65 protein-coding genes (2 of these 65 running past the window's edge) are annotated in these 54,876 nt (G+C 58.5%); 14 read left to right on the top strand and 51 right to left on the bottom strand.

Annotation, left to right across the window (positions count from 1 at the left end; genetic code table 11):
• The 3 genes in view from argB to H9Q16_RS19005 are tightly spaced (each overlapping or abutting the next) and all read left to right on the top strand, a layout consistent with a single transcriptional unit that may run on beyond the window.
• Positions 1–289: the 3' portion of an acetylglutamate kinase gene (argB, locus tag H9Q16_RS19015; protein ID WP_191077051.1), read on the top strand. It extends 575 nt beyond the left edge of the window; 289 of the gene's 864 nt are visible here — the last part of the coding sequence; its start codon lies off the left edge, out of view; the stop codon is at positions 287–289.
• Positions 286–945: a ferredoxin gene (locus H9Q16_RS19010; RefSeq protein WP_191077050.1), complete on the top strand. Its 660-nt coding sequence runs from the start codon at positions 286–288 to the stop codon at positions 943–945. The genes argB and H9Q16_RS19010 overlap by 4 nt, the downstream gene beginning before the upstream one ends.
• On the top strand, positions 942–1,433 hold the full coding sequence (locus H9Q16_RS19005; RefSeq protein ID WP_191077049.1) for a SixA phosphatase family protein: 492 nt from the start codon (positions 942–944) through the stop codon (positions 1,431–1,433). The genes H9Q16_RS19010 and H9Q16_RS19005 overlap by 4 nt, the downstream gene beginning before the upstream one ends.
• 15 nt (positions 1,434–1,448) lie before the next feature.
• Here H9Q16_RS19005 and H9Q16_RS19000 read toward each other — a convergent pair whose 3' ends face one another.
• The 9 genes from H9Q16_RS19000 to crcB all read right to left on the bottom strand — a co-directional run bounded on the left by H9Q16_RS19000 (position 1,449) and on the right by crcB (position 9,369).
• Positions 1,449–1,736: a DUF1330 domain-containing protein gene (locus tag H9Q16_RS19000; RefSeq protein WP_191077048.1), complete on the bottom strand. Its 288-nt coding sequence runs from the start codon at positions 1,734–1,736 to the stop codon at positions 1,449–1,451.
• Between the two features lie 75 nt (positions 1,737–1,811).
• Positions 1,812–2,579 carry an amino acid ABC transporter ATP-binding protein gene (locus H9Q16_RS18995; RefSeq protein WP_191077047.1) on the bottom strand — a complete coding sequence of 256 codons (768 nt, stop codon included), beginning with the start codon at positions 2,577–2,579 and terminating at the stop codon, positions 1,812–1,814.
• A gap of 15 nt (positions 2,580–2,594) precedes the next feature.
• Entirely contained in the window at positions 2,595–3,893 is a 1,299-nt protein-coding gene (locus H9Q16_RS18990) for an amino acid ABC transporter permease (RefSeq protein ID WP_191077046.1), read from the bottom strand.
• A gap of 1 nt (position 3,894) precedes the next feature.
• Complete coding sequence (locus H9Q16_RS18985; RefSeq protein WP_191077045.1) at positions 3,895–5,133, bottom strand: amino acid ABC transporter permease; 1,239 nt, start codon at positions 5,131–5,133, stop codon at positions 3,895–3,897.
• A gap of 128 nt (positions 5,134–5,261) precedes the next feature.
• On the bottom strand, positions 5,262–6,278 hold the full coding sequence (locus tag H9Q16_RS18980; protein ID WP_191077044.1) for an amino acid ABC transporter substrate-binding protein: 1,017 nt from the start codon (positions 6,276–6,278) through the stop codon (positions 5,262–5,264).
• A gap of 262 nt (positions 6,279–6,540) precedes the next feature.
• Entirely contained in the window at positions 6,541–7,266 is a 726-nt protein-coding gene (locus H9Q16_RS18975; protein WP_191077043.1) for an ATP12 family chaperone protein, read from the bottom strand.
• The gene (locus tag H9Q16_RS18970) at positions 7,263–7,946 is read right to left on the bottom strand and encodes an HAD-IA family hydrolase (protein ID WP_191077042.1); all 684 of its coding nucleotides are present in this window, start codon (positions 7,944–7,946) and stop codon (positions 7,263–7,265) included. Before H9Q16_RS18970 ends, H9Q16_RS18975 begins: the two co-directional genes overlap by 4 nt.
• Entirely contained in the window at positions 7,943–8,992 is a 1,050-nt protein-coding gene (locus H9Q16_RS18965; RefSeq protein ID WP_191077041.1) for an RluA family pseudouridine synthase, read from the bottom strand. The genes H9Q16_RS18970 and H9Q16_RS18965 overlap by 4 nt, the downstream gene beginning before the upstream one ends.
• Positions 8,989–9,369 carry a fluoride efflux transporter CrcB gene (crcB, locus tag H9Q16_RS18960; protein WP_191077040.1) on the bottom strand — a complete coding sequence of 127 codons (381 nt, stop codon included), beginning with the start codon at positions 9,367–9,369 and terminating at the stop codon, positions 8,989–8,991. Before crcB ends, H9Q16_RS18965 begins: the two co-directional genes overlap by 4 nt.
• Before the next feature lie 126 nt (positions 9,370–9,495).
• On the opposite strand from crcB, the gene H9Q16_RS18955 reads away from it, so the two are divergent.
• Entirely contained in the window at positions 9,496–10,548 is a 1,053-nt protein-coding gene (locus H9Q16_RS18955) for a serine hydrolase domain-containing protein (protein ID WP_216859505.1), read from the top strand.
• A gap of 12 nt (positions 10,549–10,560) precedes the next feature.
• Here the strand turns inward: H9Q16_RS18955 and H9Q16_RS18950 are convergent, their stop codons facing one another.
• From H9Q16_RS18950 to rpsM, 6 genes are all read right to left on the bottom strand, one after another.
• The gene (locus H9Q16_RS18950) at positions 10,561–11,880 is read right to left on the bottom strand and encodes an AAA family ATPase (RefSeq protein WP_191077039.1); all 1,320 of its coding nucleotides are present in this window, start codon (positions 11,878–11,880) and stop codon (positions 10,561–10,563) included.
• A 3-nt stretch (positions 11,881–11,883) separates the two neighbouring features.
• Positions 11,884–13,260, bottom strand: coding sequence for a trypsin-like peptidase domain-containing protein (locus H9Q16_RS18945; protein ID WP_191077038.1), 1,377 nt, complete (start codon positions 13,258–13,260; stop codon positions 11,884–11,886).
• Positions 13,261–13,390: 130 nt separating this feature from the next.
• Positions 13,391–13,807, bottom strand: a complete 417-nt coding sequence (gene rplQ / locus H9Q16_RS18940; protein WP_191077037.1) for a 50S ribosomal protein L17 — start codon at positions 13,805–13,807, stop codon at positions 13,391–13,393.
• Positions 13,808–13,964: 157 nt separating this feature from the next.
• Entirely contained in the window at positions 13,965–14,981 is a 1,017-nt protein-coding gene (locus tag H9Q16_RS18935) for a DNA-directed RNA polymerase subunit alpha (protein ID WP_191077036.1), read from the bottom strand.
• A 116-nt stretch (positions 14,982–15,097) separates the two neighbouring features.
• Positions 15,098–15,487: a 30S ribosomal protein S11 gene (gene rpsK / locus H9Q16_RS18930; RefSeq protein WP_191077035.1), complete on the bottom strand. Its 390-nt coding sequence runs from the start codon at positions 15,485–15,487 to the stop codon at positions 15,098–15,100.
• Positions 15,488–15,502: 15 nt separating this feature from the next.
• The gene (gene rpsM, locus H9Q16_RS18925; protein WP_191077153.1) at positions 15,503–15,871 is read right to left on the bottom strand and encodes a 30S ribosomal protein S13; all 369 of its coding nucleotides are present in this window, start codon (positions 15,869–15,871) and stop codon (positions 15,503–15,505) included.
• A gap of 243 nt (positions 15,872–16,114) precedes the next feature.
• Here rpsM and H9Q16_RS18920 point away from each other — a divergent pair, with 243 nt between their 5' ends.
• A complete protein-coding gene (locus H9Q16_RS18920; RefSeq protein ID WP_191077034.1) occupies positions 16,115–16,270 on the top strand; it encodes a hypothetical protein in 156 nt (51 codons plus the stop codon).
• A 43-nt stretch (positions 16,271–16,313) separates the two neighbouring features.
• On the opposite strand, the gene H9Q16_RS18915 is transcribed toward H9Q16_RS18920, so the two are convergent.
• The 3 genes from H9Q16_RS18915 to rplO all read right to left on the bottom strand — a co-directional run bounded on the left by H9Q16_RS18915 (position 16,314) and on the right by rplO (position 18,932).
• Positions 16,314–16,961 (bottom strand): adenylate kinase, encoded by a 648-nt coding sequence (locus H9Q16_RS18915; protein ID WP_191077033.1) that lies wholly within the window; start codon positions 16,959–16,961, stop codon positions 16,314–16,316.
• Entirely contained in the window at positions 16,958–18,334 is a 1,377-nt protein-coding gene (gene secY / locus H9Q16_RS18910; RefSeq protein WP_191077032.1) for a preprotein translocase subunit SecY, read from the bottom strand. The genes H9Q16_RS18915 and secY overlap by 4 nt, the downstream gene beginning before the upstream one ends.
• 115 nt (positions 18,335–18,449) lie before the next feature.
• On the bottom strand, positions 18,450–18,932 hold the full coding sequence (gene rplO / locus H9Q16_RS18905) for a 50S ribosomal protein L15 (protein ID WP_191077031.1): 483 nt from the start codon (positions 18,930–18,932) through the stop codon (positions 18,450–18,452).
• Positions 18,933–19,097: 165 nt separating this feature from the next.
• On the opposite strand from rplO, the gene H9Q16_RS18900 reads away from it, so the two are divergent.
• Entirely contained in the window at positions 19,098–19,808 is a 711-nt protein-coding gene (locus H9Q16_RS18900) for a vWA domain-containing protein (RefSeq protein ID WP_246455870.1), read from the top strand.
• A gap of 106 nt (positions 19,809–19,914) precedes the next feature.
• Here H9Q16_RS18900 and H9Q16_RS18895 read toward each other — a convergent pair whose 3' ends face one another.
• From H9Q16_RS18895 to rpmC, 13 genes are all read right to left on the bottom strand, one after another.
• Positions 19,915–21,159 (bottom strand): cytochrome P450, encoded by a 1,245-nt coding sequence (locus tag H9Q16_RS18895; RefSeq protein WP_246455868.1) that lies wholly within the window; start codon positions 21,157–21,159, stop codon positions 19,915–19,917.
• A 117-nt stretch (positions 21,160–21,276) separates the two neighbouring features.
• Positions 21,277–22,152 (bottom strand): alpha/beta hydrolase family protein, encoded by an 876-nt coding sequence (locus H9Q16_RS18890; RefSeq protein WP_191077030.1) that lies wholly within the window; start codon positions 22,150–22,152, stop codon positions 21,277–21,279.
• A 640-nt stretch (positions 22,153–22,792) separates the two neighbouring features.
• Positions 22,793–22,981 (bottom strand): 50S ribosomal protein L30, encoded by a 189-nt coding sequence (gene rpmD / locus H9Q16_RS18885; RefSeq protein WP_191077029.1) that lies wholly within the window; start codon positions 22,979–22,981, stop codon positions 22,793–22,795.
• 12 nt (positions 22,982–22,993) lie between these two features.
• Positions 22,994–23,596, bottom strand: a complete 603-nt coding sequence (gene rpsE, locus H9Q16_RS18880; RefSeq protein ID WP_191077028.1) for a 30S ribosomal protein S5 — start codon at positions 23,594–23,596, stop codon at positions 22,994–22,996.
• 140 nt (positions 23,597–23,736) lie between these two features.
• Positions 23,737–24,096, bottom strand: coding sequence for a 50S ribosomal protein L18 (gene rplR, locus H9Q16_RS18875; RefSeq protein ID WP_191077027.1), 360 nt, complete (start codon positions 24,094–24,096; stop codon positions 23,737–23,739).
• 12 nt (positions 24,097–24,108) lie between these two features.
• The gene (rplF, locus tag H9Q16_RS18870; protein ID WP_191077026.1) at positions 24,109–24,642 is read right to left on the bottom strand and encodes a 50S ribosomal protein L6; all 534 of its coding nucleotides are present in this window, start codon (positions 24,640–24,642) and stop codon (positions 24,109–24,111) included.
• Positions 24,643–24,652: 10 nt separating this feature from the next.
• The gene (gene rpsH, locus H9Q16_RS18865) at positions 24,653–25,045 is read right to left on the bottom strand and encodes a 30S ribosomal protein S8 (RefSeq protein WP_191077025.1); all 393 of its coding nucleotides are present in this window, start codon (positions 25,043–25,045) and stop codon (positions 24,653–24,655) included.
• Between the two features lie 13 nt (positions 25,046–25,058).
• Complete coding sequence (rpsN, locus tag H9Q16_RS18860; RefSeq protein WP_191077024.1) at positions 25,059–25,364, bottom strand: 30S ribosomal protein S14; 306 nt, start codon at positions 25,362–25,364, stop codon at positions 25,059–25,061.
• A gap of 17 nt (positions 25,365–25,381) precedes the next feature.
• Entirely contained in the window at positions 25,382–25,936 is a 555-nt protein-coding gene (rplE, locus tag H9Q16_RS18855; protein ID WP_191077023.1) for a 50S ribosomal protein L5, read from the bottom strand.
• Positions 25,936–26,241, bottom strand: a complete 306-nt coding sequence (gene rplX / locus H9Q16_RS18850; RefSeq protein WP_191077022.1) for a 50S ribosomal protein L24 — start codon at positions 26,239–26,241, stop codon at positions 25,936–25,938. Before rplX ends, rplE begins: the two co-directional genes overlap by 1 nt.
• 2 nt (positions 26,242–26,243) lie before the next feature.
• Positions 26,244–26,612, bottom strand: a complete 369-nt coding sequence (gene rplN, locus H9Q16_RS18845; RefSeq protein ID WP_039523372.1) for a 50S ribosomal protein L14 — start codon at positions 26,610–26,612, stop codon at positions 26,244–26,246.
• Positions 26,613–26,684: 72 nt separating this feature from the next.
• Entirely contained in the window at positions 26,685–26,924 is a 240-nt protein-coding gene (rpsQ, locus tag H9Q16_RS18840) for a 30S ribosomal protein S17 (RefSeq protein ID WP_191077021.1), read from the bottom strand.
• 12 nt (positions 26,925–26,936) lie between these two features.
• Positions 26,937–27,143, bottom strand: a complete 207-nt coding sequence (gene rpmC, locus H9Q16_RS18835) for a 50S ribosomal protein L29 (protein ID WP_191077020.1) — start codon at positions 27,141–27,143, stop codon at positions 26,937–26,939.
• Between the two features lie 226 nt (positions 27,144–27,369).
• Between rpmC and H9Q16_RS18830 the strand changes: the two genes are divergently transcribed.
• The 5 genes from H9Q16_RS18830 (at position 27,370) to H9Q16_RS18810 (ending at position 31,204) form a co-directional block, all read left to right on the top strand.
• Positions 27,370–27,801 (top strand): hypothetical protein, encoded by a 432-nt coding sequence (locus tag H9Q16_RS18830; protein WP_191077019.1) that lies wholly within the window; start codon positions 27,370–27,372, stop codon positions 27,799–27,801.
• An 89-nt stretch (positions 27,802–27,890) separates the two neighbouring features.
• Positions 27,891–29,231 (top strand): calcium-binding protein, encoded by a 1,341-nt coding sequence (locus H9Q16_RS18825; RefSeq protein WP_191077018.1) that lies wholly within the window; start codon positions 27,891–27,893, stop codon positions 29,229–29,231.
• Positions 29,232–29,379: 148 nt separating this feature from the next.
• Positions 29,380–30,000: a TIGR02466 family protein gene (locus H9Q16_RS18820; protein ID WP_191077017.1), complete on the top strand. Its 621-nt coding sequence runs from the start codon at positions 29,380–29,382 to the stop codon at positions 29,998–30,000.
• A 35-nt stretch (positions 30,001–30,035) separates the two neighbouring features.
• Entirely contained in the window at positions 30,036–30,623 is a 588-nt protein-coding gene (locus H9Q16_RS18815) for an NYN domain-containing protein (protein ID WP_246455867.1), read from the top strand.
• Positions 30,620–31,204: a hemerythrin domain-containing protein gene (locus H9Q16_RS18810; RefSeq protein WP_191077016.1), complete on the top strand. Its 585-nt coding sequence runs from the start codon at positions 30,620–30,622 to the stop codon at positions 31,202–31,204. The genes H9Q16_RS18815 and H9Q16_RS18810 overlap by 4 nt, the downstream gene beginning before the upstream one ends.
• A 13-nt stretch (positions 31,205–31,217) precedes the next feature.
• Here H9Q16_RS18810 and H9Q16_RS18805 read toward each other — a convergent pair whose 3' ends face one another.
• From H9Q16_RS18805 to rplB, 6 genes are all read right to left on the bottom strand, one after another.
• Positions 31,218–31,415, bottom strand: coding sequence for a hypothetical protein (locus H9Q16_RS18805; RefSeq protein ID WP_191077015.1), 198 nt, complete (start codon positions 31,413–31,415; stop codon positions 31,218–31,220).
• 360 nt (positions 31,416–31,775) lie between these two features.
• Positions 31,776–32,189 (bottom strand): 50S ribosomal protein L16, encoded by a 414-nt coding sequence (rplP, locus tag H9Q16_RS18800; protein WP_025048094.1) that lies wholly within the window; start codon positions 32,187–32,189, stop codon positions 31,776–31,778.
• Positions 32,190–32,199: 10 nt separating this feature from the next.
• On the bottom strand, positions 32,200–32,907 hold the full coding sequence (rpsC, locus tag H9Q16_RS18795; RefSeq protein WP_191077014.1) for a 30S ribosomal protein S3: 708 nt from the start codon (positions 32,905–32,907) through the stop codon (positions 32,200–32,202).
• Positions 32,907–33,287, bottom strand: coding sequence for a 50S ribosomal protein L22 (rplV, locus tag H9Q16_RS18790; RefSeq protein ID WP_191077013.1), 381 nt, complete (start codon positions 33,285–33,287; stop codon positions 32,907–32,909). The genes rpsC and rplV overlap by 1 nt, the downstream gene beginning before the upstream one ends.
• Positions 33,284–33,562 carry a 30S ribosomal protein S19 gene (gene rpsS / locus H9Q16_RS18785; protein ID WP_025059469.1) on the bottom strand — a complete coding sequence of 93 codons (279 nt, stop codon included), beginning with the start codon at positions 33,560–33,562 and terminating at the stop codon, positions 33,284–33,286. Before rpsS ends, rplV begins: the two co-directional genes overlap by 4 nt.
• Before the next feature lie 2 nt (positions 33,563–33,564).
• Positions 33,565–34,407 (bottom strand): 50S ribosomal protein L2, encoded by an 843-nt coding sequence (gene rplB / locus H9Q16_RS18780; protein ID WP_191077012.1) that lies wholly within the window; start codon positions 34,405–34,407, stop codon positions 33,565–33,567.
• A gap of 302 nt (positions 34,408–34,709) precedes the next feature.
• Here rplB and H9Q16_RS18775 point away from each other — a divergent pair, with 302 nt between their 5' ends.
• A complete protein-coding gene (locus H9Q16_RS18775; RefSeq protein WP_216859503.1) occupies positions 34,710–36,200 on the top strand; it encodes an adenylate/guanylate cyclase domain-containing protein in 1,491 nt (496 codons plus the stop codon).
• A gap of 271 nt (positions 36,201–36,471) precedes the next feature.
• Positions 36,472–37,631 (top strand): IS3 family transposase gene (locus tag H9Q16_RS18770; RefSeq protein WP_191077011.1). Its coding sequence is split into 2 segments (ribosomal slippage): positions 36,472–36,721 and positions 36,721–37,631, totalling 1,161 coding nucleotides; the frame shifts between segments, so codons are not numbered across the junction.
• Between the two features lie 404 nt (positions 37,632–38,035).
• Here the strand turns inward: H9Q16_RS18770 and H9Q16_RS18765 are convergent.
• The 11 genes from H9Q16_RS18765 to rpsL all read right to left on the bottom strand — a co-directional run bounded on the left by H9Q16_RS18765 (position 38,036) and on the right by rpsL (position 46,897).
• Positions 38,036–38,242, bottom strand: a complete 207-nt coding sequence (locus H9Q16_RS18765) for a cold-shock protein (RefSeq protein WP_191077010.1) — start codon at positions 38,240–38,242, stop codon at positions 38,036–38,038.
• 265 nt (positions 38,243–38,507) lie between these two features.
• Positions 38,508–38,804 carry a 50S ribosomal protein L23 gene (locus tag H9Q16_RS18760; protein ID WP_191077009.1) on the bottom strand — a complete coding sequence of 99 codons (297 nt, stop codon included), beginning with the start codon at positions 38,802–38,804 and terminating at the stop codon, positions 38,508–38,510.
• A complete protein-coding gene (rplD, locus tag H9Q16_RS18755; RefSeq protein WP_191077008.1) occupies positions 38,801–39,418 on the bottom strand; it encodes a 50S ribosomal protein L4 in 618 nt (205 codons plus the stop codon). The genes H9Q16_RS18760 and rplD overlap by 4 nt, the downstream gene beginning before the upstream one ends.
• Complete coding sequence (rplC, locus tag H9Q16_RS18750) at positions 39,415–40,287, bottom strand: 50S ribosomal protein L3 (protein ID WP_191077007.1); 873 nt, start codon at positions 40,285–40,287, stop codon at positions 39,415–39,417. The genes rplD and rplC overlap by 4 nt, the downstream gene beginning before the upstream one ends.
• Positions 40,288–40,301: 14 nt before the next feature.
• Positions 40,302–40,622 (bottom strand): 30S ribosomal protein S10, encoded by a 321-nt coding sequence (gene rpsJ / locus H9Q16_RS18745; protein WP_191077006.1) that lies wholly within the window; start codon positions 40,620–40,622, stop codon positions 40,302–40,304.
• Between the two features lie 532 nt (positions 40,623–41,154).
• Positions 41,155–41,778: a hypothetical protein gene (locus H9Q16_RS18740; RefSeq protein ID WP_191077005.1), complete on the bottom strand. Its 624-nt coding sequence runs from the start codon at positions 41,776–41,778 to the stop codon at positions 41,155–41,157.
• 35 nt (positions 41,779–41,813) lie between these two features.
• Positions 41,814–42,281, bottom strand: coding sequence for a hypothetical protein (locus H9Q16_RS18735; protein WP_191077004.1), 468 nt, complete (start codon positions 42,279–42,281; stop codon positions 41,814–41,816).
• 225 nt (positions 42,282–42,506) lie between these two features.
• Entirely contained in the window at positions 42,507–43,682 is a 1,176-nt protein-coding gene (gene tuf / locus H9Q16_RS18730; protein ID WP_191076987.1) for an elongation factor Tu, read from the bottom strand.
• Between the two features lie 87 nt (positions 43,683–43,769).
• Positions 43,770–45,887, bottom strand: coding sequence for an elongation factor G (gene fusA, locus H9Q16_RS18725; RefSeq protein WP_191077003.1), 2,118 nt, complete (start codon positions 45,885–45,887; stop codon positions 43,770–43,772).
• A 75-nt stretch (positions 45,888–45,962) separates the two neighbouring features.
• Entirely contained in the window at positions 45,963–46,433 is a 471-nt protein-coding gene (gene rpsG / locus H9Q16_RS18720) for a 30S ribosomal protein S7 (protein ID WP_093917767.1), read from the bottom strand.
• Positions 46,434–46,525: 92 nt separating this feature from the next.
• Positions 46,526–46,897 carry a 30S ribosomal protein S12 gene (rpsL, locus tag H9Q16_RS18715; RefSeq protein WP_191077002.1) on the bottom strand — a complete coding sequence of 124 codons (372 nt, stop codon included), beginning with the start codon at positions 46,895–46,897 and terminating at the stop codon, positions 46,526–46,528.
• Positions 46,898–47,279: 382 nt separating this feature from the next.
• On the opposite strand from rpsL, the gene H9Q16_RS18710 reads away from it, so the two are divergent.
• On the top strand, positions 47,280–48,086 hold the full coding sequence (locus tag H9Q16_RS18710; RefSeq protein WP_191077001.1) for a putative rhamnosyl transferase: 807 nt from the start codon (positions 47,280–47,282) through the stop codon (positions 48,084–48,086).
• On the opposite strand, the gene H9Q16_RS18705 is transcribed toward H9Q16_RS18710, so the two are convergent.
• From H9Q16_RS18705 to rpoB, 3 genes are all read right to left on the bottom strand, one after another.
• On the bottom strand, positions 48,075–48,938 hold the full coding sequence (locus tag H9Q16_RS18705; protein ID WP_191077000.1) for a DMT family transporter: 864 nt from the start codon (positions 48,936–48,938) through the stop codon (positions 48,075–48,077). The genes H9Q16_RS18710 and H9Q16_RS18705 overlap by 12 nt on opposite strands.
• A 440-nt stretch (positions 48,939–49,378) precedes the next feature.
• On the bottom strand, positions 49,379–53,623 hold the full coding sequence (gene rpoC, locus H9Q16_RS18700; RefSeq protein WP_191076999.1) for a DNA-directed RNA polymerase subunit beta': 4,245 nt from the start codon (positions 53,621–53,623) through the stop codon (positions 49,379–49,381).
• An 84-nt stretch (positions 53,624–53,707) separates the two neighbouring features.
• A protein-coding gene (gene rpoB / locus H9Q16_RS18695; protein ID WP_191076998.1) for a DNA-directed RNA polymerase subunit beta crosses the window boundary here: on the bottom strand, positions 53,708–54,876 show its final stretch. 2,971 nt of this gene lie beyond the right edge of the window; 1,169 of the gene's 4,140 nt are visible here — the last part of the coding sequence; its start codon lies beyond the right edge, outside the window; the stop codon is at positions 53,708–53,710.

Genomic DNA, 54,876 nt, shown 5'->3' with positions numbered 1-54,876 from the left:
GGCAATTGCTTCTGCTCTCAAGGCGGATCGTTTGCTGCTGCTTACAGATGTGGCTGGCGTCAAGAACGCCGAAGGCGAGGTGCTGACCGAACTGACCTCGCGCCAGATCGCCGACATGATCGCCGATGGCTCCATTGCGGGCGGAATGATCCCCAAAACCCAGACCGCGCTGGCGGCGCTGAACGGCGGTGTGCGCGCTGCGGTCATCCTTGATGGCCGCGCCCCCAACGCCTGCCTGCTCGAGCTTTTCACAGAGCACGGCGCCGGCAGCATCATTCGCACCGGATGACCTACGCCGCCCTAGAGGACGCCGCCCGCACGCGTCATCTCAGCGTACTCGGCGCATTTCACCCAAACGAAAAAGACACGGCTCCCGAAGGCTGCAAGACGCTTGTGATGCTTGGCCCGGATGAACCGCGTTTTTGGCCCGCCTTCACCCAAAGCCCGGAATGTGCGGATGGCAAACCTGATCCGATAGACCGCTGGTCTACACGTGTCATCAGCGCCCTCGCGGCAGAAATCGGTGCAAAACCCGTCTTTCCTTTCGGTGGCCCGCCCTTCCTGCCCTTCTTCACATGGGCCACACGAACGGGCCGCATCCATGCCTCGCCAATCAATTTTCTGGTCCACGATACCGCAGGTCTTTTTGTGTCTTTCCGCGGTGCGCTCGCCCTGCCCGAACGCCTCGCCCTTCCACCCTTTCCGGACAGCCCGTGCGAGACGTGCCCCGACCAGCCCTGCCGCGCCGCCTGCCCCGTCAGCGCCCTGACGCCGGAAGGTTACGACGTGGCCGGCTGCAAGGCATACCTCGACACGCCCCCCGGCGCCGACTGCATGGATCATGGCTGCGCTGCACGCCGCGCTTGCCCGGTGTCACAAAGCTTTGGCAGACTGCCCGTACAATCAGCCTACCACATGGCCCATTTCCACAGGAGCGCGCGATGAAAACCCTGATCCTGATGCGACACGCAAAATCGGACTGGTCCAGCGGTGCTGCGTCAGATCATGACCGGCCTTTGAACGCACGCGGGCAGCAGGCCTCGGCCGCACTGGGGGACTGGTTGCGGCGCGAAAAGATCCTGCCGGATCAGGTGCTCTGTTCCTCGGCCAAGCGGACCGGTGAAACCCTGCTGGGTCTCGATCTTCCCGATGGCATCGACACCCGGTTCACACGCGATCTTTACCTCGCCACCCACAATGACATCCTGCACGTGATGCGGCAGGCAACAGGACAGGTCGTGCTGATGCTGGGTCACAATCCCGGCATTTCAATCACCGCGTCCGAGGTGCTTGCCCAACGCCCCGATCATCCCAAATTCGATCAGTATCCCACCGGGGCCACCCTTGTCGCGGATTTCGAGATCGACGACTGGCGGGATGCCGACTGGGGTCAGGCGACTGCGCGGCGGTTTGTCGTGCCGCGCGACCTGTGACGCCGCCAACGCGACCTAGACCTCTTCGTGCACCACAAAGGTGACGTCTGCCGCCTCGTTTCTCAGCGCGTGCAGGGCCTCATATTCGGGACTGTTGAACCAGCCTTTCACCGCCGCAACATCCGGAAAACGGAACGCGGTAGAAAACGTGTGATCCGCCGCCCCCCGCAATACGTCCACAGTCTGCGCGCGGTACAGCATCTCTCCCTCATGCGCCAGGATCGTCGGCATCGCCTTCTCGCCATAGGCCATCATCTTTTCCATATCCTTGATGGAAATCGTTGCAGTCAAAATCGCTGGCATCAAATGCTCCCTAAAAATGAAAAACGCACTGCCCCTAAGGGCAATGCGTCTGGAATAGTACAGCCAGCGAGGGTGCTAGTGACCCAGGATCTGGCTGAGAAACAGCTGCGTCCGGGGCGACTGCGGGTTGTTAAAGAACTCTTCGGGTTCGTTCTGTTCCACGATCTGACCTTCATCCATAAAGATCACGCGGTTCGCCACCTGACGGGCAAAGCCCATCTCGTGCGTCACGCAAAGCATGGTCATGCCCTCTTCGGCAAGCTCGATCATGGTATCGAGCACTTCCTTGATCATCTCTGGGTCCAGCGCCGATGTCGGTTCATCAAACAGCATGATCCGCGGACGCATGCACAGACTGCGGGCAATCGCCACACGCTGCTGCTGCCCGCCCGACAGTTGACCGGGATACTTGTTCGCCTGATCGGGGATCTTCACCTTCTCAAGGAAATGCATCGCCGTTTCCTCGGCTTCCTTCTTGGGCGTTTTGCGCACCCAGATCGGGGCCAGCGTACAGTTCTCAAGGATCGTCAGATGCGGGAACAGGTTGAAGTGCTGAAAGCACATGCCAACCTCCGATCGGATCTTGTCGATGTTCTTGAGGTCCGAGGACAACAGCGTGCCATCCACCTCTATCGACCCCTTCTGATGCTCTTCCAGCGCGTTGATGCACCGGATCAGCGTGGATTTGCCCGAGCCTGAAGGCCCGCAGATCACGATCCGCTCGCCCTGGTAGACGGTCAGATCAATGTCGCGCAGCACGTGGAACGTGCCGTACCACTTGTTCATCTGCTGGATCGAGATCGCGACTTCATCGGATACTTTCAATTGTGCAGCTTTAGCCATGCCAACTGCCCTCCCTTATCTGTGGTCTGTCGCAAGACGGCGTTCCAGCCACTGCGAATATTGTGAAATGCCGTAGCAGACGACAAAGAACAGCGCGGCCGCAAAGCCGAAGAGTTCCCAGTAGACGCCGTTCCATTCGGTCGAGGCCAGGATCGGCCCCCGGATCATGCCAATCAGATCGAACATAGAAATGACCGACACCAGCGTGGTGTCCTTGAACAGTCCCACCGCGATGTTCACGATGCCCGGGATCGAGATCTTCAGCGCCTGCGGCAGAATGATCAGGCGCATCGCCTGCGCATAATCCAGCCCCAGACTGTCCGCCGCCTCGTACTGCCCTTTGGGAAGGGCGGCCAGACCGCCCCGGATTACCTCGGCAATATAGGCCGCCGAAAACATGGTGATCATGATCACCACCCGCAGGAACAGATCCACGCCAGAGCCCGGCGGGAAGAAATACGCCAGCATCACGTTCGCCACGAACAGCAAAGTGATCAGTGGCACGCCTCGAATGAATTCGATGAAAATCACCGACATCCACTTGATCAGCGGCATCGAAGACTGACGCCCCAGTGCCAGCGCGATCCCAATCGGCAGTGACAGCGACACACAGGTTACGCCCAGCATCATGTTGAGCATGAAGCCCCCCATGTCACGCGACGGCACAGCCTCCAGCATCGGGTTCGCAACGCCGATGGAGTCGACGATCCAACCCCCGAAAACCCAGAAAACAATGGCCGCCGCCACGCCGCCGAAAAAGCCCAGCGCAAAGTTCTGCGTCACCAGACGGCTATAGACGATATAGCCCACAACCACACCAAGTAGCGCCACCAGCGGCACCAGGATCGTGCCCCCCCAGATCAGCCAGTAAGCGGTGAACGGAAACAGTGCCGTGATGATCAGCATCTTGCGGGGCAGATCAAAGAACAGCACCGGTGCCACCGCCAGCAACATCATCACGAAGGCCAGCATCGGACGCCAGTATTGATCCGGCGGGTATTTGAACCCAAAGATCAGCTGGTTCCAGCGCTCTGTCAGGACTGAAAAACAGCCCCCCGTGCGCCCATCAAGGACTTCGCGGCATTCGCTCAGCGAATTGGTGGTCCAAAGCCCGTTAAAGAGCCAGGGCAGCGTGCCCGACAGCACAAGATAGATGACATAAAGCGCGACAATGGTCAGCGCGCCGTTTGCAGGTGTCGCAAAAAGGTTCTCGCGGCCCCACTTGTAAATGCCCCGCTCTGCCACCGGCGGTTCGGCAGGCGGCAGCGAGGTTTCGCGAACGAATCTGACGGATTCTGAATGAGTATCGGACATATCAGCGCTCCTTCAGCTTCATTGAGTTATTGTAGACGTTCATCACCGCTGAAATGATCAGCGACGCCGCAAGGTAAAACGCCATCAGCAGCAGCACGCATTCAATCGCGCGACCCGTCTGGTTCAGGGTGATCCCCCCCAGTGTCGCCGTGATATCGGCATAGCCCACCAGAATTGCTAGCGACGAATTCTTGGTAATGTTGAGGTACTGCGAAATCAGCGGCGGCACGATCACGCGCAACGCCTGCGGCAGTACCACCAGGCTCATCACGCGACCCGGGCGCAGGCCAAGGGCCGCAGCCGCTTCGGTCTGGCCTTTCGATACCGCCTGAATGCCCGCGCGCACGTTCTCCGCGATGAAGGCACCGGTATAGATCGACAAGGCGAACCACAGCGCAATCAGCGGTGCCCCTACCTTGAGCCCGCCACTGAAGTTAAAGCCTTTGAGCTCTGGAATGTCCCAGGCCAAACCTAGGATGAAAAGCAACACGATGATCGGCACGAACCAGATCGCAAGGTTCGTCCACAGTGTGTTCGGGCGCACACCGGTTGCTTCCTGCGTCGCATTTGCGCGCGCAGTCACCATCCGGGTGACGACAAAGGAACCGATCAGAACCGCGATCACCAGCAACCAATTGATCACCGAACCGTCTTCTCCGCCGATGCCTCGGGTGAAGAAGGGTCCGGGAACGTACACACCACGGTTCGTAATCGCCGCGCCATCCAGGATCATCGACGCGGTGGCGTCGTCGCCTCTGAAGGCCCGGGGTGATGGGGACGCAATTGTCATCAACGCATAGATGATCAGGATCCAGATCAGCACCGGAATGTTGCGGAAAATTTCGACGTAGACAGCCATCAACTTGCGCACGAGCCAGTTTTTGCTTAACCGCAGAACCCCGGCGATCACGCCAAAGATCGTCGCCATGATACAGGCAAGAAACGCGACCAGCAGCGTATTCAGAATACCCACAAAGGCGGCGCGCAGGTTGCTTGACTGGCTGGTGTATTCGATCAGCGTCTGGTTGATGTCATAGCCCGCGGGCGTGCCCAGAAATGCGAACGAGATGTTCAATCCAGCTTCGCGCAGGTTGGTCGCGAGATTGGAATAAAGATAAAAGATCGCGGACATCAGCAGGATGAACGCGATGACCTGCAGCGTAGTGGAGCGATACCTGGTATCGTTCAACAGCATAGAAAGCCGGAACGTGCTCCCCGGTGGATCGGTGAGTGTTGTCATGGTTTTTTCCCTGTGTCCCTGGCCTTGGTTTTATGATGCATCTTGGTGATGCGGCGGCCTTAGGTCTTGATGAGGTCTTATAAGTGCAAAGGGCGCAGGGTTTCCCCTGCGCCCTCTGGCATTGGTTCTTAGCGGAACGGTGGGCTGTAAAGCAGGCCGCCGTCTGTCCACTGGGCGTTCAGCCCGCGGGCCAGACCAATGGGTGTCTCTTCGCCGATGTTGGTGGCAAAGATTTCGCTGTAGTTGCCTTGTGTCTCGATTGCGCGCTTGGCCCAATCGGCATCCAGACCCAGCATCGCGCCCAGCTCACCTTCGGTGCCCAGCAGACGGGCCACTTCAGGGTTCTGAGTGCCGCTTGCCATCTCGCCGACGTTGGCCGATGTCACGCCCAGCTCTTCAGCTGTGATCAGCGCGTTCAGTGTCCAGCGAACCACATCGCCCCAGTCGTTGTCGCCATGGCGCACAAGCGGGCCCAGCGGCTCTTTGGAGATGATCTCGGGCAGGATCACGTGATCGCCCGGGTTCTCAAACGCGGCACGTGTGGCCGCAAGACCGGACGCGTCCGTCGTGTAGACGTCACAGGCACCCGCAACATACTGCTGCTGGCCTTCGGCGTTGGTCTCAACGGGGACCGGCTCATAGCTGATGTTGTTGGCACGGAAGAAGTCCGCGAGGTTCAGCTCTGTTGTTGTACCTGTCTGAACGCAGACAGTTGCGCCATCCAGTTCCTTGGCCGAAGAAACGCCAAGATCCTTGGGCACCATAAAGCCCTGACCGTCGTAGTAGGCAACGCCGGCAAAGTCGAACTTGAGGTCGACGTCGCGGCTGAATGTCCACGTGGTCACACGCGACAGCATGTCGATCTCACCGGATGCCAGCGCGGTAAAGCGTGTCTTGCCGGTTGTCGGAACGAATTCTACGGCCGACGCATCGCCCAGAACCGCGGCTGCAACAGCGCGGCATACCGCAACGTCAAAGCCTTTCCATTCGCCGTTTGCGTCCGGAGCCGCAAAGCCAACAAGACCCGTGGTCACACCACAGTTCAGCTTGCCGCGTTCCTTGACATCGTCCAGCGTGCCAGCAGCCGCAGCACCAGCCATTAGGCCGGCGGCGGTCAGCGCGCCAATAAATACAGATTTTTTCATTTTTACCTCTTCCTGAGTTTCCGCCACAGTTTGGGCGGTGGATCCGACACATTGTGTGCCGGAGGTGATACTGAAAGGTCTCCCCAGTTCAGTGGGACGCAGTGTGGTCGGATTCCCGTTTAAAGGTCAAGTGTTCTGGCAGGAAATTCAGCTGTTTGACGGGTAGTAATCCCGACCAATTCGGGCAATCGTCGCAATCCTGCGCAAAACCGCATTCATTCGACCATAAATTGCGCGGAGGATGGCCCTGACGGCACCTCAATCAGCCACGGCCATCGTCCCGACGCGACACATCGAACATCCGTTTTGCGTGCAGGAACTGTTCTTTTTTGAGCGCGGCAAGGGCTTCGGCCTCGTCATCGCTGCCCCATTGCTCTGCCTGCCAGATCTCATCAAGCCGCGAGATATCCCATAACGCATCAACCGGGCGGGCATCATAGGTGGCGGCGAATCCAAGAATCAGCGACCCCGAAAGGCTCACCAGATCATGAAAGGCGGTCAACTCAAAGTCGCTCAGCGCATGGGTGCGCGCCGACAGTTTCGCCAGATCCTCCGCGCTCTGGGGCTTGTGCATCACGCCCACCCGCGGTTCCAGCCGGACATCAAGCGCCTCGGCCCCCCACGCCAGCATCGGATCCCAGACCGCTGCTTGCCGCTCGACCAGCGCGGATGGCCCTTCTGCGCGATAACACAGCAAATCCGCGTCACCATATGCCGACAAAAGCTTTGCCACTTCGGCATGCTGCACGCGCACCTTGTCGATGGCCGAATTCGCCGTCTTGGTCGCAGGCATCGTGTCAGGCTTGATGATCTCTTCCTGCGCCTGCCATTCAGCGGCGATAATCTGCGCCATTTCTTGAGTTGGCACGATCAAAGCCGATTTTGACGGTGTCATGATCGGACGGGCATCCAGATGCACAGTAAAGCCATCCTCTGCCGGAACCACCTGCGATTCCGTCCAGAACCGTTTCGCTTTCCACTCACTCATGCGGGCACACCCCAAATCGCATCCAAGGCGGGTCTCAACTGGCTGAATGCGTCGATAACCTGCGCCGCCCCTGCCAATCGCGCGCGATCGTGATAGCCCCAACTGACCCCGATCCCGCGCACTCCGGCGGCGGCGGCCATCTCCATATCAAAACTGGTGTCACCGACAACCACCGCCTGATGCGGGTCCACGCCGGTATCGCTGAGCGCCTGCAAAATCATCGACGGATGCGGCTTTGACGGGTGATGGTCCGCAACCTGCTGCGTGACAAAAAGCCCGTCCAGCCGGTGCCCCTCAATCAGCTTGTCCAGACCGCGCCGTGACTTGCCAGTGGCTACACCCAGCAAGACCTCAGGCACAGCATTGAGCCCGCGCAAGGCATCCAGTGCACCGGGGTAAAGCGGCGAAGATTGCGCCACGCCTGCACTTGCACGCAAGGTCATATAGGCCGCCTTGTAAGCCTCAACCATCCGTGCGTGCGCCGCATCAGACAAAGCAGGCAGCAAACGGGGCATGATCACATCCAGCGACAGACCAACCACCCCCAGGATCGTCTTGCGGTCCGGTGGAGCCTGATCAACTGACTGGAACGCGGCTGTCATCGCGGCCACGATATCCCCCTGACTGTCGACCAGTGTGCCGTCCACGTCAAAGATCACCAGCCGCAGTGGCGCGCTCATCCCCAATCCTCTTCGAAGGGGTCCGCAGGCACATCCGATGGCTGCCACTGGAAAGTCTCCCAGGTGCGGACCATGTGATCAGGCAAGGGGGCAACCAGATGCAACTGCGCGCGGGTCACCGGATGTTCCAGCGTCAAAGACCGCGCATGCAGGTGCAGTTTCTTGGACAGATCCCCGCCCAGATGCGCGCCCCAGCCATCGCCAAGGTTCTCCTGACCAGAGCCGCCGTATTTCCCATCCCCGATAATCGGATGCCCGATCTCAGCCATGTGCGCCCGCAATTGATGCGTGCGCCCGGTGACCGGGATCAGCGCGGTCCAGCAGGTGCGCCCGCCTGCCTGCGCCAGCACGGCGTAGTCCGTCGTCGCGCGCTTGGCCCCTTCGGTAACATCGACGTCACGCGGATGCACCGCGATCATCTTTTCGCCCTCGCCACGTGCGCCATGTCCCGGCGCCTTGACCAGACCGTACTTGATAGTCCCATGCTTGGGATGCGGCACGCCCGCAACGGCGGCCCAATATATCTTGCGCGTTTCACGGTGCCGAAACGACGCCGTCAACGCCGCAGCGACCGACCGCGTGCGCGCCATCAGCAAAACGCCCGAGGTATCCTTGTCCAGCCGATGCACCAGACGCGGCTTTTCATCCAGATCGAACATCAACGCCTCAGCCAGCGCATCGACATGTCTATCCGACTGCCCCGATCCGCCCTGCACCGGCAGGCCCGGCGGCTTGTTCAACGCAATCACCTGATCATCGCGGTAAATGACACAGGACCGAATGAATTTGGCATCCGCTTCTGTCACCCGCGTGCGCTTGGGCGGCGGGGGCGCCTCACTGTCCGGCAGGGGCGGGATCCGCACCTGCTGTCCGGTTTCAAGCCGCGTGGCAGCCTTGACCCGCCCGCCATCCACGCGGATCTCACCCTTGCGGCACATCTTTTCGATGCGGCCCTGTGATATCTGCGGATACTTGCGCTTGAACCAGCGATCCAGCCGCTGGTCGCCTTCGCCCTCTTCCACCGTGACCATCTGAACCCGGCTCATGCGACCATCCCCCGCGCCAAAAACAATCCCAGCATCAGACCCAAGATGGACAGCACCACAGACACCCCGACATAAAGCCCCGCCGCGCCATAGTCCCCTCGCTCGATCAACGTCACCGTCTCCAGTGAAAAGGCCGAAAAGGTGGTGAACCCGCCCAAAAGCCCGGTCATCACCAACGGGCTGAGATGCGTCAGCCCTTTGTGCGCAGCAACAACCACAAAAACGCCCATCAGAAAGGACCCGACAACATTCACGCTGATGATGGCGATCGGAAAATCTGTCGGCCCCGTCCAGCGGTAAAGCGTCACACCAGCCAGATACCGCAGCGCGGCCCCGCAGGCGCCGCCAAGCGCCACAAGAGAAAGGGTTGAGAACATGCGCGCGGTGTCGCCCCGACACTAGGCCCTTGTCAAGGGACCCCGCAATCGCATTAATCTGTGTCACACTGATTGCCTTAACGATTATTCCCGTTAAAATAGAATTTAACTACCCGAGACATCCTCATGCTGCGCTGTTGCGTCCTTTTCGGCCTTTTGGCCCTGCTGCTGTCCACATTTGGCGCAGCCGCCGATGACATGGAGCTGGAGCAGGCCCTGAAAGACGGGCGTGCCTCGGGCGCCCTGCCCGGTTTGCACTCAGTGCTGGTGCTGCGCAATGGCGAGGTTCTGGCAAACGTGTACTTCGAAGGCGAAGACGAAGTCTGGGGCACGACGATCGGCAACCGGACCCATGGGCCCGCCACTTTGCACGATCTGCGATCCGTCACCAAAAGCGTGGTTGGTCTGCTCTACGGCATTGCCCTGGCAGAGGGGATCGTCCCCCCGCCCGATGCACCGCTGCTGGCCGCATTTCCCGAACATGCCGATCTGTCCACGCCCGAACGCGATGCCATCACCATCGCCGACGCTCTCACCATGCGTATGGGCAGCGCTTGGGACGAAAACCTGCCCTACACCGACCCCGCCAACTCCGAAATCGCCATGGAACGCGCTGCTGACCGCATCCGGTTCATCCTCGAACAGCCAATGGAGAACGCGCCGGGAACAGCTTTCAACTACAGCGGCGGCGCGACAACCCTGCTGGCCGAACTGATCGCGCGCGGCTCCGGACAGCCCATCGACGTCTATGCCCGCGAACGGCTTTTTGATCCGCTTGGGCTCGCGCGCTCCGAATGGGTACGTGGCATTGACGGACGACCCTCGGCTGCCTCCGGATTGCGCCTGACAGCGGCGGGGCTTGCCCGCATCGGACAACTGATCGTGACCAACGGCAGCCACAACGGACAGCAGATCGTTCCCGCCGACTGGATCACGGCCATGCTGACCCCGCACGCCACAACGTCACAACTGCGCTACGGCTATCACTGGTGGCTCTCACCCCAGGACGCGCCCACCTGGGCCGCCGCAATGGGCAACGGCGGACAGCGCATGACGGTCGTGAAACCCCTGGGCGTGGTCGCCGTGATCTTTGCGGGCAACTACAACAACCCTGACGACTGGGAAGTCCCGGTGTCCGTCATCTCTCAATACATCGTGCCCGCATTGGGGTTGGAGTGACGCCAGACTGCCCTAATCCTGATCCCCGCGCTTTTCCCGCAACTTTGCAAAATAATCGAGCCGCTTCTTAAGCTCCCGCTCATAGCCCCGCTCAACCGGCGCGTACAGAACCGGACGCTTCATCCCGTCGGGGAAATAGTTTTGCCCCGAAAATCCGTCTTCGGCATCGTGATCATAGGCATATCCCGCCCCATACCCCTGCTCTTTCATCAAAGCGGTGGGCGCGTTCAGGATGTGCTTGGGCGGCGGCTCTGACCCGGTCTCCTTCGCCGCTCGCCGTGCCCCCTTGTAGGCGACGTAGGCTGCGTTCGACTTGGGCGCAAGGGCCAGATAGGCCAGCGCCTGCGCCAGCGCCAGTTCCCCTTCCGGGCTGCCAAGACGCTCATAGGTTTCCCAGCTTTGCAGACAGATGGCCTGCGCCTGCGGGTCCGCCAAACCGATATCCTCAACCGCCATCCGCGTGATCCGGCGCGCCAGATAGCGCGGGTCCTCGCCCCCCTCAAGCATCCGCGCAAACCAGTAGAGCGCGGCATCCGGGTCTGACCCGCGCACCGACTTGTGCAAGGCAGAGATCATGTTGTAATGCGCATCCCCACCCTTGTCGTATTGTGCCGCCCGCCGCATGAGGCGCGCGCCAAGTGCCGCCTTGCCCAGCTTGCCGTCGACCTTCCAGGCCGCCACCTGTTCGATCAGATTGAACAACGCGCGGCCATCACCATCGGCCATCTCCAAGAGCGCCTCGCGTGCAGGCCCATCCAGTGGCAGGGTGCGGTCCAGTTCCTGCTCGGCCCGCTGCGCTAAAAGCTCCAGTTCAGCCACCGACAGCCGTTCCAGCACCAGCACCTGGGCCCGGCTCAGCACGGCGGCGTTCAGCTCAAAGCTGGGATTTTCGGTTGTGGCCCCCACCAGCAGGATCGTGCCATCTTCCATATGCGGCAAAAACCCATCCTGCTGCGCCTTGTTGAACCGATGGATCTCGTCAACAAACAGCAATGTCCCCTGCCCGTTCTGCCGCCTGATCTTTGCCGCCTCGAACACTTTGCGCAACTCGGGCACACCGGAAAAAATCGCGCTGATCTGCACAAAATGCAGCTCGGTTTCATCCGCCAGCAACCGCGCAATGGTGGTCTTGCCCACACCGGGCGGCCCCCAAAATACCAATGAACTCAGCGCGCCAGAGGCCAACATCATCGTCAGCGGTGCCTCTGGCCCCAACACCTTTTGCTGACCAATGACCTCTGCCAGCGATTTCGGCCGCAACCGATCCGCCAATGGTCTGTGACCACCAGGGGTCACTTGCGTGACCGCACCGGTATCAAAAAGGTCCGCCACCGCTCAGGCCCTGAACCGCAATGAGATACGCCGGTCACCGCGCAGGACAAGCAACTGAAAGCGGCGCACCTGCCCCGCAAAAAGCCCCACAATGTCGTCCGGATGCTGGGGAACAACTCGGTTAACACTCAAGATCACATCCCCCCTGCGCAACCCCACGCGCGGGCCGACGGGCCCGGGGTCCATCACGACGATCCCTTGCGCCTCAAGCGGCAGATTCATCTCTGAAATGACCGCCGGATTGATCCGCGCCACGCGCAGCGCAGGAAACAGGCTGCGGTCGGGCAAGGTGACCAGATCACGCGGCGGCATGTCGGGTGCGGGGATCAACGCAACCTGCACGTCCGTCGCCGCGCCACCACGCACACGGGTCACGGGCACCGACAACCCGGTCCCCGCAACGCTCATACGGTAAACCATTTCGGCGGGCGTATTGACGGGGGCTCCCCCCACGGCGGTGATCACATCCCCGACCTCGAAACCCGCCTCCAGAAAGGGGCTCACGGCATGCAGGCCCGATACGATGATCCCGCCCGCCCGGTCCAGCCCCAGCGTCCCGACCATGTCCGCCTCGACCGGTTGCCCGCTGATACCTGCCCAGGGCTGCACAAATTCGTCCAACCCGTCGCGCGCCTGCTGCATGAAGACCTTGACCAGATCGGCAGGAATCGCAAAGCCGATCCCGTTCGACCCGCCCGACCGCGTCAGAATCGACGTGTTCACCCCAATCAGCGCCCCGCTCATATCCACAAGCGCCCCGCCTGAATTGCCGGGATTGATCGGCGCATCTGTCTGGATGAAATAGCCAAGGCCCGTGTTCCCGCCCCCGGCACCCGACCGCGCAAGGCCTGACACAATGCCACTGCTTACCGTCTGACCCACCCCAAAGGGGTTGCCGATGGCCAGCGCCAATTCGCCGACTTCGACACTCTCACTGTCGCGCAGCGTCAGAAACGGCAAGGCATCCGGCGCATCGATCTTGAGGATCGCCAGATCCGCATCCTTGTCCCCCAACAGCACCCGCGCCGAAAACTCGCGCCGGTCGTTCAGCACAACCGTGATTTCCGTGGCCATGCCAACCACATGATAATTGGACACGACAATTCCGTCTGCCGACAGGATCACACCCGACCCCAATGAATTCTGCACGCGCGGTTTTTCCGCAAAGGGATCGCGAAAGAACCGCTCAAAAAACGGATCGCGCTGCAACGGCGTTCGACGCGGCTGGGCCATGATCTTGGCATAGATGTTGACCACTGCCGGGGCCGCCTCGCGCACCAGCGGCACAAAACTCAGCTGCATCTGCGCCGCAGACTGCGGCACCTGCTGCGCGGCAAGGGGCATGGCGACAAGCCAAAGCAAAACGGCAAGTATTCTCATGATCAAGATATGCGCAGCCGGGGCGCGGGACGCAACTCCCTTCATCTGCAGGCCAAAAATATCCAAATCCGACCACGCAACAAAAAACCCCGCTCGAAAGCGGGGTTTGTCGAACTCTTCTTGCCGCGTCTTATTCTGCGGATTCATCCGCGGCAGCGCGTGCCTTGTCGCCGGCACCTTTGGCATCGCGATCCCGATCAACGAATTCAATGATCGCCATCGGTGCCATGTCGCCATAGCGAAAGCCCGCTTTCAATACGCGCACATACCCGCCCTGACGGTCGGCATAGCGCGGGCCCAGTACGTCAAAAAGTTTCGCGACGTACTGTGCTTCCTTCAGCTTGGAGGCTGCCTGACGGCGCGCGTGATCATCGCCACGCTTGGCCAGCGTGATCATCTTTTCGATGATCGGGCGCAGTTCTTTTGCCTTGGGCAAGGTTGTCTTGATTTGCTCATGTTCAATAAGCGAGCCCGCCATGTTGGCCCACAGCGCCTTGCGGTGCTCATGTGTGCGGTTCAGGCGGCGGTATCCACGTGCGTGACGCATTTTCGTTCTCCTAGGTGTGCCCTCTACGGGCTGTTTTGCTTTGTCTGGTCCGCGATGCGTGTCACGAACTCTCCTTGGGGCCACGTTGACCCGGGGTGCCGGACTAAAGCCCGGCCTATTCGAGGCGGCGTAGGCCGGGCTTCAGCCCGGCACCACCTCAAAAGTTGTCTTCGAACTTCTTGGCCAGATCCTCGATATTGTCCGGCGGCCAGTCTTCGACGTCCATGCCAAGGTGCAGCCCCATCCCCGACAGCACTTCCTTGATCTCGTTCAGGGATTTGCGGCCAAAGTTCGGCGTGCGCAGCATTTCGGCTTCGGTCTTCTGAATGAGATCGCCAATATACACGATATTGTCGTTCTTCAGGCAGTTTGCAGACCGCACGGACAGCTCCAGCTCGTCAACCTTCTTCAGCAGAAGCGGGTTGAACTCCAGACCGTCCTCATCGTCCTGACGCGACGCCGACTCAGGCTCGTCAAAGTTGACGAAGATGCCCAGCTGATCCTGCAGAATACGCGCGGCAAAAGCCACGGCATCGTCGGGGGTGATGGACCCGTCCGTGTCGACCTTCATGGTCAGCTTGTCATAGTCCAGCACCTGGCCTTCACGGGTCGGCTGCACGTCATAGGAAACCCGCTTGACCGGCGAATAGATCGCGTCAATCGGAATAAGGCCAATCGGCGCGTCTTCCGGCTTGTTCTTGTCCGCAGACACATAGCCCTTACCGGTATTGACGGTCAGTTCCATGTAGACATCCGCACCATCGTCCAGGTGACAGATGATGTGATCGCGGTTCAAAATCTCGATGCCCGCAGACTCAGAGATGTCACCCGCCGTCACGACGCCGGGGCCTTTCGCAGAGATCGACAGCCGCTTGGGCCCTTCGACTTCCATGCGGATCGACACGCCCTTGAGGTTCAGAATGATGTCGGTGACGTCTTCACGCACACCGGCAACAGACGAAAACTCGTGCAGAACGTTGTCGATCTGCACGCTTGTGATCGCCGCACCCTGCAGCGAAGACATCAGCACGCGGCGCAGCGCGTTGCCCATGGTCAGACCAAAGCCGCGCTCCAGCGGTTCGGCCATCACAACGGCCTGACGCGCAGGGTCATTGCCCGGCTTGACGTCCAGCTGCTGTGGTTTGATCAGTTCAGCCCAGTTCTTGTGGATCATGTGGTCCCTCCATCCTTGTAACGGCTGCATGTCCGATCAGCTGTTACGCTCGAGGTTTCAAAAAACGGTCTGGGGCCCACGCGAAATCACGCGGCCCCAGTAGAAAATAAGTGCGCTTAGACGCGGCGGCGCTTGGGCGGACGGCAGCCGTTGTGGGCCATCGGTGTCACGTCGCGGATGGACGTGATGTTGAAACCCGCAGCAGCCAGTGCCCGCAGCGCGCTCTCGCGGCCGGAACCGGGGCCCTGCACTTCAACTTCCAACGTCTTCACACCATGTTCCTGCGCCTTGCGGCCCGCATCCTCGGCAGCCATCTGGGCCGCATAAGGCGTGGACTTCCGCGAGCCCTTGAAGCCCATGGTGCCCGCAGACGACCAAGAGATCGCATTGCCCTGCACATCCGAGATCAGGATCTTGGTGTTGTTGAAGCTGGAGTTGACGTGTGCCACCCCTGCCGCGATGTTCTTGGAGACCTTGCGCTTAACGCGCCGTGTATCACGTGCCATTGATGCAGCCCTCCCTTATTTCTTCTTGCCGGCAATGGCCTTTGCGGGGCCTTTGCGGGTGCGTGCGTTGGTATGTGTGCGCTGACCGCGAACGGGCAGGTTACGGCGATGGCGCAGGCCACGGTAGCAACCCAGATCCATCAGGCGCTTGACGTTCATCTGCACGTCGCGGCGCAGATCGCCTTCGACGGTGTAGTTGGCGTCGATGTGCTCGCGCACAGCCAGAACTTCAGCGTCGCTCAGTTCGTTCACACGACGGGAAGCATCGATACCAACTGCTTCGCAGATCGCCTGCGCAGAAGAGTTGCCGATACCAGTGATATAAGTGAGGGCGATGGGAACCCGCTTTGCAGTCGGGATATTTACGCCGGCAATACGTGCCACGTTTGCAATTCCTTTTCGTTGCGGGTCCGTCATTCCAGACCCTTTTTTCACAACGCAAGCCCGCGGCGATACCGACGGGCTCAGGTCATATTGAGGTGATCAGACCGGGGTGCGACCCCGAATGATTCCCTTTCGGGATGGCGGTGTGTAGGCCTCGATTGAATTGGGGTCAACCCCTTCGCGAAACGCTGCTTGCGATGCCCCGTATTGTCCAGAATCGAAATCGCGCCTATGCTCGATAGGATGAGCTCTTTTGAACCAGATATTCCTGCAATCATCCTTGGCCTGTCGGCCATCCTGCTGCTTTTCTGGTCCACCCGCGTCGAGCAAAACAAGAAGATGTTTCTCATTATCGGCATCGCAATGGCGGTGTTTTCGATCGTCAGCTTTATCGCCTGAAGGCAGTCGGCGCATCCCTCGCGAGACAACCAGCTGCCGCGCCTTACCCGTCCAGCGCGCCTGAAATCTCGCCCTGCACGTCGGCAATGTCCCCCAGACCATTCACGGTCCTCAGCATCCCCTTGGCATAATAGTAACCGATCAGCGGCGAGGTCTGCTTGTAATACGCCATCAGGCGCACTTTCAGGCTTTCCTCGTTATCGTCCGCACGGCGGTTGAACTCGTTTTCCTTGCCGCAGTTTGTGCATTTTCCATCCGCCGGGATGGGCTTGGTCAGGTCGTTGTACACCTCACCGCAACCGCCACAGGTCGAACGTGCCGTTATGCGCTGCACCAGCGCCTCGTCATCCACCCGCATCTCGATGACCGCATGCAAAGTCTTGCCCTCGGCGTCCATCAACTGGCCCAGGGCATCCGCCTGCTCCAGCGTGCGCGGGAAGCCGTCAAAGATGAACCCGCCCGCATTCTCGCCCTGCAGCTTTTCCTTGATCAGACCGATGACGATCTCATCCGTGACCAATTCGCCTCGCGCCATGACACCAGCAACCATGTTGCCCATCTCAGTGCCTGACTCCTTGGCCTCGCGCAGCATGTCGCCCGTAGAGAGCTGCACCATGTTACGTTCTTCAACCAGCAGGCGCGCCTGCGTCCCTTTACCAGCGCCCGGGGGGCCAAGCAGAATAATATTCATCGACGTACCGGGCTCCGTTTCTTGCGGGGTTTGCCTTTGCCACCCGCACCTTTGCCGCGCAGCTGTGATTTCTCAAGCAACCCTTCGTACTGATGCGCCAACAAGTGGCTTTGCACCTGCTGGATGGTGTCCATGGTCACAGAGACCACAATCAGCACCGAGGTGCCGCCAAAGTAGAAGGGAATGGCGAACTGACCGCGCAGGATCTCCGGCAACACACAAACCGCCGCCAGATAGGCAGAGCCCAGAACAAGGATGCGGTTGACCACATACTCAAGATACTCCGACGTTTTTTTGCCGGGGCGAATACCGGGGACAAAGCCGTTCTGGTTCTTGAGGTTGTCGGCCACATCGTCCGGCTTGAAGCTGACGTTGAAGGTGTAGAAATATGTGAAGAACACAATCATCGCGACAAAGAACAGCAGATAAAGCGGCTGACCCGGGCCAAAGTTGGCCAGAAGCCACGACATGACTGGCCCCGTGGAATTCGCACCAAACGTGCTGATCGTGACCGGCAACAACAGCAGCGACGAGGCAAAGATCGCCGGGATCACACCGGCCGGGTTCACCTTGACCGGCAGATGGCTTGACCCGCCATCATACATCTTCATCCCCACCTGACGGCGCGGATACTGAATGTGGATCTTGCGCAGGGACCGCTCCATAAAGACCACGAACATGATGGTCGCAACCACCATGATCAGCACCCCGACAATCAGCGCGGGGCTGATGGCACCAGAGCGGCCAGAGGCAAAGAATTGCGCCAAAGCCGCAGGAACTTCGGCAATGATGCCTACAAAGATGATCAGCGAAATACCGTTGCCGATACCGCGTGCGGTGATCTGCTCACCCAGCCACATCAGGAACATCGTACCGCCCACCAGCGTGATCATGCACGATGCGATAAAGAACCCGCCGGGATCAGCGGCGATATCACCCGCCTGCAGGCTGACAGCCAGCCCATAGGACTGCAACGTCGCCAGCGCCACGGTACCATAGCGCGTATACTGATTGATCTTCTTGCGCCCCTGCTCGCCCTCTTTCTTGAGCTGCTCAAGCGCCGGCACCATCGAGGTCATCAGCTGCACGATGATCGAGGCCGAAATATAAGGCATGATACCCAGGGCAAAGATACCCATCCGGCCCAGCGCGCCACCGGTGAACATGGACACCATGCCCCCGATGCCCTGCCCGGCACTGTCCATGAAGTCACGCAGCGCCTGACCGTCGATGCCCGGCACCGGGATGAACGTCCCGATGCGATAAACGATCAGCAAACCAAGGGTAAACAGAATGCGGTTGCGCAAATCCGTGGCCTTGCCCAGCGCGGACCAGCTGGTGTTGGCGGCCATGTTTTCGACGGCAGATACCATTATGGGCTCTTTTCTCTAACGAATACGCCGCCAAACCGGTTTCCGGCAGGCGGCGTTTTGGAAAACCTTGAGTTATGTAAGCGGGTCTTGGCCCGCTCACAACCCTTTAGCGGGGCTACTCGGCGGTTTCAGCCGCTTTTGGTGCCGTGACGGTGACAGATCCGCCAGCCTTTTCCACAGCCTCGATGGCCGATTTGGAAGCGCCGGCTACGGTCAGGTTGACCTTTGCAGTGATGTCACCCTTGGCCAGAACGCGGATACCGTCCAGCTCACGACGCACCAGACCGGATGCGACCAAAGCAGCCCCATCAATGTCTTTATTGGCGTCCAGCTTCTTGGCGTCGATGAATTTCTGGATAAGACCGAGGTTCACAACCGCAAAGGACTTACGGTTCGGCTTGTTAAAGCCGCGCTTGGGCAGGCGCTGGTACAAAGGCATCTGGCCGCCTTCGTAGCCGTTGATGGCCACGCCCGAGCGTGACTTCTGACCCTTGATACCACGGCCACCCATCTTGCCCTTGCCAGAGCCGGGGCCACGGCCCACGCGCATACGTTTTTTGGTTGCGCCTTCGTTGTCGGAAAGTTCGTGCAGTTTCATGTCGCTTCTCCTTTGCCGGAAACACCCCCCAGCGACGGGAGCGGGTGAACGCGGCGTTTCGATTCTCGTGGCCCGCATGGCCACCGGGGGCGTATAGACGGGCCTGCCCCCTGTGACAAGGGGTTCAGGCTTGATCCTGCCAGCTTGTCGCCCCACGGTAGCGACATGAAAACCGCCGCATCCCTTGCCTTGTCCTTGACTATCGCCGCTCAGACCGCACTGGCGGATTGTTCTACCGACGCGATGCTTGTCTTCGACGGCTCGTCCTCCATGTCCGAGGTCGGCTTTGACACCGGCATCAGCACCCGCATCGACGAAGCCCGTCAGGCCGTCGCACGGATCATGCCGCAGGTCGAACATTTCCGACGGATCGGGCTGTTGACCTATGGCCCCGGGGGCGCCACCAGCTGCACCGGTCTCCAACTACACTTTCTGCCTCAACCGCGGGCCGGGGAACGCGTTGCACAGGAAATAGGCGCGCTGGAGCCTTCTGGCCTCACGCCCCTCTCGGCGGCCGTCGAACAGGCCGCCGAGGTGCTGGCCTATCGCAGTCAACCCGCTGTGGTGGTTCTGGTCACCGACGGAAATGAGACCTGCGGCGGTCGCCCCTGCACGCTCGGTCGCGCCCTTGCGGCAGCGGGCCATGACCTGACGGTGCATGTCATCGGGTTCCGCGTCTCGGTGGATTTCTTTACCTGGAACAATCCCGAACAGGACCCGCACAGCGCTGCAACCGTCGCCCGGTGCCTCGCGGATGAAACCGGAGGCACGTTCGTCTCAACCGAAACAGTTGATGAACTGGTCGAGGCCCTGCGCGAAACCGTAGGATGCCCGCTGATCGGGCAGTTCGGCACCGCACCGCGCCAGACCGGGTAGGCGTTTCGGCCAGCAGGCCGCAATCGCCCGCAAGACACCGCTCATCACCCACCACAAGATCAACACGTCGCCCGGACTGCCCGCCCCCTGGGGCTGCGGGCCGCGCCTACCCCACCGCCACCGGCAACCGCGTCAGTCCCCGGAACCGCGCCAATGGCAAGACCTCCCTCTCGCCGTTCTCCCGAAGCTTCGGGAACCGCTGCACCAGCCGCCCGATGGCAATCCGCCCCTCGATCCGCGCCAGCGTGGCGCCAAGGCACACATGAATGCCGGTGATAAAGGCGATCTGACGGTTGGGTTTGCGGGTGATATCCACACGGTCAGGATCCGCGAACACCTCTGGGTCGCGGTTGGCCCCGGCAATCGAGGTATGGATATAGGTCCCTTTGGGCACCGTGCCGGTGCTTAGCGTAATATCTTCGCCAGCCAGTCGATTGCCGATCTGTAGGGGGCTTTGTACGCGCAGGAATTCCTCCATCGCCGTGGTGATGTGCCCCGGCTCTGCCAGCAACAGACGGTGCTGGTCGGGATTGTCGAACAGGGTGCCGACCGCATTGCCCACCATGCTTGTCGTCGTCTCATGACCCGCGTTCAGCAGGAAAATGCAGTTCTGGATCAATTCCTCATCTGTCAGGGTGCGCCCGTCATGTTCGCCAAAGATCAGACTGTCCAGCACCTCGCCCTGGGCCGCCCCGTCGGGATGGGCCCGCCTGTGCGCGATCAACTCGGCCAGAATGGCAGAAAATTCTGTCACTGCGGCATTCCCCGCATCCAACCGTTCCCGCGACACGACCGGATCGAGCGCCCCCAGAATGGCCAGCGAGAACTCCCGCAACCGCGACCGGTAGCTTTCGGGAATGCCCAGCATGAAGGAGATAATCTCGGTCGGCAGGACCTTGGCAAAATCATTCACAAGATCCAACTCTCCCAGATCCTCGACCCGATCCAGCAAACGATCCACGATATCGCTGATCAGCGGCTCGAACTCCGCCAGCTTGCGCGGCGTAAACGCCCCCGCGATCAGCTTGCGCACCACCGTGTGATAGGGCGGATCATTGAAAATGAGCGACGTTGTGTGATGGGTGTGCAGCGGACACTTGCCGAACTTCTTGCCGAACTCCTCCTGCTTGTCTGACAGCATATCGCGGGACTGGTAGACCTTGAGGCAATCATCATGCCGCGTCAGATAAACCGACCCGTCGGGATTGCGATGCACCGGGTCCTCTCGCCGCAGCGCATGCAGCGTCGGATGCGGGTTTTCAATAAACGCGCGGTCGATGGCGTTGAGATCGAAGGTGGTGATGTCTGGCAGGTTTGCTTGCATGCGGCACAGCGTGGCGCGGGATTCCATGACAGGCAAGAGGTTTGATAGAAACGGTGCGCAATATCGCGGCACCCGTGGGCATCAACCACGCGGCACCAACGCCGATGCGGGCGCGGCTTAGCCCGCTTTCAGGTGCATCTGGCCCTAGTCGTCATGCGCTTTGAAAAACGCGATAGTCTCTGCCACCAATTCATCCAGCGTGTCATCGGTCGTGAAGGTATTGAAAACATGATCCATATCCGCCATCCATAACTGCTCGGGCCCGTCATGCGCCGCGATGAGCATATCGGCATTCTCTGGCAGAACGGTGGTATCCAACGACCCCTGCGCGACCAGCAGCGGGCCGGAATAGGCGGCGATCTCAGCGGCGGGGTCAAACGAATAGATCCCCTCGAAAAAACCCTTCTTCAGCTCGATCTCAGTCCAGGGAAGGGTGACCTTGACCTTGTCGTCCGGATCACCGGCAAGTGCCTTTTCCATGGCCGCAGCATCAATAAGCCCGCCAAAGGTGGATACAGGATCGGCGGGCGCTGCCCAAAGGGCAACGGCATCAAGCGCCCCGGATCGACCGGCCACGGCGGTGGAAACCAGCCCCCCCTGGCTCCAGCCGATAAGATAGATGTCATCGCTCTTTACCATGTCAGACACCTTGAGATAGTCCAAAGCGGCCAGTGCATCGGTGACCTGACTCTCGAAAGTGGTATCGGCAAAGCTTAAATCGGCGGTACTCTCGCCCGAGCCGCGGAAATCGATCCTCAGGCTCGCCATCCCAGCCTCGGCCAGCGCCTCAGCAGTTTCGCCAAAAACACCACCCGGAACCGCCTCAGTCGCAAGCTCGTCACGTGAGCCGGTGAACCCGTGCAGCAGGATCACGACCGGGGCCGGATCACCATCTGGCAGGGCCAGCGTGCCGACAACCTCCTGACCATCGGACTGGAAGGTCACAAAGGTCTCGCTCATCGCATGTGCGGTGCTGCTAAGGGAAATCAGGGCAGTGAACATCAAAATATGGCGCATCATCGGTCGGCTCCCGTGGCAGGTTTCGGACGGGAAGAGCGCGAAAACTCTGGTGGCGAAGCGCGCCTTTCCAAGCGTCATGATACGCTGGCACCGCTGGATTGAATAGCCCTTCCGGGCAAAGCACTCCCAAACGAAAAACGCCCCGCAGTTTCCTGCAGGGCGTCTGATGATGGGTGCCCGGAATTTTTGTGAAAACTCCGACCGATTTCTTCTAAAGAAATCGCACGACGTGATACCTCACGACCGAACAATCAAGGGCCGGGTTATTCAGTGGCAGTGCAACGGCTTAGAGCCCGCATGGCAACACTGGCCCTTTGGCGATGATTTTCGACACCCTCCACTGTGCTGAATAACCTCAGCGGGAAAATCTGTCGTGAGGCTTAGCTGCGCTTGCGCCAAAACCGGTGCTGAAATTGAACCGAAAGAGATAAGTGCAGTTGAGATAACAAAACGTTTCATAGCTACTCCTAAAGAAAACGGGAAATGTCCCCGTTAACGAAGGTTAACAGCTCATTAACGATAAGTCGAATTGGCCCATTGCTCCCAAACGAAAAACGCCCCGCAGTTTCCTGCGGGGCGTCTGATGACGGGTGCCCGGAGTTTTTGTGAAAACTCCGACCGATTTCTTCGAAAGAAATCGTTACCCCTTTTCCTCCACAATCTCGACCATATGCGACACCGCATTGATCATCCCGCGCACCGCCGGAGTATCCTCCAGCTCGCGGGTCTTGTGCATCTTGTTCAGACCCAGGCCGATCAGCGTCTGGCGCTGCTTTTCCGGACGGCGGATGGGGGAGCCTGTCTGTTTGATAACGATGGTCTTTGCCATGATGTGCTCTCCTTACGCGTCTGTCGTGGCTTCGGCGGACGGGCTGTTGTGGGCCACATCGCTTTGCTCATCGATCTTGGGCGTGGCCAGAATGTCGGCAACTTTCTTGCCGCGACGCTGGGCCACCGCACGGGGGCTCTGCTCTTTCTTCAGGCCGTCCATGGTGGCGCGGATCATGTTGTAGGGGTTCTGGGAGCCGATGGACTTGGAAACCACGTCCTTCACGCCCAGCATCTCGAACACGGCACGCATCGGACCACCGGCGATGATACCTGTACCTTCAGGTGCGGTACGCATGACAACTTTGCCAGCACCCCAACGCCCGTGCATGTCGTGGTGCAGCGTGCGGCCTTCGCGCAGTTGCACACGGATCATCTGGCGCTTGGCTTGCTCGGTTGCCTTGCGGATGGCCTCGGGGACCTCCTTGGCCTTACCTTTGCCAAAGCCTACACGGCCTTTCTGGTCGCCCACAACCACGAGGGCAGCAAAGCCAAAGCGCTTACCACCTTTTACGGTCTTGGAAACCCGGTTGATGGCAACAAGGCGGTCCGCAAATTCGGGGGCCTCGTCACGATTGTTGCGGCGGTTGCCGCCTCGGTTGTCGTCTCTGGCCATGCGGGCCTCCTAAATCTGCGGGCAAATGCCCTGATGTTGGTTCAATCCAAGTGCCAATTGGCCCGGATCATCGAGGGGGCGAAACCGCCCCCTTCGCTTTTCTGTGTCAGCACATGATGGATGAAATCACCCAGCCGGCCTTAGATTTTCAAGCCACCTTCACGTGCGGCATCAGCCAAGGCCTTGACCTTGCCATGGTAGAGGAACCCACCACGGTCAAAATAGGCTTCTTCGACGCCTGCCTTCTTGGCACGCTTGGCAATCTCAGCGCCTACCTTGGTGGCCGCTTCGATGTTGTTCTTGCCAACCACGCCCAAACCCTTTTCCAGGGTCGACGCAGAAGCCAGTGTCTTGCCATTCACATCATCGATCAGCTGAACAGAGATGTTCTTGGAAGACCGATGCACGCTCAGGCGCATGCGGCCCGCGTTGGTGCGGCGCAGTTTGTTCCGGACGCGCATACGGCGCTTGAGGAACAATTGTCTTTTGGTGTTTGCCATGATCCTCGGTCCTTACTTCTTCTTGCCTTCTTTGCGGAAGATGAACTCGCCCTTGTAGCGGATACCTTTGCCCTTGTAGGGCTCGGGCTTGCGCCACTGGCGGATGTTCGCGGCAACCTGACCAACAAGCTGTTCGTCAATGCCTTCCACAACGATTTCGGTCTGCTTGGGCGCGGTCACGGTCACGCCCTCGGGGGCGGTGTAATCCACGTCGTGGCTCAGCCCGAGGTTCAGCTTCAGCGTGTTGCCCTGCATCTGAGCGCGGTAACCCACACCCTGAATTTCGAGCTCTTTCTTGAAGCCTTCCGTCACGCCGGTCACTAGATTGGCGACCATGGTGCGGGACATGCCCCACTGCTGACGCGCGCGCTTGGACTTGCCGCGCGGTTCGATGTGAACCACGTTGTCCTCGACCTTGATGGTGACGTCATCCGTCGCCTTGAAGCTGCGGGTCCCCTTGGGGCCTTTCACTTCGATGGTCTGGCCGGAAACGCTGGCGGAGACACCGCTGGGCATTTCGACCGGTTTTTTTCCAATACGAGACATCGAATTCTCCTTAGAATACGGTGCAGAGCACTTCGCCGCCAACATTCTGGCTGCGCGCGCTTTGATCCGACATCACACCCTTGGGGGTGGAGACAATCGACACGCCAAGGCCCTGACGGACCACCGGAATGTCATTGACGCCCATGTAGACGCGGCGACCGGGCTTTGACACCCGCTTGAGCTCACGAATAACAGGTTCGCCCTCGTAGTACTTGAGGCTGATCTCGATGGCCGGATGACCGTCGACACCGGTGGTTTTCTCGAACCCCCGGATATAGCCCTCATCAGCCATCACTTCCAAAACGCGCTCGCGCAGTTTGGACGCAGGCGTGATCACGGTGGACTTGCCACGCATCTGGCTGTTGCGAATGCGGGTCAGCATATCTGCGATAGGATCGTTCATCTATGTGCCCTCCTTACCAGCTCGACTTGACCATGCCGGGGATCTGGCCCTGAGAGCCAAGATCCCGCAGCGCGATACGCGAGATTTTCAGTTTACGATAATAAGCATGCGGACGGCCTGTCAGCTGGCAGCGGTTGTGCAGACGCACAGCGCTGGAGTTGCGAGGCAGTTTCGCAAGCGCGAGGGACGCGCGAAAACGCTCTTCCATCGGCTTTTCCTGATCGTTGATGATCGCTTTCAGCGCGGCGCGCTTCTCGGCGTACTTCTTGACCAGGGCTTCACGCTTCTTTTCGCGTGCAATCATGGATTTCTTAGCCATATCTAATATCCTCCCGATCAGCTGTTGAAGGGCATGTTGAAAGCTTTCAACAGGCTCTTTGCTTCAGCGTCGGTTTGCGCCGTTGTGGCGATCACGATGTCCATGCCCCAAGTCTCGTCGACTTTATCAAAGTCGATTTCGGGGAACACGATGTGCTCTTTCATGCCCATGGCATAGTTGCCACGGCCATCGAAAGACTTGCCCGATACGCCGCGGAAGTCGCGGACGCGGGGCATTGCAATCGTAATCAGACGATCCAGAAATTCGTACATGCGGTCACCGCGCAGGGTCACTTTCGCGCCCAGCGGCATGTCCTCACGTACCCGGAAACCCGCGATGGATTTCTTGGCAACCGTGGTCAGCGCCTTCTGGCCGGCAATCGCGGTCAGGTCTTCCTGAGCGGATTTGGCTTTCTTGCTGTCACGCACGGCTTCGGCACCACAGCCAATGTTCAGGACAATTTTGTCCAGACGCGGGATTTGCATGTCGTTCTTGTAACCGAACTCTTCCTTCATCGCAGGACGGATGCTGTCCTTGTAGGAGGCTTTCAGACGGGGTGTATAATCAGCCATCAGATAACGTCTCCCGTTGTCTTGGCAAAACGGACTTTCTTGTCGCCGTCCATTTTGAAACCGACGCGGGTCGGCTTGCCGTTGGCATCTTTCATTGCGAGATTTGACAGATCGATCGGCATCGCCTTGGGGATGCGACCGCCCTGGCTTTCCTGGCTCTGACGGGTGGCGCGGATGGCGATGTTGATGCCGTCCACGATGGCCTTGCCGGATTTCGGGTCAACAGAAGAAATCGTGCCTTCCTTGCCCTTGTCCTTGCCGGCCAGAACGATGACCGTGTCACCTTTTTTCAGTTTGGCAGCCATGATTACAGCACCTCCGGAGCGAGCGAGATGATTTTCATGAAGTTCTTGCCGCGCAACTCGCGCACAACCGGGCCAAAGATACGTGTACCGATGGGCTCATTGTTGTTGTTGAGAATAACCGCAGCGTTGCGGTCAAAGCGGATGGCGGTGCCATCTTCGCGACGTACTTCCTTGGCGGTACGTACAACGACGGCCTTGCGCACGTCGCCTTTTTTCACGCGGCCGCGTGGGATGGCTTCCTTGACCGAGACAACGATGATGTCGCCCACGGATGCGTACTTACGCTTGGAACCCCCCAGGACCTTGATGCACTGAACACGGCGCGCGCCGCTGTTGTCAGCAACATCCAGGTTGGTCTGCATCTGGATCATTTGGTTTCTCCCGACCTTTGGGGGGCCGATGCATGGCCATGTCCCCAGGGTTTCGATTTAGCGGTAGGTGCTTTAGGCCTCAGCGGCTTCCAGCACTTCCCAACGTTTGGTCTTTGATTTTGGTGCACATTCAATGATGCGGACGCTGTCCCCAACCTTGAACGTATTCTTCTCATCGTGGGCCCGGTACTTCTTGGACTTACGGATGGTCTTTTTCAGAACCGGATGCGTGAAACGGCGTTCCACGGAAACGGTGACTGTCTGTTCGTTCGCGTCGGAGGTCACGACGCCGGACAAGATACGCTTGGGCATTTTGTGCTCTCCTTATTCGGTTGCGGCTGCGGCAGCAGCCTTCTGGTTCAACACGGTCTTTACACGGGCCGCGTCGCGCTTGACGCTGCGCAGACGCGCAGGGTTCTCAAGCTGACCGGTGGCCTGCTGAAAACGCAGGTTGAAGGCTTCTTTCTTCAGGGTCACAAGCTCGTCCCGAAGCTGGTCGGGCGTCTTGTCATGCAGTTCGCTGGCTTTCATGGCCATCTTCCTTTCAACATCACCGGCAGGCCGCATACATGCGTGACCCGAATCCCGGTGGAGGGGGTGAAGTGCGCCGTATAGGAGGGTTGACGACATCACGCAACCCCCTTGTGGGGAATTGCAACGGCCAAGGAAACAAAGGCGGAAACCTGCTTTGATTGCACCATACCGACTGGCACCGAACCACCTTGCCCAACCACCACCACAAGTTGCATGATGGGCCATGACCAGCTTGCTCCCTAGATCACCCGCAGCCACGCTGCTCATGATCCTTTTCGCGGCAACACCGCTGCGCGCAGAAAACTGGATCGCAGCCACCACGGCCAACAACATTCATTGCGAAGTGGGCGACAACCCAGCACGCGCCAGTCTGGTCTGTCATATCAAAAGGCGCTCGGGTCCCCTGCCCGCTGCCCGGCCCGCCGACTGCGCATTCACCTGGGGCCATGGCTATTTCATCACAGACACCGGCCCCGTGCGCATGCTCTGCATGGAAAGCTGGACCCACAACTGGCCAGGCAATGGCAAATTCAAACCCGGTACGTCATCAGGGTTCGGCGACATCACCTGTGACGCCACGCGCAACACACTGAAATGCAGCAATGCAGACGGGCATGGATTCTTTTTGTCGCGTCGTTCACAGCAGATTTTCTAGATTTATCTTTAAATCGCCCCGAAATTGACGCTCTTTAGCATCATAGACTAGTGTTGAAGCAAGCAATCCTGTTTTGAAAGGCCAATCTCATGGGCCCATTCGCACTCTTGGCAATCATTGGTTTCGGGGCCCTGGCCTTCGCCATTGGCGGGGACTCTGATGAGCCAGAATTGGACCCTTCGGAAGAGCCTGACGAACCCGCACCCGATCTTTCTGCAGAACCGACACCGCCGGATCCGGAAGGTATGGTGCTCGGCAGTAATGCCGATGACAGCTTCACCGCCGCGAACAGTGATGTGCCGCACTACTTTGATCTCCAGAATGGCAACGACTCGGTGGCTGCGGGCTCCGGGGATGACACGATTGTCGCCATGGGGGACGGGGCCGACACGCTGAACGGCGGCGGGGGCGACGACCTGATTTTTGCCGGTGACGAATTTAACGACATCTTCGGCGGCGAAGGCGATGACACAATCGTCAATGGCGACGGCGGCGCGCGTGTCCTTGCCGATACGGAAGGGGCCAATCTGATCTACGGCGGCAGCAGCAATGAAAACTTCAGCGTCTCCGGCGAGAGCACAGTTTACGGTGGCGGCGGCCTTGACAGCTATGTTCTGCACCTCAACACCGACGCTGAATCAGTTGGGGAGATACATGGATTTGACCCGCCCAACAGCGCGCTGAACCGTATCGTCGTTAATGTTCAGGGGGAAGCACAGGGCCCGCTCAACCTGCAAGACCGTGCTGATGCTTCTGGGGTCGACATCTACTATGGAGACATCCTGCTGACCACGATATTCGGCGCGGCCGCATCTGACATCGCGGATGCTGAGGTGATCATCGAGACCAATGGCGGTACTTTGACTGGCACGGATGGCGATGAATTCATCCAAACCTCAGACTTCGCCGAAACCGTGATGGCCGGCGCGGGAGACGACTATATTTCAGGAGGCACCAACCTGAATACCGGACCTGACCTGCTGGACGGCGGGGAAGGCAACGATACGATCATCGCCACAGGTACCAGCAACAACATGTACAGCGATGGCGCGGGGGGCATTGGCACCATTGATCAGCCCAATAGGATGCTGGGAGGCGCGGGCGATGATCTTTTGGTGTCGAACTACGGGAATGTCATGACCGGCGGCGAAGGTGCGGACACCTTCGCGCTTGATCGTACCAGTTCCACAAGCGTGTCCGAAATCACGGACTTTGATCCAGCCGAAGACATCATTTTTATCGACGATCCTTCAGGCGGTGACGACGTGCCCACAGGGGTCGAAATCAACGTCTGGAGCGATGGCAACGGCGCCAATCTCATTGTGAACGACGTTCTCGTCGCCCGTATCACCGGAGGCCAGAATTTGACTGTCGCGGACATTCGATTGGCAAACCCCAGCATTGGTGTTGAATTGTTGGGCTTTCACTGAGGCGTTTCGAATTTGACGTGAGACATTTCTCATGCTTTTCGCGGTCGCCCTAAGGGTAATTCAGCGCAGCAGCGATCCAACGTTAAGTCGAAACGCAATAAGGTCGGTTGATCTGGCGGTCCGGGGCGCTTGGCGCTAAAGACCACCCATGCCCGATATCAAATCTCTCTTCGTTACCCGCCTTTACCACGCCGCGCTGTCGGATCACGCGCCCGCCATTAACGCGGATGAGCTTGAGGCCTCGTGCTATTCCATCGCCGAAGACGATGAGGCAGGCCAGCAATGGTCGATCGACAACGGCTATCCCGGCTATACCTCCTATGCCTCGCTGGACGATCTGCCCTATAGGTTCCCGATCTTTGCCGATCTGGTCAAAACGCTCGATGCGCATGTTGCGGCCTTTGCCGCCGATCTTGCCCTGGATCTGGGCGACAGGCACCTCAAGCTCGACAGCCTGTGGATCAACATCCTGCCCGAAGGCGGCATCCACACCGGCCACATTCACCCCCATTCGGTGATCTCCGGCACCACCTATGTCGCCATGCCCGACGGCGCGAGCGCGATCAAATTCGAAGACCCCCGGCTGCCCATGATGATGGCCGCCCCGGGCCGCACCAAAGAGGCCCCCGAAGACCGCCGCGCTTTTGCCTATGTCGCACCGGGCGTCGGCGATGTCCTGCTCTGGGAAAGCTGGCTGCGCCACGAGGTGCCGATGAACATGTCCGAAGACGACCGCCTGTCGGTCTCTTTTAACTACAACTGGGGCTGACGCCAGATGCCCGGCCCCCTGAATGGTACCCGGCCATGCTGCGCCTGATCGTCTCTGGCAGCTTCTTCGTGCTCTGGGGTGTGGTACTGGACTATGCGCTGCTGATCGCACGGGACGCAGACCTCATGCTGATAGCCGCCATCGCACTGGCGATAAGCACCCTGATGTTTCGCCGCCGCCTGCGCAACTGGCGCGCAGACAAACAGCGGATCATCCTTGACGGCTCAAACGTGATGTATTGGGACAACGAAACACCCAGCCTTGGTCCGGTAAAGCTGACGCTGAACCGATTGGCCGCGGAAGGCTACTCAGTGGGCGTAGTCTTTGACGCCAATGCGGGCTACAAGCTTTATGGCGCTTATCGCGGCCCGGACGCTCTGGCGCGCAGGCTCAAGATCTCCTCGGACCGGGTGATGATCGCCCCCAAGGGCACCCCGGCCGACCCGCTGATCCTCAAGGCTGCATCAGACATGAACGCCCGCGTGGTGACCAACGACCGTTACCGCGACTGGGTTTCGGACTATCCGGCAATAAACAAACCCGGCTTCCTGATCCCGGGCAGCTACCGCGACGGCGCAATCCACCTGCGCATGCCCCAGGAAAAAGGACGCAAAGCCGCATGAGTGACCCGTTGCGTGACGTACCGCTGGCCGACCTGACCGTCGACAGCACCAAGCGCCCTGACCGGCCCCGGTTCGCGCAGGCAGACGACGCACAGCGCGGGCCCGGTCGCCACCTTGCCGCCATCCACCGCCACTACCTGATGGATCTGTCGCGCATCGCACAGGTCCTGCATCGGATCAAAGCCGGGGATGCACCGCCCGCGGAACTGGTCCAAATCGTGCTTAATGCTGAAATGGCGCAGAACTTCCGCGCCTTTGGCACGCTATGCGGGCAGGAATGCCATGTGCTGACCATGCACCACAATATCGAGGAACAGTCGATCTTTCCCCAACTCCACGCCCGGGGATCAGACGCCATGCGCGCCGTAGTGGACCGCCTGCGGGCCGAACACAAAGTCGTGCACGAACTTCTCGAAAGACTGGCCGCCGTTTCCCACACGCTTACAGCCACCCCCGACGCGGCCACCTTTGGCGAGGCGACCGCGATTTTCGAGCAATTGGTCAAGGTCGTGAAATCACACTTTCACTACGAGGAAACTGCCCTCGAAGAAGCGCTGGGGGTCTACGGCGTCATGGTGTGAAAACCACTCCCGGTCAGGCCTTCTTGGCCGCCTCTTCCAGTGCCTTGACGGCAGCCTTCTCTTCCTTGGTCAGCTTATTGCCCCACTGGTTGTTGCTGAGCCCCAACCCTTCGGGCATCGGCTTGGTCTTGCCCTTCTTCACCTCGCCACCCTTGTCGAGAAAGGCTTGGATCAGATCTTCATCGGTGGTGGGCTTGGGGACTTGTTTCATGGGGGGTATCCTTTTTGCCTTGGCGGAACGACAGTGCGCATCACGGATGGTAAAGACGGGCAGACCCAAAGGCCAGAGCGATCACCAAAAGCTGAGCATCGCCGGTCGGTGAATGGCGATCTGACGGGTTCGCTATGCCATTTTATTTGCGCAACTCTATGATCCTCAGGGACGCAGCACCCAGCTTCACAAAATCCTCACGCAGTGGTGTACACATTGCCCACCCTACCCACAGGCCCGGATCGCAATCTCGCCCGACACAAAAACGAAAGCCCCCGCTGATCTCTCAGCAGGGGCCCTCAATCTCTCAAGCATCGACGGGCACGAACACCCGGCGTAGGGCGGGGTTTACCCCGCCACTTACCAATCTTCTCTGACAACAACCCGCGTCTTGATCGGCAGTTTCATCGCCGCCAGACGCAGCGCTTCACGCGCAATGTCATCGTTCACACCGTCGATCTCGAACATGATCCGGCCAGGTTTGACCTTGGCCGCCCAGAAATCCACGGAACCTTTACCCTTACCCATACGCACTTCGACGGGCTTGGAGGTCACGGGCACATCCGGGAAGATGCGGATCCAGACACGGCCCTGACGCTTCATGTGACGCGTCATGGCACGACGTGCCGCTTCGATCTGACGCGCTGTGACGCGTTCAGGCTGCAGTGCTTTCAACCCGTAGGTGCCGAAGTTCAGGTCAGACCCGCCCTTCGCCAGACCCTTGATAGAGCCTTTGAACTGCTTGCGGAATTTCGTCCGTTTTGGCTGTAGCATGATCTACTCCTTAACGCCGACCGCCTGCACCGCGAGGTGCCGGGCCGTCCTGAAGTTCCTGGTGCTTGCGATCACGTGCGGCAGGATCATGTTCCATGATCTCGCCTTTGAAGATCCATGTCTTGATACCGATGATGCCATAGGCAGTCTCGGCTTCGACATGGGCGTAATCAATATCCGCACGCAGGGTGTGCAAGGGCACGCGACCTTCGCGGTACCACTCGGTGCGCGCAATCTCTGCGCCACCCAGACGTCCCGCAAGGTTCACACGAATGCCCAGGGCACCCATGCGCATGGCGTTCTGCACGGCACGCTTCATGGCGCGACGGAAAGACACCCGGCGCTCCAGCTGCTGTGCGATGCTCTCACCCACCAGTGCGGCATCCAGCTCGGGCTTGCGAACCTCAACGATGTTGAGGTGCAACTCGCTCGAGGTCATCTTGGCAATCTTCTGACGCAGACCTTCGATGTCTGCACCCTTCTTGCCGATGATGACTCCGGGGCGGGCTGTGTGGATCGTGACGCGGCACTTCTTGTGCGGACGCTCGATGATCACACGGGCCACACCGGCCTGCTTGCACTCTTCCTTGATGAAGGCGCGGATGGCGATGTCTTCCAGCAACAGATCACCATAATCCTTGGTGTCTGCATACCAGCGGCTGTCCCAGGTGCGGTTGACCTGCAGGCGCATGCCGATCGGGTTGACTTTGTTACCCATTATGCTTGCTCCTCAACTTGACGCACGACGATGGTGACTTCGGCAAACGGCTTCATGATCTTGCCAAACCGGCCACGGGCACGTGGACGACCACGCTTCATGGTCAGGTTCTTGCCGACATAAGCCTCTGCAACGATCAATTCGTCGACGTCGAGGTTGTGGTTGTTCTCGGCATTGGCAATCGCGGACTGAAGACACTTCTTCACATCCTGCGCGATCCGCTTTTTGCTGAAGGTGAGGTCCGTCAGGGCCTTGTCCACCTTCTTGCCACGGATCAGACCAGCAACGAGGTTCAGTTTCTGCGGCGACGTTTTCAGCATGCGCAGCTTGGCGCGTGCCTCATTGTCCGCCACGCGGCGCGGGTTCTTATCCTTGCTCATTTGCGCTTCGCCTTCTTATCGGCAGCGTGACCGTAATAGGTCCGGGTCGGTGAATACTCACCGAACTTCTGACCGATCATTTCTTCGCTGACGTTGACGGGGATGTGCTTGTGGCCGTTGTAAACGCCAAAAGTCAGACCCACAAACTGCGGCAGGATCGTGGAACGGCGCGACCAGATCTTGATCACTTCGTTACGACCGCTCTCGCGCGACGCTTCTGCCTTCTTGAGGACATAGCTGTCAACAAAAGGGCCTTTCCATACGGAACGAGACATATCTAACGCCCCTTCTTCTTGGCGTGCCGCGAGCGGATGATCAGCTTGCTGGACGCTTTGTTCTTGTTACGGGTCTTGGCACCCTTGGTTGGCTTGCCCCACGGGGAAACCGGGTGACGACCACCAGAGGTCCGGCCTTCACCACCACCGTGCGGGTGATCGATCGGGTTCATCACCACACCACGCACAGACGGGCGAATGCCCTTGTGACGCATGCGGCCCGCTTTGCCGTAGTTCTGGTTCGAATTGTCGGGGTTGGACACGGCACCAACGGTGGCCATGCATTCCTGACGCACGAGACGCAGCTCGCCACTGCTCAGACGGATCTGAGCATAACCACCGTCACGGCCCACGAACTGGGCGTAAGTACCGGCGGCACGGGCGATCTGACCCCCCTTGCCGGGCTTCATCTCGATGTTGTGGATGATCGTCCCGATGGGCATGCCAGAGAACGGCATCGCGTTGCCCGGCTTGATGTCGACCTTCGCACCGGCGATGACCTTGTCACCGACGGCCAGACGCTGCGGCGCCAGGATATAGGCCTGCTCACCATCTTCATACTGGATCAGCGCAATAAACGCGGTCCGGTTCGGGTCATATTCGATGCGGGCGACAACAGCGGACATGTCCATCTTGTTGCGCTTGAAATCAACGATACGGTAAAGGCGCTTTGCCCCACCGCCTTTGCGACGCATTGTGATCCGTCCGGTGTTGTTCCGTCCGCCATTCTTGGTCAGGCCCTCTGTAAGGGACTTGACCGGGCGGCCTTTCCAAAGCTCCGAACGGTCGATCAGCACCAGCCCACGCTGGCCCGGCGTCGTCGGTTTATACGACTTGAGTGCCATGTTTGCTTTCTTCCGTTAGCTATGTAGCGCCAGCACGTGGCTGGCTATGTTATAGGCCCCCGTAGGTGCCCGGTTTGGTGCGCCCAAGCCGGGCTGAAGCCCGACCTACGCCGCATATCCGGGATGCCGGAAACCCCCGACCGTCCCGCTGAGCGTAGGCCGGGGTTCACCCCGGCAATCGCCCAAAACAAACGCCCCGGACGAATCCGGGGCCTTGCCGATGGGGTCGTTTAGGGTGTGGGGCGGGTAGGGTCAAGGCAAATGGCCCGCATATTTGCGCAGTTTTCTAACGCAGTGGATATATGACCGGTAATTCTTGCTGCATTGAAGGGCGGTACGGCGGCTTTGCGGACAAACCGCGCTTTCTCTGGACTTGCGCCGATGACCGCTTTGCAATGGACGGACATTTAAACCAAAGTGAGAGCAAGGGTTCGGAGCTGGCAAACCGGATAAGGCGACGGGACAATATGAAACGACCCAAGACACAGTATGCGAAGTGCGGTGAACTGAATATCGCCTACCAAGTTTTTGGAGATGGACCATTTGATTTGCTGTTCGCACTTGGTTGGCTGACAAACGTCGAGTACGGGTGGGAAAGTCCTGACTACTCGCGTTTCCTGAAAAAACTTGGCCAACGGGCACGTGTTATTGTGTTTGATAAACGCGGTACCGGTATGTCTGATCGAGACGTCGGTGTTGCCACACTGGAGCAACGGTCCGAAGACATCAATGCCGTGCTGGATGCGGTTGGCTCAGAACGCGCAGTTTTGTTTGGCGTGTCGGAAGGCGGCGCGATGTCATCGGTGTTTGCGGCGACATTTCCGGAGCGCGTTAGTCATTTGATATTGAATGGCAGCAGATCAAAGTACCAGTGGGCGGAAGACTATCCTTATGGGCTCCAAAAAGACGAGGCCGAAGCGGAGATTGCCGGTTTCATAGAGAATTGGGGGGAACCTTTCGCTCTGTTAAGCGGTGCGCCGAGTATATCGAAAGATCACTCTGCTGCGGAGTGGTACGCTGCTTATTTGCGTTACTCAGCTAGCCCTCGTACTGCTGAGAATTTTACCCGTATGAATTATCAAATAGACTACCGCGATATCCTGCAAACTATCCAAGTGCCGACCATGATATTGCACCGTGAAGACGATCAATGGTGTCCAATTTTCCATGCGCGATATCTTGCAGCCAACATTCCAAAAGCCGAATTGCGAGTTATCCCCGGAGATGATCATATCGTATGGTATGGCGATCAGGATCGGCTAATCGCCGAGATTGAGCAATTTGTGAGTGGTGAGACTTCCAGTTCATCTTACACCAGAGCTCTGAGAACAGTCATGTTTCTCGACATCGTCGGGTCGACAAATCACCTTGCTGCTATGGGTGATGACAGGTGGAAGAGCATTCTTGAACAGCTTGACTTCAATGTAGATCGTAGGATCGCTTCGTTTGACGGTATCAGGATCAAACATACAGGCGACGGTTATCTGATTTCCTTCAGTGGGCCAACGAGAGCCATCGAATGCGCAAAAATGATCAGCGAAGATGTCCAGCGGCTGGGTTTGCAATGCCAGATAGGGGTACACACGGGTGAATGCGAACTACGTGGCGAAGACCTGAGCGGCCTCGCAGTTCATATTGCCGCGAGAATAATGTCGGAGGCAGAACCACAAACCATTATGTGCTCACAAACCGTAAAAGACTTGGTCGTCGGTTCCGGCCTTGAATTTGTCGCACTGGGGAGTCGCGAGTTGAAGGGCGTTCCCGGAGAATGGGTTATGTATGAAGTCAAATAGTGACTACCACGGCAATGCCATAACGTAGACTTTCGAATTTCCCGCCCCGAGTTGCAAAATGGGCTCAAAATGGACTTCTACACATTCAGACTGAACTCAACGTCAAGGGCAAAGCACGTCGGACAGCGACATCCCGCGTCACGCCTGTAGCGTGCATTAATGATTGCCGCGCATTTGGTGCGACAGGGCTGGCGCTTTGGCTGTGACCTGCCCCCCGAAACTTCCCTCACTTTGATGTAGAGTTTGCTCAACCTTTCGAAGGAGCAAACAGATGCGAAAGAGCCGGTTTAGCGAAGCCCAGATTATCGGGATGATCAAAGAGCAGGAAGCAGGGATGCCGACTGCGGATGTGTGCCGCAAGCACGGTCTCAGCCAAGGGACATTCTACAAGTTCAAGGCACAGTATGGCGGCATGGAAGTATCGGATGCGGCGAAGCTGCGTGCGATCACTGACGAGAACGCGAAGCTGAAGCGTTTGTTGGCCGATACAATGCTGGACAACGTCGTGCTGAAGGATTTGCTGGGAAAGAACTGACGACACCGAACATGCGACGGGCTGCAGCACGCAAAGCGATGCGGGATCATGACATCTCGCAACGTCGGGCGTGCAGGCTTGTTGGTGTCGATCCCAAGACCGTCCGGCGCGACAAACTGCCGGATAATCCTGAAGTTCGCAAAGAGATGAAGGCGATTGCCAATAAACGCCGCCGGTTTGGTTGTCGGCGGATTGGTGTGATGCTTGAACGCGAAGGCATGATCATGAACCACAAGAAGCTGTATCGCCTGTACACAGAAGAAAAGCTGGGCGTCAGGCGACGCCGAGGGAGAAAACGGGCGCGCGGATCGCGCACGCCGATGCCAGTGGCGCTACGGCCGGGCCAGCGCTGGTCGTTGGACTTTCTGTCAGACACGTTTGGTACGTCGCGCAAGTTCCGCATTTTGGCAGTGAATGATGATTGCTGTCGTGAGAACCTGTGCCTCATGGCCGATACCAGCATCTCTGGTGCGCGTGTCGCCCGTGAATTGGATGCGCTTGTTCGGATCTACGGCAAACCCGCCAGCATTGTCAGCGATAACGGGACCGAGTTCACAAGTCGTGCCATCCTGAAATGGGCGAATGAGAACGATGTCGAGTGGCACTACATCGATCCGGGAAAGCCGCAGCAGAACGCCTTCATTGAGTCATTCAACGGCAGCCTACGCGACGAGTTGCTGAACGAAGAATGGTTCGACAGCCTGGACGATGCCCGCCGCAAGTTGGCGCTTTGGCGGTACGATTACAATCACGTCAGACCGCACTCATCACTGGAAAACCAAACACCCGCTGAAGCGCGTCGAGCGCATGAGCAATTTGAGGGCTCCGCGCACGACGCGCTTGCCCAAACTGACGACGAAGAATATGAAAAACAAACCCGCAAACTCTCATTATAACTGAGGGAGCCTTGGGGGGCAGGTCAGCTGGCGTCGCGTGTTACACTCATGTGGCAAGTGTTTGGCCACCCCAATGTGGCATCAGCCAATATCGGGAGCGCCTTTCCGCGGGCAGACACCGCCTCGCTTGTGGTGATCAGGGAAAAAGAGCCGCCAAAGCCCTCGGATGCATTCATCGGTCCGCGCACCACCGCACGCCCCGTTAACCCGGCCCGGCACCGCAAAAACACCGACGCAATACCGACGTCATACCGACGCGATACCGCATCGCCCTTTACCTTGTTAACAAGGCGTTTCCCTCTGATTCGGGCTCCTCGCCGAAACGCGGCATTAACCACTTTTTCACCACAAACGAAAAAGGGCGCGCCCTGCGGCACGCCCTTCCCCAAATCTCTGAAACAGGCTTACGCCAGTTTGATGTTCGTCGCGCTCTCGCGGCCGTCACGGCCCGCTTCGATGTCGAAGGTCACCTTCTGATCATCGGACAGACCGGTCAGACCGGCTTGCTCAACGGCAGAGATGTGCACGAACACGTCCTTGGCACCCCCATCGGGAGCGACAAAACCAAAACCTTTAGTGGTGTTGAACCATTTTACAGTACCTGAAGCCATTATCGTATTCCTTATTTTCTGCCCGCGGAATGCGGCAGGTCGGCTAAGTCATTTTCAAGATCGAAAGACTGAGCCGTGAAGGAGCAGTAATGCCGATAGAGGTAACGTTGCCTGTACCCTCTGCGCCTTTGCGCGACAGATAGCAAGCACTCAAATCCAAAGACGTAGGGTTAAGCGACCCCCCGCCGCTCAAGTGCCCTTACCCCAACAAAAAAAGGCCCCCCGCATGCGCGGAGGGCCCTCATCAATGCTATTCGGGACGGAATTACAGGCCGGTCGACACGTCGATCGTGTTGCCTTCCTCAAGCGTCACATAGGCCTTCTTGACGTCTTTCCGCTTGCCGATCTGGCCGCGGAAACGCTTGACCTTGCCTTTGGTGATGGTCGTGTTCACGGCCTTCACCTTGACCCCAAAGAGCGCCTCTACGGCCTCTTTGATCATCGGCTTGTTGCTGTCCATCGCCACTTCGAAAACAACCGCGTTGGCCTCGGAGGCCATGGTCGCTTTTTCGGTGATGATCGGCTTGCGGATCACGTCATAGTGGTTTGCTGCAGCACTCATTTCAGGCGAGCCTCCAATGCTTCGACACCAGCCTTCGTGATCACCAGAGTGTCACGCTTGAGGATGTCATAGACGTTTGCGCCCATCGTCGGCAGGATATCCAGACCTTCGATGTTGCGCGCGGCTTGGGCGAATGTTTCATCCACGGATGCACCGTCGATGACCAATGCGCGCTTCCAGCCCAAGTCTTTGACTTGCTTGGCCAAAGCGGCGGTTTTGCCCTCGGATGCGGCGGCGTCGATGATGACCAGTTCGCCCGCTTTTGCCTTGGCGGACAGCGCGTGGCGCAGCCCCAGCTTGCGGAACTTCTTGGTCAGTTCGTGACCGTGCGACCGCGGGGTCGGGCCCTTGTAGATACCACCCTTGCGGAAGATCGGAGCCGACCGCGCGCCGTGGCGTGCGCCGCCGGTGCCCTTCTGGCGATAGATCTTCTTGGTTGAGTAGCTGACCTCGGACCGTGTCTTGACCTTGTGCGTGCCCTGCTGCGCGTTGTTACGCTGCCAGCGCACGACGCGGTGCAGGATGTCGGCACGCGGCTCAAGACCAAAGAGGGCCTCGTCCAGGTCTACCGAACCGGCTTTGCCGCCGTCGAGTTTGATGACATCGAGTTTCATGCGTCACCTTCTTTCTTGTCTTCGTCAGAAGCTTCGGGTGTTGCACCCTCTTCCGCGATTTCTGCTTCGGCTGCTTTCAGCTGCTCTGCTTCGGCGGCGGCCTGCTCTTCTGCAAGACGCTGTGCTTCTGCTTCGGCCTCTGCGGCAGCAGCGGCGGCGGCTTCTTCGGCGGCTTTTGCGGCTTCCGCAGCAGCGGATGCCAGTGCAGCCGGGACTATGGCATTGTCAGGGAACGGCTTTTTCACAGCGTCCTTCACCGTGACCCATCCGCCCTTGGAACCTGGAACAGCGCCTTTGACCATGATCAGGCCACGGTCGCTGTCGGTCTTGACGACTTCAAGGTTCTGGGTGGTAACACGCGCCGCACCCATGTGACCGGCCATCTTCTTGCCTTTGAAGACTTTGCCAGGATCCTGACACTGACCGGTGGAGCCATGCGAACGGTGAGAGATCGACACACCGTGCGAGGCCCGCAAACCGCCAAAGTTATGCCGCTTCATCGCACCGGCAAAACCCTTACCGATAGAGGTACCGGCAACGTCCACGTACTGACCGGCAAAGTAGTGATCGGCAATGATCTCTTCGCCCACGGGCAGCATGGCGTCCGCGTCCACGCGGAATTCCGCGACCTTGCGCTTGGGTTCCACCTTTGCCGCAGCAAAGTGCCCCCGCATGGCCTGCGATGTCCGCTTGGCCTTGGCTGTGCCGGCACCAAGCTGAACGGCGTTGTAGCCGTGCTGCTCTGTCGTGCGTTGGGCCACAACCTGAAGCTTGTCGAGTTGAAGAACGGTCACAGGGATCTGCTTGCCGTCTTCGAGGAAAAGGCGGGTCATCCCGACCTTCTTTGCAATAACGCCTGAGCGCAACATGATCTTGCCCTCCCTTACGATTGCAGTTTGATTTCGACGTCCACACCAGCGGCGAGGTCGAGCTTCATCAGCGCGTCCACGGTCTGGGGGGTCGGATCGACGATATCCAGCAGACGCTTGTGCGTCCGGATTTCCCACTGGTCGCGGGACTTCTTGTCTACGTGGGGACCACGCAGAACGGTGAATTTCTCGATCTTGTTGGGCAGTGGAATGGGTCCACGTACCGAAGCGCCTGTGCGCTTGGCGGTGTTGACGATTTCCTGTGTGGAGGCATCAAGCACCCGGTAGTCAAACGCCTTGAGGCGAATGCGGATGTTCTGGCTAGCTGCGGCCATGTGCATATCCCTTAGATTTGGGATTTCAACGGATTGGAGGGGGGTGGCTCATCCGCCCGCCTCGTCGCGTCGTATAATGAAGCGACCCGCGTGAATCACGCGGGTCGGCTGTGGGGGTGCTATAGCGGGGGTTGGTGGAGGTGGCAAGGGGGTGTCGAAATCAAAAAGGCTCCACTTCGACGCTTACCTGAACTACCAGACGCAATTCAGAATTGTTCTTACTGCGAGATGAAACCTTGAGGAAAAGAGGAATGGGCAGACTCCTAAAATCGCCTTGGTTTTGCTCGATGCAACAAGAAGATTGTTACCACCGAGGAAAATCACCTGATCACCCAGCGAGTAGGGTATCTCGTTAGACCGAATGATCGAGATGTTCGAAAGCAGAGTATTTGCGCTCTCGGACCAAGATTGATCCAAGTCAAGATTCACCCGTTGGCCGAGTGCATCTAGGAAAACCCGCCGATAGCCCCGCTCGCCCTTTTCAACTACCAAAGGCTGAACGTGGCTTGGATATGGTGCCTCATCAGGACTCTCAAACGCTCCAATTACGTATATCAAATGACGCCATCATTGCTTGAATCACTGTGTACCTAGGATTGTAGTGCACAAGTTTTTCCTTGGATAGAACCATGTTATCCCGGTTGAGAATTGCATTATATGTGTTCGGAACAAATACTCGAACTATGTCGCCCTCCGCGACCTCGAAGCCTGAATTCAAACAAAACTCTACCCTCCGAGCGGCTTCTGCTGGATTTGCCAGCATTCCATCAATAACTTGCTTATGAACCTTGTGTTGGAGCAATCTACAAAAGTGTTCACTCGGCTGCTTTCGAAGCACTCGCAGTTGCTCTTCTCTATCTAGGCTCACAAAACTGCGAAGGACCTCCAAGAAGTCATCGTAGCCCAAACGATAGTCCTTGTAGCTCTTGGAAGGCAGATGGCTGAGAAAACCATATTTGACGCCGCCGTTATCTGGTATAGATCCCCACTGAAAGCTTTGCCGGTTTTTTTCGAGGAAACTGGACTTCATCACTACAAGGATTGATCCAACTGGTGAAAAAGGGGCTGACATTGGGAAGCCAATATCAAAAAACTCGTGACCACCTCTCGACCGGGTTCGCGTCAGATTGCACTTGAGTGCGAAAATCTTCGCCAATATCGTTGGCCGGCTCAGGGTGACAATTTTTGAAATCACTTGCTTTTGTGGGCCTTGTCGAAATGTTCAACAAAAGTTTTCTGCTGGCCACTCAGTATCTTAACGGCTTCATCGTGGAAGCGAATGTAGTCAACTTCACTGTCGCTCGACGATAGGCTTCGTTCCAACTCAAACTTTGACTTGAGTGTGCGCAATTGGCCAGATGTTGCTACGTTTTGCTTGAACCGCGCTTCAAACCCAAAACTGTCGGATATTTCTGTACCAAGCGCAGTAAGTGAGGTGCAGACAATCGCGGCAATATTGAGATAGAACTTAGCCGCGTTGTCATTTCCGATTGCTGCTAAGAGTGCCACGAACAAAACGGCTAGCACTCCTGAGAATATTCGAAGCAACTTCATCGAATTCATCAAGACAAGAGATCTGCGACGCTTTTTCTCGCTACTAGCGATTCTTTCTGACAGAAATCCTATGATTGTGTCTGCGGGCGAAACATTTTGTGACATCACGTTAATCCCTTGGCATCATTTTCCACTAGTCACGCAAACGTCCAGTGCGGTCAACCCGTTGTCATATTCACTTACTAATACAAGAGGCCGCTCCTTTCGGAGCGGCCTTCTCTTTGTCTCAACCGGGTGCTGCGGCAGGAGGTCTCGTGACATTCCATGCAGGAATGCACTGCCACCCCGTGCCGCACACGCGGCTGGTTTTGCGATGCAAAACCGCCGTGTTTAGTCCGTGATCTTGGACACCACGCCAGCACCCACAGTCCGGCCACCTTCGCGGATGGCAAAGCGCAGGCCCTGCTCCATCGCGATGGGCGCGATCAGCTCGACGCCGAAGGACACGTTGTCGCCCGGCATCACCATCTCGGTGCCCTCGGCCAGCTGAACCGTGCCGGTCACGTCCGTCGTGCGGAAGTAGAACTGAGGACGGTAGTTGGCGAAGAACGGCGTGTGACGGCCACCCTCTTCCTTGGTCAGGATATAGGCTTCGGCTTCGAACTTGGTGTGCGGCGTCACAGAACCCGGCTTGCACAGAACCTGTCCGCGCTCAACGCCTTCACGGTCGATGCCACGCAGCAGCGCGCCGATGTTGTCGCCCGCTTCACCACGATCCAGCAGCTTGCGGAACATTTCCACGCCCGTGCAGGTCGTCTTCTTGGTGTCGCGGATGCCCACGATCTCGATCTCGTCGCCCACGTTGATCACGCCACGCTCCACACGACCGGTCACAACCGTGCCCCGGCCAGAGATCGAGAACACGTCCTCGACCGGCATCAGGAAAGGCTGATCCACCGCGCGCTCGGGCGTGGGGATGTATTCGTCAACCGCTTCCATCAGCTTGCGGATGGAGTTCTCGCCGATCTCCTCGTCACGGCCTTCCATCGCCGCCAACGCAGAGCCGGGGATGATCGGAATGTCATCGCCGGGGTATTCATACGAAGACAGCAGCTCGCGGATTTCCATTTCCACCAGTTCCAGCAGTTCCTCGTCGTCCACCTGGTCGACCTTGTTCATGTAGACAACCATGTGCGGGATGCCCACCTGGCGGCCCAGCAGGATGTGCTCGCGGGTCTGGGGCATCGGGCCGTCGGCCGCGTTCACCACCAGGATCGCGCCGTCCATCTGTGCGGCACCGGTGATCATGTTCTTGACGTAGTCGGCGTGGCCGGGGCAATCAACGTGCGCGTAGTGGCGCGCCTCGGTCTCGTATTCCACGTGCGCGGTGGAAATGGTGATCCCACGCGCCTTTTCTTCGGGCGCCCCGTCAATCTGGTCATACGCCTGGAAGTCACCGAAGTACTTGGTGATCGCCGCTGTCAACGTCGTCTTGCCGTGGTCAACGTGACCAATCGTGCCGATGTTCACATGCGGTTTCGTGCGTTCAAACTTTGCCTTTGCCATGGTGTTGGCTCCTTTAATTTTGTGCCGGTGCGCATGAATGCGCACCCTACGGGTTGGTGTAGGGTGCGCCTTTACGGCGCACCGTGGTTAAGCGAATTTGGCCTGAATCTCATCCGAGATGTTCTGTGGCACGGCTTCGTAGTGGTCGAACTGCATGGTAAAGTTCGCACGACCCGACGACATCGACCGTAGGGTGTTGATGTAGCCAAACATGTTGGCCAGCGGCACAAACGCATCGATGGCAATCGCATTGCCGCGTGTGTCCTGCCCCTGAACCTGCCCGCGACGGGAGGTCAGGTCACCAATGATGCCACCTGTGTATTCTTCAGGTGTTACCACTTCGACCTTCATGATGGGTTCCAGCAGTTTTGCGCCCGCTTTCTTCATGCCTTCACGCATCCCCATGCGGGCGGCGATTTCGAAGGCCAGTACGGAGCTGTCTACGTCGTGGAACTTACCGTCGATCAGAGCAACCTTGAAGTCGATGACGGGGAAGCCCGCCAAAGGACCGGAGTCCATGACCGAGTTGATGCCCTTTTCAACACCGGGGATGTATTCCTTGGGGATCGCACCACCAACGATGCGGCTCTCGAAGGAATAGCCTTCGCCGGGCTCGGTTGGCATCAGGATCATTTTGACCTCACCAAACTGACCGGAACCACCCGACTGCTTCTTGTGGGTGTAAGTCACTTCGGCTTCGCGTGAAATCGTTTCGCGATAGGCCACCTGAGGCGCACCGATGTTGGCTTCAACCTTGAATTCACGCTTCAGGCGATCGACCAAAATGTCGAGGTGCAGTTCGCCCATGCCTTTCATGATAGTCTGGCCGGATTCAAGGTCAGTTTCCACACGGAAAGACGGGTCTTCTGCCGCCAGACGCTGAAGGCCAATGCCCATTTTCTCCTGGTCGGCCTTTGTCTTCGGCTCAACCGCGATCTCGATCACCGGATCGGGGAAGGTCATCGTTTCCAGAACCACAGGATCATTGACGGCACAGAGCGTGTCACCTGTTGTGGTATCTTTAAGACCCGCCAGCGCGATAATGTCGCCCGCAAACGCTTCCGTGATTTCCTCACGGTCGTTGGAGTGCATCATCATCATCCGGCCCACACGCTCTTTCCGCTCCTTGGTGGAGTTCAAGAGTGTGTCGCCCTTGTTCAGCACACCGGAATAGATCCGTGTGAAGGTCAGGGTTCCGACAAAGGGGTCGTTCATGATTTTGAACGCCAGCGCGGAGAAGGCCATATTATCATCCGCCCGGCGGGCGATGTTACGGGTTTCTTCTTCGTCACCGGGTTTGAAGCCCATGTAATCAACAACATCCAGCGGGCTGGGCAGGTAATCGATCACAGCGTTGAGCAGGGGCTGAACACCCTTGTTCTTGAACGCAGAGCCACACAGAACGGGGATGAATTTGATCGCCAGCGTGCCCTTGCGGATCAGCGAGCGAAGGGTTGGCACGTCGGGCTCATTGCCCTCCAGGTACTCCATCATCACATCGTCGTCCATTTCGACGGCGATTTCGATCATTTTGCCACGCCATTCTTCGGCCTGATCCTTGAGGCTGTCGCGGATCGGCTTTTTGACCCAGGATGCGCCCAGATCTTCGCCTTCCCAAACCCACTCTTCCATGGTCACGAGATCGATCATGCCTTCCAGCTCGGTCTCAGAGCCGATCGGGATCTGGATCGGGCAGGGTGTAGCCCCTGTGCGGTCTTGGATCATATGCACGCAGTTAAAGAAGTCCGCGCCGATCTTGTCCATCTTGTTGACGAACACGATGCGCGGCACCTTGTAGCGATCGGCCTGACGCCAGACCGTTTCTGTCTGCGGCTCAACACCGGCGTTGGCGTCCAGCACGGCAACCGCGCCGTCGAGAACGGCCAGCGAACGCTCGACTTCGATGGTGAAGTCCACGTGGCCGGGGGTGTCGATGATGTTCATGCGGTGCTTGGGCGTGTCTGCGGTGGAGCCGTCTTCGGTGCGCTCCCAGAACGTTGTTGTCGCCGCTGACGTGATGGTGATGCCGCGCTCCTGCTCTTGCTCCATCCAGTCCATGGTGGCCGCACCATCGTGCACCTCACCGATGTTGTGGGATTTGCCTGTGTAATACAGGATACGCTCGGAGCAAGTGGTCTTGCCGGCATCGATGTGGGCCATGATGCCAAAGTTGCGGTAACGGTCGAGTGGATAGTCGCGTGCCATGGGGCTGCTTCCTCAGAGGTCTTTTCAAAAGGGTCAGGGGCCACGCGTATCGCGGCCCCGATCTTTACGTCGGTGTTACCAACGGTAGTGGCTGAACGCCTTGTTGGCGTCGGCCATCTTGTGTGTATCTTCGCGCTTTTTGACGGCGGTACCACGAGACTGGACAGCGTCCAGCAGTTCGCCTGCAAGGCGCTCTTCCATGGTGTTTTCGTTGCGCGAACGAGAGGCTTTGATCAGCCAGCGGATGGCCAGCGCCTCACGGCGCTCGGGGCGCACTTCAACGGGCACCTGATAGGTGGCACCACCGACGCGGCGCGAACGCACTTCGACGGAGGGTTTGATGTTGTCCAGTGCTTCATGGAACACCTCGATGGGGGCGCGCTTGATCTTGTCTTCAACGCGGGTCATCGCGTTGTAGACGATACGCTCGGCGACGGATTTCTTGCCGTCGATCATCAGATTGTTCATGAATTTGGTCAGCACCAGATCACCGTACTTGGCGTCTGGCAGAACTTCGCGTTTTTCAGCGGCGTGGCGGCGTGACATGTCGTTGTCTTCCTCTTGGCTCGGGTGGTGCGCATGAATGCGCACCCTACGGATGGTTGGTAGGGTGCGCATTCATGCGCACCACGGGAACATTACTTGGGACGCTTGGCGCCGTACTTGGAGCGGCGCTGCTTGCGGTCCTTGACGCCTTGCGTATCCAGCACACCGCGCAGGATGTGGTAACGCACACCGGGAAGGTCCTTCACACGGCCGCCGCGGATCAGAACAACGGAGTGTTCCTGCAGGTTGTGGCTTTCGCCCGGGATGTAGGAGATCACCTCGTAGCCGTTGGTCAGACGGACCTTCGCCACTTTCCGCATCGCCGAGTTCGGCTTTTTGGGTGTGGTGGTATAGACACGTGTACAGACGCCGCGCTTTTGCGGGCAGCCTTCCAGGTGCATGGATTTGGATCGTTTGATTTTGGGCTGGCGCGGTTTGCGAATCAGCTGTTGGATCGTTGGCATTCAGACTTCCTCGTCTTGTCTCTCACATAGGTCACACGAGGGCGCCCCCATGCGGTTCGATTTTCAGCGCTTTGCGTTACACAAAGCGAATAGACCGCAATGTTCCCGTACCGAGGTAAACATGGCGGTTGTGCTACAGAGGACCGGACCAGCATTAGGTCGGATCGTGACCACTTTCGTTCTGATTTCAGGCCTGCAGGGAATCCCCGCGACCCGGATGGGCGGCATATAGAAGGTTGCCCACGGGCTGTCAACAGCAGGCGGCGGATGCGTCGCGTTCGCATAGGCGATGCCCTCTTAGCGCGAGTATACGCTTGCCACTTCGCCTCTAGGCAACGCATATTTGCAATCCAGAGCACAGGCAACCAAAGGATCGCAGTTGATGCAGGTAATCGGAATCTGCCGCTTTTCCTACCCCGCCATCGGCGGGTTCCAGATCGAGCATGATCAAATTGCGGACCGTATTGCGCACCTCTACGATGACGCCCGCCTGGAAGAACGCTTTCGCCTGTTCGAGACCGTCGCACTGCCCTGCCTGCGCGCCCAGACCGATCCGCACTTTGGTCTGATCATCGTGATCGGGGACCAGTTTCCGCAGCATTATCGGCACCGGCTGGAAGCTTTGATTGCGGACTTGCCGCAAGCCATCATTCATGCCGAGCCACCACGCAAGCAACGCGAGGTGATGAAGGAAATTTTGAACGAGGCGCGCATCGACAAGGAGGACCCCTGTCTGCAGTTCCGCTTTGATGACGATGACGCGGTGGCCGTAGATTTCGTGGAAAAGCTGCGCGCCGCCGCAAAGATCGGCGCGCCCTTGCTCACCGACAACCGAACCGTGGCCTTTGACTGGAACCGCGGCTACGCCGCCCGGTTTGGCGCTGAGGGGATCGCGGCGACCGAGCTTTACCGCCCCTATTTCGTTGCAGCGCTTGGCATGCTGATCAGAGGCAAGTGCTGGCAGACGATCATGAACTTCGGGCACGAAAAGATCCCCCGGTTCATGCCGACAATGAGCTTTTCAAATCCAGGCATGTATGTGCGCGGGATCAACAGCTCGAACGATTCCCGTCGGGCCACAACGAATGACCCCTTGCTGACACGGCTGGACAGCGCGGAAGAAGCTGCGTTCAAAAATCGCTTTGCCATTGAAGCCGACGAGGTGCGGCGCGTTTTCTCAGCCAGCTAGCTTGCGTTCCCGGTAGAGCGTGAAAAGCCCTGTGGCGACCACGACCCCTGCCCCCGCCATCGTCAGCGCCCCCGGCCAATGGTCAAACACAAACCAACCGATAATCAGCGCCCAGACCAACCCGGTGTAGCGGAATGGTGCCGTGAAAGACACGTCCGCCACGCGCATCACCTGAACCGAAAAGAAATAGCCGCCAAGAATGAAGATTGCTGATCCCGCGATCAAGAGCATCTGAACAGACGTCACCGCAACCCAGTCCGTGCTGAGAGATGCGAGGCCATAAGTCACCATGCCGCCTACCGCTGTTACAAGAGTGACCGTCATCGACGGCACCGACGGCGACAGTCTTCGGGTGATCAAATCGCGGGTTGTGACCAGCACGACGGCGATCAACGCATAGATCGACCAGATCGTGAACCCGTCGGCTCCGGGTTTTACAATCATCAGGACCCCGATAAAACCAATGGCGATTGCTGCCATGCGCTGCCACCCTACGGCTTCGCGCAGGATCAGTGCGGACGCCAGCGTAATCGTCAGCGGCAACGCCTGCAGGATCGCGGTGACATTCGCGAGCGGCATGTGAAAAAGTGCGGTCATAAAGAAGTAAGCCGTCAGCACCTCAGCCCCCGCGCGCAGGCCAATCAACACCCAATCTCGCCTTGAGATATCGAAATGCATCTGCCCCAACCGCCCTTTCAGCGCAACGATGAGGCTGGTGGTCAGCGCCCCACGCAGAAAGAGCAGTTGAAAAAGTGGGATCGCACCCGCAGTGAGCTTCATGAACGTGTCATTCAGAGTGAAGCAGGCCATCGAGGCGATCATCAGCAGCGCGCCGATCATATTGGGGGACATTGGCGCGCCGAAGCTCCGATCAGGGACAGAATGACGATAGGGCCGGCGCTTGAGAGCCGCAATGGTTGTGAAGATCGCACTGCCAAATATTGCTGCCACCGGGCGCCAATCTCATTCCGATCCACTCTGACCGCCCACCCGCAACACGTCTGCATATAGATGAGTGTATCGACATGAAGATTGGCCTTGTCGCTGTGGCTGTGACCGTTCTTGCGACGGCGATGCCTGCTTTTGAAAAGAGCTCCAGGAACAGGGAGCCGGGTCAGGCTGACCGATACGACTGAGCATTGAACTGTCGCGCTGTGCATATTTGCTGATCGTGCACAGATCTGAAAATCCCAGTAGTGCCCCAAAGATAAGAGACCAACGTACCCCCAAACAAAAGCCCCCGCCGCTTCACAGCGGCGGGGGCTTCGTTCACTTATTTAGTCACGGGACGCTTAATCGCGGCTTTCGTCGTCCATGATCACCGTGTCGAACACGTCGCCACCGACTACATCGTCGCTTGGATCGGGTGCTGCGAGTGCTGCTGCGGCCTCGGCCTCTTCGCGGCGTGCTTCGATGACGACGTTGTCGCGGTCCTGCGCCACTTTGCGCATCTGCTGGGTGGCCCCACCAGTGCCCGCAGGGATCAGACGGCCCACAATGACGTTCTCTTTCAGACCGACCAGCTTATCACGCTTGCCCTGAACCGATGCTTCGGTCAGCACGCGCGTGGTTTCCTGGAAGGACGCGGCAGAGATAAAGCTGCGTGTCTGCAGCGACGCCTTGGTGATGCCCAGCAGGATCGGCTCGCCCTTGGCCGGACGCCCGCCCTTGGCGATTGCCTTTTCATTGGCAGTGTCGAATTCCTGCTTGTCGACGTGTTCACCCTTGAGCAGAGTCGTATCCCCGCTCTCCTGGATTTCCCACTTCTGCAGCATCTGGCGCACGATAACCTCAATGTGCTTATCGTTAATCTTAACGCCTTGCAGGCGGTAGACCTCCTGCACCTCGTTGATCATGTAGTCCGCCAAAGCTTCGACACCCATAATGGCAAGGATGTCATGCGGCGCGGGGTTGCCGTCCATGATGTAATCGCCCTTCTGGACAAAATCACCTTCCGCAACCGGAATGTGCTTGCCCTTGGGCACCATGTATTCAACCTTCACATCCGCATCATCAGAGGATTCAATCGCGATGCGACGCTTGTTCTTGTAGTCTTTGCCGAACCGCACATAACCATCGATTTCCGCGATGATGGCGTGATCCTTGGGGCGGCGCGCCTCAAAGAGTTCGGCCACACGCGGCAGACCACCGGTGATGTCCTTGGTTTTGGCACCCTCGCGCGGGATACGCGCGACCACGTCACCGGCCTGAATGTCAGTGCCGTCCTCGACGGACAGAACCGCATCCACGGACATCGCATAGGTGATCGGATTACCGGCGTCGTTACGCACCGGTTCGCCGTCTTCACCCACCAGAATGATCTCGGGCTTAAGCTCGTTGCCCTTGGGGGCAGCGCGCCAGTCGATCACGATCTTCTGTGTCATGCCGGTGGCATCGTCCGTCTCGTCACGCACCGCGATCCCTGACACAAGGTCAACGAACTTGGTCGTACCTGACTTTTCAGCGATGATGGGCAGCGTGTAGGGATCCCATTCGAACAGCTTGTCGCCACGGACCACATCCTGACCATCCTTCACAAACAGCTTGGAGCCGTAACCGATCTTGTGGTTGGCACGTTCCTCGCCATTCTCGCCGGTGATCAGCATCTTCATGTTCCGGCCCATGACCATGATCTCGCCATTGGCGTTCTCAAGGGTTTGAGCGTTCTCGAACACGATCTTGCCTTCCTGAGACGCCTCAAGGAAAGACTGCTGTCCACCCTGGGCAACGCCGCCGATGTGGAAGGTCCGCATCGTCAGCTGTGTGCCGGGCTCACCAATGGATTGCGCCGCGATGATGCCCACCGCTTCGCCTTGGTTCACCAGCGTGCCGCGTGCAAGGTCGCGGCCATAGCACATGGCGCACACGCCCTCTTCCGCTTCACAGGTCAGCGGGCTGCGGATGCGCGCAGACTGAACGCCCGCTTCTTCGATGGCATCCGACAGGCGTTCGTCGATCACGGTTTGCGCAGCTACCAGTACTTCATCGGTCCCAGGCACAAGGATATCTTCTGCCGTAACCCGTCCAAGCAAGCGCTCTGACAGGGAGGCGACAACCTCTCCGTCGTTGACGGCGGCTTCGGCTGTGATCGCAACATCGGTGCCGCAATCGTGCATGCGCACGATGCAGTCCTGTGCCACGTCCACCAGACGACGTGTCAGATAACCGGAGTTCGCTGTTTTAAGCGCCGTATCAGACAGGCCTTTCCGCGCACCGTGGGTCGAGTTGAAGTATTCAAGAACGGTCAGACCTTCCTTGAAGTTCGAGATAATCGGCGTCTCGATGATGTCGCCGTTCGGTTTGGCCATCAGGCCGCGCATACCACCCAGCTGCTTCATCTGAGTGACAGAACCACGCGCACCGGAGTGGGCCATCATATAGACTGAGTTCGGCTCCATCTCAGATCCGTCCTCAGCCCGGTGATCGGCAGAGATCGAGCCCATCATGGCGTCGGTGACCTTGTCGTTACACTTCGACCAGGCATCGACCACCTTGTTGTACTTTTCACCCTGTGTGATCAGGCCATCCATATACTGCTGTTCGAAATCACGGACCTGCTCGCGGGTTTCCTCGACGAGGCCCCACTTGCTGTCGGGGATCAGCATGTCGTCCTTGCCGAAGGAGATGCCGGCCTTGAACGCCTCACGGAAGCCCATGGTCATAATCTGATCGCAGAAGATGACCGATTCCTTCTGACCGCAATAACGATAGACGGTGTCGATGACCTGCTGCACTTCTTTCTTGCGCAACAGACGGTTCACCAGATCGAACGGAGCCTTGGCATTGAGGGGCAGCAATGCGCCAAGACGGACCCGACCGGGTGTCGTCTCGTAACGCTTTGTGATTTCATTGCCTTCGTCGTCGATCTGCTTCATCCGCGCTGTGATCTTCGCGTGCAGATGCACCTCACCGGAGTCCAGCGCGTGCTGCACCTCTTCCTCGGTGCCAAAGATCTTGCCTTCACCTTTCATGCCCTCACGCTCAAGCGTGGTGTAGTACAGCCCCAGGATCATATCCTGCGACGGCACGATGATCGGTGCACCGTTTGCAGGCGACAGCACGTTGTTGGTGGACATCATCAGCACGCGCGCTTCCAACTGGGCCTCAAGGCTCAGCGGAACGTGCACGGCCATCTGGTCACCGTCAAAGTCGGCGTTAAAGGCCGAACACACCAGCGGGTGCAGCTGAATGGCCTTGCCTTCGATCAGCACAGGCTCGAACGCCTGAATGCCGAGACGGTGCAAGGTCGGCGCACGGTTGAGCATGACAGGATGCTCGCGGATGACTTCATCCAGAATATCCCAAACCTCGGGACGTTCCTTTTCGACAAGCTTCTTGGCTTGCTTGACCGTCGAGGACAGACCCTTGGCTTCCAGCCGCGAATAGATGAACGGCTTGAACAGCTCGAGCGCCATCTTTTTCGGCAGACCACACTGGTGCAGTTTCAGTTCCGGACCTGTCACAATCACCGAACGCCCCGAGAAGTCGACGCGCTTGCCCAAAAGGTTCTGACGGAATCGGCCCTGCTTGCCTTTCAGCATGTCGGAAAGCGATTTCAGCGGGCGCTTGTTGGCACCCGTGATCACACGGCCACGACGGCCATTGTCAAAGAGCGCATCCACGGATTCCTGCAGCATCCGCTTTTCGTTGCGGACGATGATGTCAGGCGCGCGCAGCTCAATCAGGCGCTTCAGACGGTTGTTCCGGTTGATCACACGACGATACAGATCGTTAAGATCAGACGTCGCAAAACGGCCGCCGTCCAGCGGCACCAGCGGGCGCAGTTCTGGCGGGATCACGGGGATCACGGTCAGAACCATCCACTCAGGGCGGTTGCCGGATTCCAGGAAGCTTTCAACCACCTTGAGGCGTTTGATGATCTTCTTGGGTTTCAGCTCGCCTGTGGCCTCTTTGAGATCGGCGCGCAGGGTTTCGGCTTCCTGCTCCAGATCAATCTGGGACAGCATCTCGCGAATGGCCTCGGCACCGATGTTGGCAGTGAACGCGTCCATGCCGTAGGCATCCTGCGCGTCCATGAACTCTTCTTCGGTCATCATCTGACCGTAGGTGAGGTCCGTCAAACCGGGTTCGATCACCACGTAGTTCTCGAAATAGAGCACCCGCTCCAGATCGCGCAGGGTCATGTCCAACATCAGTCCGATGCGGGACGGCAGCGATTTAAGGAACCAGATATGCGCAACAGGAGAGGCCAGCTCAATATGGCCCATCCGCTCACGGCGGACCTTTTGCAGCGTGACTTCCACACCGCATTTCTCGCAGACAACGCCGCGATACTTCATGCGCTTGTATTTACCGCACAGACATTCGTAGTCCTTGATGGGGCCAAAGATACGTGCGCAGAACAACCCGTCACGCTCCGGCTTGAACGTGCGGTAGTTGATGGTTTCGGGCTTCTTGATCTCGCCAAAAGACCAAGACAGGATCCGCTCGGGCGATGCCAGAGAGACCTTGATTTCGTCAAACACCTTGGGTGGCGTCAGCGGGTTAAACGGGTTGTTTGTCAGTTCCTGGTTCATTTTCAAATCCTTGAAAGGGGAGCATGGGAAGAAGGTGCGCAATGAATGCACACCCTACGCAGGGTGTGCCCTAGGGGCGCACCCTCACTCGTCTTCCTCCGCATCCAGGAGTTCCATGTTCAGGCCGAGGCCGCGGACTTCCTTGACGAGAACGTTAAAGCTCTCTGGGATGCCCGCTTCGAAGTTATCCTCGCCCTTGACGATGCTTTCGTAGACCTTGGTCCGGCCCGCGACGTCGTCCGACTTCACCGTCAGCATTTCCTGCAGGGTGTATGCAGCGCCGTAAGCTTCGAGCGCCCAGACCTCCATTTCCCCGAAACGCTGTCCGCCGAACTGCGCCTTACCACCCAGCGGCTGCTGCGTGACGAGGGAGTACGGACCGGTGGAACGCGCGTGGATCTTGTCGTCCACCAGGTGGTGCAGTTTCAGCAGATACTTGACGCCAACGGTCACAGGGCGCGCAAACTGCTCACCCGTGCGGCCATCGAACAGGATCGACTGACCGGAGGTGTCAAAGCCCGCACGTGTGAGACTGTCGTTCACGTCTGCTTCCTTGGCACCGTCAAACACCGGCGTCGCAATCGGCACACCGCGTGTGACATTGCCTGCCGCCTCGACCAGCGTTTCCTCGTCCATGCCCTTGATGCCTTCGTCAAAGACATCTTCGCCATAGGCAAGGCTCATCGCCTCGCGCACCGGTGTCAGATCGCCGGAGCGCTTATAATCCTGAAGCGCCTCGTCGATGTTCACACCCAGACCGCGCGCGGCCCAGCCCATGTGAGTCTCAAGGATCTGTCCGACGTTCATGCGCGACGGCACGCCCAGCGGGTTAAGGCAGAAATCGACCGGTGTACCATCCGCGAGGAACGGCATGTCCTCCATCGGTACCACCTTGGAAATCACACCTTTGTTGCCGTGACGCCCGGCCATCTTGTCGCCCGGCTGCAGCTTGCGCTTCACCGCGACAAACACCTTGACCATCTTCATCACACCCGGAGGCAGATCGTCGCCGCGACGGACCTTTTCAACCTTGTCCTCGAAACGTGCATCCAAGGTCCGCTTCTGGATCTCATATTGCTCGTTCAACGCTTCGACGATCTTGGCGTCGTCCTCGTCCTCAAGGGCCAACTGCCACCACTGACCACGTGTCAGCACCTCGTCGAGCACCTCTTCGGTGATCTTGGCGTTTGACTTAACGCCTTTGGGGCCTTTCACGGCAACTTTGCCAAGGATCATCTCGCGCAGACGCGCAT

Origin of the sequence: Sulfitobacter aestuariivivens (assembly GCF_014763045.1) — a bacterium.
GTDB lineage: Bacteria > Pseudomonadota > Alphaproteobacteria > Rhodobacterales > Rhodobacteraceae > Sulfitobacter > Sulfitobacter aestuariivivens.
This window is presented reverse-complemented; position numbering and strand designations above follow the sequence as displayed.

Bases quoted from the DNA above. Each gene is read 5' to 3' on its own strand.
- rplB (WP_191077012.1), bottom strand. From the start codon at position 34,407: ATGGCACTCAAGTCGTATAAACCGACGACGCCGGGCCAGCGTGGGCTG.
- H9Q16_RS18890 (WP_191077030.1), bottom strand. From the start codon at position 22,152: ATGATGCGCCATATTTTGATGTTCACTGCCCTGATTTCCCTTAGCAGC.
- rplV (WP_191077013.1), bottom strand. From the start codon at position 33,287: ATGAGCAAGGATAAGAACCCGCGCCGCGTGGCGGACAATGAGGCACGC.
- H9Q16_RS18705 (WP_191077000.1), bottom strand. From the start codon at position 48,938: ATGTCCCCCAATATGATCGGCGCGCTGCTGATGATCGCCTCGATGGCC.
- rplN (WP_039523372.1), bottom strand. From the start codon at position 26,612: ATGATCCAGATGCAGACCAACCTGGATGTTGCTGACAACAGCGGCGCG.
- rplQ (WP_191077037.1), bottom strand. From the start codon at position 13,807: ATGCGTCACGCACGTGGATACCGCCGCCTGAACCGCACACATGAGCAC.
- H9Q16_RS18825 (WP_191077018.1), top strand. From the start codon at position 27,891: ATGGGCCCATTCGCACTCTTGGCAATCATTGGTTTCGGGGCCCTGGCC.
- rplD (WP_191077008.1), bottom strand. From the start codon at position 39,418: ATGAAACTCGATGTCATCAAACTCGACGGCGGCAAAGCCGGTTCGGTA.
- H9Q16_RS18915 (WP_191077033.1), bottom strand. From the start codon at position 16,961: ATGAATATTATTCTGCTTGGCCCCCCGGGCGCTGGTAAAGGGACGCAG.
- H9Q16_RS18955 (WP_216859505.1), top strand. From the start codon at position 9,496: ATGCTGCGCTGTTGCGTCCTTTTCGGCCTTTTGGCCCTGCTGCTGTCC.
- H9Q16_RS19010 (WP_191077050.1), top strand. From the start codon at position 286: ATGACCTACGCCGCCCTAGAGGACGCCGCCCGCACGCGTCATCTCAGC.
- H9Q16_RS18895 (WP_246455868.1), bottom strand. From the start codon at position 21,159: ATGGAATCCCGCGCCACGCTGTGCCGCATGCAAGCAAACCTGCCAGAC.
- H9Q16_RS18765 (WP_191077010.1), bottom strand. From the start codon at position 38,242: ATGGCTTCAGGTACTGTAAAATGGTTCAACACCACTAAAGGTTTTGGT.
- rplX (WP_191077022.1), bottom strand. From the start codon at position 26,241: ATGGCTGCCAAACTGAAAAAAGGTGACACGGTCATCGTTCTGGCCGGC.
- H9Q16_RS18990 (WP_191077046.1), bottom strand. From the start codon at position 3,893: ATGTCCGATACTCATTCAGAATCCGTCAGATTCGTTCGCGAAACCTCG.
- rplR (WP_191077027.1), bottom strand. From the start codon at position 24,096: ATGGCAAACACCAAAAGACAATTGTTCCTCAAGCGCCGTATGCGCGTC.
- rpmD (WP_191077029.1), bottom strand. From the start codon at position 22,981: ATGGCAAAGACCATCGTTATCAAACAGACAGGCTCCCCCATCCGCCGT.
- H9Q16_RS18820 (WP_191077017.1), top strand. From the start codon at position 29,380: ATGCCCGATATCAAATCTCTCTTCGTTACCCGCCTTTACCACGCCGCG.
- H9Q16_RS18710 (WP_191077001.1), top strand. From the start codon at position 47,280: ATGCAGGTAATCGGAATCTGCCGCTTTTCCTACCCCGCCATCGGCGGG.
- rpsK (WP_191077035.1), bottom strand. From the start codon at position 15,487: ATGGCACGTGATACACGGCGCGTTAAGCGCAAGGTCTCCAAGAACATC.
- rpsN (WP_191077024.1), bottom strand. From the start codon at position 25,364: ATGGCTAAGAAATCCATGATTGCACGCGAAAAGAAGCGTGAAGCCCTG.
- rpsL (WP_191077002.1), bottom strand. From the start codon at position 46,897: ATGCCAACGATCCAACAGCTGATTCGCAAACCGCGCCAGCCCAAAATC.
- H9Q16_RS18810 (WP_191077016.1), top strand. From the start codon at position 30,620: ATGAGTGACCCGTTGCGTGACGTACCGCTGGCCGACCTGACCGTCGAC.
- H9Q16_RS18995 (WP_191077047.1), bottom strand. From the start codon at position 2,579: ATGGCTAAAGCTGCACAATTGAAAGTATCCGATGAAGTCGCGATCTCG.
- H9Q16_RS19005 (WP_191077049.1), top strand. From the start codon at position 942: ATGAAAACCCTGATCCTGATGCGACACGCAAAATCGGACTGGTCCAGC.
- H9Q16_RS18830 (WP_191077019.1), top strand. From the start codon at position 27,370: ATGACCAGCTTGCTCCCTAGATCACCCGCAGCCACGCTGCTCATGATC.
- rplE (WP_191077023.1), bottom strand. From the start codon at position 25,936: ATGGCTGATTATACACCCCGTCTGAAAGCCTCCTACAAGGACAGCATC.
- rpsE (WP_191077028.1), bottom strand. From the start codon at position 23,596: ATGGCCAGAGACGACAACCGAGGCGGCAACCGCCGCAACAATCGTGAC.
- rpsH (WP_191077025.1), bottom strand. From the start codon at position 25,045: ATGAACGATCCTATCGCAGATATGCTGACCCGCATTCGCAACAGCCAG.
- H9Q16_RS18970 (WP_191077042.1), bottom strand. From the start codon at position 7,946: ATGAGCGCGCCACTGCGGCTGGTGATCTTTGACGTGGACGGCACACTG.
- H9Q16_RS18760 (WP_191077009.1), bottom strand. From the start codon at position 38,804: ATGAGTGCTGCAGCAAACCACTATGACGTGATCCGCAAGCCGATCATC.
- H9Q16_RS18935 (WP_191077036.1), bottom strand. From the start codon at position 14,981: ATGATCCACAAGAACTGGGCTGAACTGATCAAACCACAGCAGCTGGAC.
- crcB (WP_191077040.1), bottom strand. From the start codon at position 9,369: ATGTTCTCAACCCTTTCTCTTGTGGCGCTTGGCGGCGCCTGCGGGGCC.
- H9Q16_RS18920 (WP_191077034.1), top strand. From the start codon at position 16,115: ATGAGCTCTTTTGAACCAGATATTCCTGCAATCATCCTTGGCCTGTCG.
- rpsS (WP_025059469.1), bottom strand. From the start codon at position 33,562: ATGTCTCGTTCCGTATGGAAAGGCCCTTTTGTTGACAGCTATGTCCTC.
- secY (WP_191077032.1), bottom strand. From the start codon at position 18,334: ATGGTATCTGCCGTCGAAAACATGGCCGCCAACACCAGCTGGTCCGCG.
- H9Q16_RS18735 (WP_191077004.1), bottom strand. From the start codon at position 42,281: ATGTCACAAAATGTTTCGCCCGCAGACACAATCATAGGATTTCTGTCA.
- H9Q16_RS18815 (WP_246455867.1), top strand. From the start codon at position 30,036: ATGCTGCGCCTGATCGTCTCTGGCAGCTTCTTCGTGCTCTGGGGTGTG.
- H9Q16_RS19000 (WP_191077048.1), bottom strand. From the start codon at position 1,736: ATGCCAGCGATTTTGACTGCAACGATTTCCATCAAGGATATGGAAAAG.
- H9Q16_RS18985 (WP_191077045.1), bottom strand. From the start codon at position 5,133: ATGACAACACTCACCGATCCACCGGGGAGCACGTTCCGGCTTTCTATG.
- rpsQ (WP_191077021.1), bottom strand. From the start codon at position 26,924: ATGCCCAAGCGTATCTTGTCCGGCGTCGTGACCTCCGACGCGAACGAA.
- rplF (WP_191077026.1), bottom strand. From the start codon at position 24,642: ATGTCTCGTATTGGAAAAAAACCGGTCGAAATGCCCAGCGGTGTCTCC.
- tuf (WP_191076987.1), bottom strand. From the start codon at position 43,682: ATGGCAAAGGCAAAGTTTGAACGCACGAAACCGCATGTGAACATCGGC.
- H9Q16_RS18965 (WP_191077041.1), bottom strand. From the start codon at position 8,992: ATGAGCCGGGTTCAGATGGTCACGGTGGAAGAGGGCGAAGGCGACCAG.
- H9Q16_RS18945 (WP_191077038.1), bottom strand. From the start codon at position 13,260: ATGAGAATACTTGCCGTTTTGCTTTGGCTTGTCGCCATGCCCCTTGCC.
- H9Q16_RS18775 (WP_216859503.1), top strand. From the start codon at position 34,710: ATGACCGGTAATTCTTGCTGCATTGAAGGGCGGTACGGCGGCTTTGCG.
- rpoC (WP_191076999.1), bottom strand. From the start codon at position 53,623: ATGAACCAGGAACTGACAAACAACCCGTTTAACCCGCTGACGCCACCC.
- H9Q16_RS18975 (WP_191077043.1), bottom strand. From the start codon at position 7,266: ATGAGTGAGTGGAAAGCGAAACGGTTCTGGACGGAATCGCAGGTGGTT.
- fusA (WP_191077003.1), bottom strand. From the start codon at position 45,887: ATGGCACGCGACTATCCACTCGACCGTTACCGCAACTTTGGCATCATG.
- rplC (WP_191077007.1), bottom strand. From the start codon at position 40,287: ATGTTGCGCTCAGGCGTTATTGCAAAGAAGGTCGGGATGACCCGCCTT.
- rplO (WP_191077031.1), bottom strand. From the start codon at position 18,932: ATGAAACTGCACGAACTTTCCGACAACGAAGGCGCAACCAAAAAACGT.
- H9Q16_RS18900 (WP_246455870.1), top strand. From the start codon at position 19,098: ATGAAAACCGCCGCATCCCTTGCCTTGTCCTTGACTATCGCCGCTCAG.
- rpsG (WP_093917767.1), bottom strand. From the start codon at position 46,433: ATGTCACGCCGCCACGCCGCTGAAAAACGCGAAGTTCTGCCAGACGCC.
- H9Q16_RS18805 (WP_191077015.1), bottom strand. From the start codon at position 31,415: ATGAAACAAGTCCCCAAGCCCACCACCGATGAAGATCTGATCCAAGCC.
- rpsC (WP_191077014.1), bottom strand. From the start codon at position 32,907: ATGGGTAACAAAGTCAACCCGATCGGCATGCGCCTGCAGGTCAACCGC.
- H9Q16_RS18980 (WP_191077044.1), bottom strand. From the start codon at position 6,278: ATGAAAAAATCTGTATTTATTGGCGCGCTGACCGCCGCCGGCCTAATG.
- rpmC (WP_191077020.1), bottom strand. From the start codon at position 27,143: ATGAAAGCCAGCGAACTGCATGACAAGACGCCCGACCAGCTTCGGGAC.
- rpsJ (WP_191077006.1), bottom strand. From the start codon at position 40,622: ATGGCCGCAGCTAGCCAGAACATCCGCATTCGCCTCAAGGCGTTTGAC.
- rplP (WP_025048094.1), bottom strand. From the start codon at position 32,189: ATGCTACAGCCAAAACGGACGAAATTCCGCAAGCAGTTCAAAGGCTCT.